Genomic DNA, 57,671 nt, shown 5'->3' on the forward strand with positions numbered 1-57,671 from the left:
GCGATGCGCCCGCTCGACGCGACCGGCCGCGGTCCGGCGGGTCCGCGCCAGCCCACCGTCGCGCCGGGGTCCGGGACCGTGCCCGCGCCCGGGCCACGCCGTCCGGTGCCCGTCCGTCCCTCGGCGCCCGGGTCGCCGGCGACGGTCGGGCAGGTCCCGCCGGCACCGGCAGGGTCGCGCGGCGTCGTCGTGCCGAGCGCGGCACCGTCGCGCTCCGTGGGCCTCCAGCCGGTCCTCGCCGGGGCGGGGGCGGGGCTCCTCGCCGTCGCGACGGTCGTCTTCGTCTTCTTCACCTTCGCCGACGACCTCGCCCTGCGCGCCCTCGTGACCGGGGTCGTCACGGTGCTCACGGTCGGGGCCGCGGTGCTCCTGCGGTCGCGCGGCCTGCGTTCGTCCGCCGAGGCGGTCGCGGCGCTCGCCGTCGTGCTCGCGATCGTGGACGTGGAGCTCGCGCTGAGCGCAGGGGGGCTCGACCCGGTCGGCACCACGGTGGCGCGCGCGTCGCTGCTCGCCGTGGTCGTCATGGGCCTCGGCGTGGTCGGGGACCGGGCGCGGGTCCGGGCCTGGGTGACGAGCGCCGTCGTGCTCGGGCCGCTCGTCCCGCTCCTCGCGGCGCCCGCGGCGGGGGCGCCCTGGGGCTGGGCGGTCGCCCTCCTCGCGACGGCGTGCCTCACGGCCCTCGCCGCGCCTGTGGCGGCGCGCTCCGGCGCGCGGGTCGGCAGCACCCTGCGGGGCGAGCAGGCGCTGCTCGGCGTCGTGCGCACGGTCGCGCTGCCCCTCGCCGTGGTCGTCGGGCTCACCGTCACCACCGCCCCCGGCCTGCCGACGGGCTCCGGGTCCGCGCTCGTCGCGCTCGGCGCGGCGCTCGCGGCCACGCTCCTGCGCGTCGCGACCCGGGAGCGGCGCTGGTACGCGATCGGCGGCGCGACGGCGGTCCTCGCGGGGGCGCTGCTCGGGACCGGGGGCGACGTCGCCTGGCTGGGCCTGGTCCCCGCGCTCGCCGCCGCCACGTGGCTCCTCGTCCTGGTGCTCACCTCGCCGCGCGTCGTGTCCGGGGTGCTCGGCTCCCCGGTCCCGGCCGTCGGGCGGTCGGACGCACTCCTCGGCGGCGCGCTCGTCGCCCTCGTCGGTGCCGGGCCCGCGCTGGCCGTCGCGGGGGTGCGCGCGGCCGAGGTCCTCGTGACCGGCACCGCCGGGACCGCCGCGACGCTCGACGACGCGCCGCTCGGCGTCGGCGTCCTGTCCGCCGGGCTGTGGGGCGAGGGCGTCCGCGGCGGCACCCCCGGCGCCGTGCTGCTCGACGGGACGATCGTCGGCCTGCTGTCCGCGCTGGTCGTCCTCCTCGTCGCCGCACGGCTCTCGCTGCGCACGCCGGTCCCCGTGCCCTTCCCGCCCCACGCCGGGGCGCGCCGGCTCGGCGCCGCGCCGGTCGTGCGGACCGGGCGCGCGCTCGGTCCGTGGGTGCTGCTCGTGCTCGTCGTCGCGCTCGTGCTGGACCCCCGGCTCGCGGGCGTCACCTCCCTCGCGCTGCTCGCGCTCCTCGCCGCGCTGCTCGTCGTCGCGACCGCCCGGCCCGTCGCGACCGGTGCTCCCGAGGGCGGCGCCGCGCCGGGCGCGCTCGTCCGGGCCGTCCGGCGCGGGCTCGGTCATGCCCTGCGCCCGGCCGTCCGGCGGCTCCCGGGCCCGCGCGCGGCGGTCCGGCGCGGCGTCGTCCCCGTCGGACGGGCCGAGGCGCGCGTCTGGTACGCGGCCGCCGTCGTCGGCACGATCGTCTCCGTGCTGCTCCTCGTGGCCGGGTCGTGGGTGACGCGCCCGACCGTGACGGCCGGCGCGGTGGTCGTCGGCGGGCTCCTGCTCGCGGCCAGGGCCGCCGCGCCGCGCGGTCTGCACGCCCCGCTCCTCGGCACCGCCTACGGCTACGCGCTGCTCGTGCTCGGCGTCACGCTCGCGTGGAGCGGCGCCGGGACGGTCGCGGTCCTGTGCGCGGTCTCCGGGGTCGCCTCGCTCGCCGCGCTCGCGGTGACGCTCGTCCCGCGCATCGACCGGGACTCGTGGTGGGCGGTGCTCGGCGTGACGGCGGTCCCGTTCGGGCTCGGCGTCCTCACCGTCGTCGACGAGCGCAGCTGGTGGTCCGTCGGGGCGTGCGTCGCGATGCTCGCGCTGGAGGTCGTGCTCGTCGGCTCGCGCCGTCCCGGGTCGGTCACCGCGCTGCGCGTGCTCGCCGCCGCCCTCGTCCTGCCGACGGCGGCCGTCGCCGTCGTGAGCGCGGGCGCCCTCGTCCTTCCGGGCAGCGGGTCGCCCGTCGTGCTGCCGGTCGTCGCGCTGCTCGTGGCGACGGCGCTCGCCGCGGCCCGCCCGGTCACGGCCCGGATCCACCTGGCCGCCGGGCGCGTCGCGGTCGAGGCGAGCGCCGCGCTCACCGGGGCGATCGCCGTCGGGCTCGCGTTCGGGCGCCCCGCCGCCGGGCCCACGGTCGCGGTCGCCGTCCTCCTCCTGCTCGCCGTGGGCGCGGGGCTCGCCGCGCGCGACCGGGACCGGCGCGCGGAGTGGTGGCTCGCCGCCGCCCTGGGGACCGCCGCGCTGTGGACGGCGCTCGCCGCCGCGGACGTCGGCCTCGTCGAGGCGTACACCGCGCCGCCCGCGCTCGCGGCCCTCGTCACGGGGGCGCTGCTCGCCCGCCGGTCGGGCCGCTGGTGGGAGCTCGCGAGCGCCGGCCTGGTGCTGCTCGTCGTGCCGTCCGTGCTCGCCCTGGGCGCGGCGCCCGGGGCCGGCGACGTCCGGGCGCCGCTCCTCGTCGCGACCGGGGCCGTGGCCGTCCTCGCAGCGGTCCTGCTGGGTCGCGGGGCCGGAGAGGGCGCGTGGCGCCGTGCCGCGGCCCTGCGGCTCGCGGGCGCCGGGGTGCTCGCCGCGGCCGGCGGGACCGTCGAGTCGCTCCACGTGGCGCACGCGTCGGGCGGGGGAGCCGTGTTCGTGCTCGGGTTCGTGTGGGCGCTCGCCGCGGGCGGGGTCGCGCTCGGGGCTGGGCGCGTCGGGGCGGGGGTGGCTCCGCGGGGCCGGGGCGCCGCCGTCGCGCGACGCTGGGCCGTGGCACCGGCCGCTGCCCTCGTCGTGGTCGGGACCGTCGCGAACGTCCGGCCGGTGTGGGGCGTCATCGCGACGGTGTGGCTCGTCGAGGTGACCCTGCTCGCGCTCCTCGTGGTCGGGGTGCGGCGCGCGGTCCGCGGCCGGCTCGACCTCCCGCCCGCGTGGTTCACGTGGTCGCTCGCGCTCGTCGCCGCGATCGGCGCCTGGTGGCCGCGCGAGCTGCGCGTCGAGGTCTTCTCGCTCCCGCTGGGCGCAGGCCTGCTCGTCGCGGGGTACCTCGCGCTCGCGGCCGGCACGACGGCGGTGCCTGGCACGGCGGGCGGCGACCCGGGTGCCGTGGCCGGTCCGGGCGGCCCGGGTGGCAGCCACGCCGCCCCGGCCCCGGTCGGAGCCCCGGTGCGCGCGACGCCGACGCTGGCCGGGTGGCCCGTCGGGTTCGTCGGGTCGTGGCGGACGCTCGCCCCGGGCCTCCTCGCGCTGCTCGGCCCGTCGGTCCTCGCGACGTACACCGACGCACGCACGTGGCGCGCGGTCCTGGTCATCGTGCTCGCGCTGGCCGCGGTGCTCGTCGGGACGCGCACGCACCTCGCGGCGCCGTTCCTGCTGGGCGTCGCGGTGCTCCCGGTCGAGATCCTCGTCGTGTTCGTGTCCCAGCTCGGCACGCGCATCTCCGCGGGCCCGTGGATGCTCACGCTCGCCGCGGCGGGCGGGCTGCTGCTCATCATCGCGACGTACTACGAGCGCCGGATCGCCGCGTACGACGGCGCCGCGGCCTACGTGCGCGACCTGCGCTGACACCGCCCACGCCCGGGATCCGCACGGCCTGGCTGTCGTCGGACCGACAGCGGGGCGACGGTCGCGCCCCGCGGCGAACCGCGTCGTCCCTCGACGCGGGACGCCGCGTCAGGCACTGCGACGCTGCTGCTCGATGAGCGGGCGCAGTCGGTAGGGGATGAGCTCGCCCATCGAGAGCGAGGTCTCCGTGCGCTCGACGCCGTCGATCGCGAGGATCGCGGCGTCGATGCGGAACAGGTGGTCGGTGTCGCGGCACGCGACGGTGACGCGCAGGTCGGCCGTCCCGCTGCGCCCGAACGCCTGGACGACCTCGGGGATGCGTGCCACGTCGTCGACGATCCGGGCGAGCTCCTTCTGGCGCACCTGGACCTCGACGAACGCCGTGAGCGGGTGCCCGAGCACGTGCGGGTCGATCCGCCGGTCGAGGTCGAGGAACGCACCCTCGGCCTCGAGCCGGGCGAGGCGCGCCGCCACGGTGTTGCGCGAGAGCCGGAGGCGGTCGGCGAGCGCGACGATCGTCGCCCGCGGGTCGTCGGCGAGGGCGAGCAGGAGGTCGAGGTCGACAGCGTCGGCGCTGTGCATGGTGCTCACCCTAACCGAGTGACGGCGGTCACACTGCACAGCGCGTCGGAGGTCGGTGGAGCCATGTGCGCGCCAGGGGTTACGTTCGCCCTACCTCGGTCCTCGACGGAGAGGACCGGCTCCCCGAGGTGAGGTGGCGACGATGCCCAGCGAACCTGCGGTGCGGACCGGACCGACGGCGGCGACCCCGCCCAAGGCGCAGAACGGTCACCGGGCGGCAACCCCGCGCGACGCACGAGCAGACCGGAAGAACGAGGCGCACGGCGTGCGCAAGGACGTGCGCGAGGACGGGCGTGCCGACGTGCGCGCGGACGTGCCGCGGCAGGACCCGGGGGACGGCGCGTCGGCGCCGACCCTGCGCGTGCTGACCGAGGACGGCACGCGCCTCCCGGAGCCCGAGCTGGACCGCTGGCTCGCGGACGTCGATCTCACGGCACCCGACGCCGCCGCGCGCGAGACCGCCCGGACGACGCTCCTGCGGCTCTTCGAGGACATGGTCGTGGCGCGGCGCATCGACGCCGAGGCGACCGCCCTCCAGCGGCAGGGCGAGCTCGCGCTGTGGCCCCCGCTGCTCGGCCAGGAGGCCGCCCAGGTCGGTTCGGCGCGCGCGCTGCGCGACGACGACTTCGTCTTCTCCTCCTACCGCGAGCACGCGGTCGCGCGCGTGCGCGGCGCCGGGCTCGTCGACCTCGTGCGCGTGTGGCGCGGCGTCGCGGTCTCCGGGTGGGACCCGTACGCGATCGGGATGGCGTCGCCGCAGGTCATCATCGGCGCCCAGGCGCTGCACGCGACCGGCTGGGCGATGGGCGTGCAGCTCGACGTCGACGCCGGCCGGGTCGACGCGTCCGCCGGGCTCCCCGTGGGGGTCGCGTACTTCGGCGACGGCGCGATGAGCCAGGGCGACGTCAACGAGGCGTTCGTGTTCGCGTCCACGTACCGCTCGCCGGTCGTCTTCTTCTGCCAGAACAACCAGTGGGCCATCTCCGAGCCGGTCGCGCTCCAGTCGCGCGTCCCGCTCGCCGAGCGCGCCCGCGGGTTCGGCATGCCGGGAGTGCGCGTGGACGGCAACGACGTGCTCGCCGTGCTCGCCGTGACGCGCGCGGCGCTCGACCGCGCACGGCACGACGGCGGCCCGACGCTGATCGAGGCCGTCACCTACCGCATGGGCCCGCACACCACGGCCGACGACCCCAAGCGCTACCGCGACGCGGCCGAGGTCGAGGAGTGGACCGGGCGCGACCCGCTCGCGCGCTTCGAGGCGTACCTGCGCTCCGCCGGCGTGCTCGACGACGCGGAGGCGGCGCGGGTGCGGGGCGTCGCCGACGCCGCGGCGGCCGAGCTGCGCGCCGGGTGCGTCGCGCTCGCCGACCCGCCGCCGCTGTCGCTCTTCGACCACGTCTACGCCGAGCCGCACCACGCGCTGGAGCGCGAGCGCGCGGAGTACGCGCACTACCTCGAGTCGTTCGGCGACGGCGAGGGCGGGGACGACGGCGCGGGCGGGCCGGGCGCCACGGGCGACCGGGCGGCGTCGGGCACCGGGACGACCGCGACGGGGGTGGCGCGATGAGCACCCTCACCGTGGCGAAGGCGCTCGGCGCAGGGCTGCGCCGCGCGATGTCCGACGACGACCGCGTGGTCGTCATGGGAGAGGACGTCGGCCGGCTCGGCGGCGTCTACCGCGTGACCGACGGGCTCCAGGCGGAGTTCGGGCCGCGGCGCGTGCTCGACACCCCGCTCGCGGAGTCCGGGATCATCGGGACGGCCGTCGGGCTCGCGTACCGCGGGTACCGGCCGGTGTGCGAGATCCAGTTCGACGGCTTCGTGTTCGTCGCGTTCGACCAGATCCTGTCCCAGCTCGCCAAGATGCACGCGCGCACCGGCGGGAAGGTGCGCCTGCCCATCACGATCCGCATCCCCGTCGGCGGCGGGATCGGCGCGGCCGAGCACCACTCGGAGTCGCCGGAGGCGCTGTTCGCGCACACGGCCGGGCTGCGCGTGGTGTCGGTCGCGAACCCCCAGGACGCGTACACCGTGCTCCGTCAGGCGGTCGCGTGCGACGACCCGGTGATCTTCTTCGAGCCCAAGCGCCGGTACCACCTCAAGGGCGAGGTCGACCTCGACCCGGTCGACCCGCTGCCCATGGACCGGGCGCGCGTGGTCCGGGAGGGGCACGACGTCACGCTCGTCACCTGGGGCGGGCTCGTCGGGACCGCGCTCGACGCCGCCGTCGCCGCGTCGGACGACGGCGTGTCCGTCGAGGTGATCGACCTGCGGTCGCTCTCGCCCATCGACCACGACACCGTCGCCGCGTCCGTCCGCAAGACCGGGCGCGTCGTCGTGACGCACGAGGCGCCGCGGCAGGCCGGGCTCGGGGCGGAGATCGCCGCGACCGTGACCGACCGCTGCTTCGAGTACCTCGAGGCCGCGCCCGTACGCGTCACGGGTCACGGCATGCCGTACCCGCCCGCCAAGCTCGAGGGCCACTACCTGCCGGACCTCGACCGCATCCTCGACGGCGTCGACCGCGTGCTGGGGCGGGTCGAGCCGTTCGTGCCACGCGCGGTGCCCGACGCCGGTGGGCTCGTGGGGGCCGCCGGCTCGGCCGGGCCGGTCCGCACCGCCGAGGCGGTGGCCCGATGATGACGATGCGCGAGTTCCGGCTCCCCGACCTCGGCGAGGGCCTCACCGAGTCCGACATCGTGAGCTGGCACGTCCACGCGGGCGACCACGTCGAGCTCAACCAGGTCATCGCCGAGGTCGAGACGGCCAAGGCCCTCGTCGACCTCCCGTCCCCGTACGCCGGCGTCATCGCGTCGCTGCACGCGGAGGAGGGCCAGACCGTCACGGTCGGCGACCCCTTGGTGACGTTCGAGATCGACGACGACACCCCCGCCCCCCAGGGCGCCGAACCCGGGGTCGCGGGGCACCCGAAGCCCACGGTCGCGTCGAACCCCGGGCTCGGCGACGAGCGGGTCCCCGGAGAGCCCGGTGTCGCGGACGAGCCCGAGCCGAACCTCGTCGGGTACGGTGCTCGGCCGGACCGCGTCGGTCGCCCGACGCGCCGGCCCCGCCGGTCCGCAGGCGGTGCCGAACCCGGGGTTTCGCGCCACGACGCGCCCGCAGTGGCCGCAAACCCCGGGTTCGGCAGCGAGCCGGTGACCAGGAACGCCGGGTTCGACGCCGCGACGTCGACCGGCGCTCGTGGTCGCACCGTCCGTGGCGAGCGGCCGCGGTCGACGCCGCCTGTGCGGGCGCTCGCGAAGAAGCTCGGCGTGCGCATCGACCGTGTGGAGGGTTCGGGCGCGGACGGTCTCATCACACGCGAGGACGTCCTCGCGGCGGTGAGCTGCCACCGCGACGTCGTGCGGCAGCCGCGCGACGTGCACGGCACGCTCGCCGCGACGGCCGCCACCCCGTCGTCTCCCGCCTCGGCGGGCGCCGGTCCCGACGCGCGGACGGGTCTCGAACCCGAGGTCGTGCCGGTGCGCGGGGTGCGCAAGCACACCGCCGCGGCGATGGTGTCGAGCGCGTTCACCGCGCCCCACGCGACGGTGTTCCTCACGGTCGACGTGACGCGCAGCGTCGAGCTCCTGGAGCGGCTGCGGACCCACCGCCTCGCGCGCGGAGCGCGGATCACCGTGCTGGCGCTCGCGGCCCGCGCGCTGTGCCTCGCGCTGCCGCGCCACCCTGCGCTCAACAGCGCGTGGCACGACCTCCCGGACGGCTCCGCGGAGATCGCGCGGCACCGGCGGGTGCACCTGGGCATCGCGGTCGCGACAGACCGGGGACTCGTCGTGCCGCACGTGCCCGACGCGCAGGACCTCGACCTGCCCGACCTCGCCGCCGCGCTCTCCGAGCTCACGGTCACGGCTCGCGACGGCCGGACGACGCCCGAGCGCCTCACCGGGGGGACGATCTCGATCACCAACGTCGGGGTGTTCGGCGTCGACGCGGGCACGCCGATCCTCGTGCCGGGCGAGGCGGCGATCCTCGGCCTGGGTGCGGTGCGGCGTCGGCCCTGGGAGCACGACGGCGAGGTCGCGCTGCGCGACGTCGTCACCCTGAGCCTGTCGTTCGACCATCGCGTGGTCGACGGCGAGCAGGGCGCGCGCTTCCTCGCCGACCTCGGCGCGCTGCTCGAGGACCCGGCGCTCGCGCTCCTCGCACCAACGTCCGGTCGAACCGGGGGTTTCGCGTCACCTGAACCTGGACGTGACGTGCAGACCCGGGTTCGGCAGGGAGGGGTGACCGGATGACGGTCCTGACGAGCGCCGTCCAGCCCGGGTCGGACGCGGCCCGGGCGAACGACGTCGCGCAGCGCGCGCTCGCCGACGAGCTGCGGGAGCGCACGGCGGACGTCGCGCGCGGTGGGCCGGCATCGGCGCGCGACCGGCACGTCGCGCGCGGCAAGCTGCTGCCGCGCGACCGCGTCGACCGTCTGCTCGACGAGGGCAGCCCGTTCCTGGAGATCGCGCCGCTCGCCGGGTACGGCGTGGACGACGGCGCGTGGCCGGCCGCGGGGGTCGTCGCCGGGATCGGGGTGGTGAGCGGGCGGCAGGTCATGGTCGTGTGCAACGACGCGACGGTGAAGGGCGGGACGTACCACCCGCTCACGGTGAAGAAGCACCTGCGGGCGCAGGAGATCGCGCTCGAGAACCGCCTGTCGTGCGTCTACCTCGTCGACTCGGGGGGTGCGTTCCTCCCCCGGCAGGCCGAGGTGTTCCCGGACCGCGACCACTTCGGCAGGATCTTCTACCACCAGGCGCGCCTCTCGGCGGCGGGGGTCCCGCAGATCTCCGCGGTCCTCGGGTCGTGCACGGCGGGCGGTGCGTACGTGCCCGCGATGAGCGACGAGACGGTCATCGTGCGCGGTCAGGGCACGATCTTCCTCGGCGGCCCCCCGCTCGTGAAGGCCGCGATCGGCGAGGTCGTCACGGCCGAGGAGCTCGGCGGTGGCGAGCTGCACGCGCGCCGCAGCGGCGTCGTCGACCACCTGGCCGACGACGACGAGGACGCGCTCGACACGGTGCGCCGCATCGTCGCGACGCTCCCGCCCGACCCCGCACCCGCGTGGGACGTCGCGGTGAGCCGGCCGCCCGCCGTCGGGCACGACGACGCCCGGGTGCCCGGGCAGGGAACGGCGAGCCGACCTGGCGAAGGTTTGTACAGTGCCGTCCCGACCGATGTACAAGCGCCGTACGACCCGCGCGAGATCATCGCGCGGCTGGTCGACGGGAGCCGGTTCGACGAGTTCAAGCGTGAGTACGGCGACACGCTCGTCACCGGGTTCGCACGCATCCACGGGCACCCGGTGGGCATCCTCGCGAACCAGGGCGTGCTGTTCGGGGCGTCGGCGCTCAAGGGGGCGCACTTCGTCGAGCTGTGCGACCAGCGGGGGATCCCCCTGCTGTTCCTGCAGAACATCTCCGGGTTCATGGTCGGCACCGACGCCGAGGCCGGTGGGATCGCGAAGGACGGCGCCAAGATGGTCACGGCCGTCGCGACGACGCGCGTCCCCAAGCTCACCGTGATCGTCGGCGGGTCGTTCGGGGCGGGGAACTACTCGATGTGCGGGCGTGCGTACTCGCCTCGATTCCTGTGGTCGTGGCCCGCGAGCCGCATCTCCGTCATGGGCGGCCCGCAGGCCGCGTCCGTCCTGTCCACCGTCAAGCGCGACCAGCTCGCCGCGCGCGGCGAGACGTGGGACCCCGACGAGGAGGCCGCGTTCTCTGCCGGCATCCGCGCCGACTACGACGCGCACGGCAGCCCCTACTACGCGACCGCGCGACTGTGGGACGACGGCGTGATCGACCCCGCCGACACGCGCCGCGTGCTCGGCCTCGCCCTCGGCGTGTGCGCGCGCACGCCCCTCGCCGAGACCTGGACCGGTGACCGGTTCGGCCTCTTCCGGATGTGAGCCGATGACCTCCCACAGCCCCCACGACGCGTCCGGCTTCCGCACGGTCCTCGTCGCCAACCGCGGCGAGATCGCGTGCCGCGTGATCGGCACGCTGCGCCGCCTCGGCGTGCGGTCCGTCGCCGTCTTCTCCGACGCCGACGCCGGTGCGCGCCACGTGCGCGAGGCGGACGTCGCGGTCCGGCTCGGGCCCGCGCCCGCCGCCCGGAGCTACCTGGACGTCGACGCCGTGGTCGCGGCGGCGGCCGCGACCGGCGCCGACGCCGTCCACCCCGGCTACGGCTTCCTCTCCGAGAACCCGGCGCTCGCCCGGGCGTGCGAGCGCGCCGGGATCGCGTTCGTCGGACCCGGCGTCGACGCGCTCGAGGCGATGGCCGACAAGCTCGCCGCGAAGAGCATCGTCGCCGGACGGGGGGTGCCGGTCGTGCCGGGGGCGGGCGAGCCCGGGATGTCCGACGCCGACCTGGTCGCCGCCGCGGGCGCGGTCGGGTTCCCGCTGCTCGTCAAGCCGTCCGCCGGGGGCGGGGGCAAGGGCATGGTCGTCGTGCGGGCGGCCGACGACCTGCCGGGTGCGCTCGCGTCCGCGCGCCGGGTCGCCGCGTCGTCGTTCGGCGACGACACGCTCCTGCTCGAACGGCTGGTCGAGGCGCCCCGCCACATCGAGGTGCAGGTGCTCGCCGACACGCACAGCACCGTGGTCCACCTCGGCGAGCGCGAGTGCTCGCTCCAGCGCCGCCACCAGAAGGTCGTGGAGGAGGCGCCGTCGCCGCTGCTCACCCCGGCACAGCGCGCCCGGATGGGCGAGGCCGCGTGCGAGGTCGCGCGGTCGGTCGGGTACGTCGGCGCCGGGACGGTCGAGTTCCTCGTCCCCGCCGGGAGCCCCGACGAGTTCTTCTTCATCGAGATGAACACCCGACTGCAGGTCGAGCACCCCGTCACCGAGATGGTCACGGGCCTCGACCTCGTCGAGCTCCAGCTCCGCGTCGCGTCCGGGGCACCGCTCGGGATCGCCCAGGACGACGTCGTGCTCCGCGGCCACGCCGTCGAGGCGCGCCTCTACGCCGAGTCGCCCGAGCGCGGGTTCCTCCCGGCCACCGGGCCGGTCCTGGTCTACGACGACGACGGCGTCCCCGCCGGGCCCGGTGCCTCGCCGCTGCGCCTCGACTCCGGGATCTCCGGCGGTGCCGTGGTGGGCGGACACTACGACCCGATGCTCGCCAAGGCCGTCGCGTGGGGAGCGACGCGCGAGGACGCCCTCGACCGGCTCGACGGGCTGCTCGCGCGCACGGTCGTGCTGGGGGTCGAGACGAACACGGCGTTCCTGCGGTCTCTGCTCGCGGACGGTGACGTGCGCGCGGGGCGGCTCGACACGGGGCTGATCGATCGGATCGTGTCGTCCGGCTCGGGGTCTTCGGCCGGGTCCGGCGAGGGGCCGGGGGGTGCGCGCGCCGTCTACCATCCGCGCCCTCGTTCCTCGGGCGCTCCCGCCAGACCCAGCCACGACGGCGCGCACACCCCCCGCCCCCTCACCTCGTCAGTCGGGTCGCCGTCCGAGCGGGACGACGCGCAGAGCTCCCGGCCCCTCACCTCGGTGGTCGGCCCGCCTTCCGGTCACGACGACGTGCGTGTCCGACCGCTCTCCTCGGAGGTCGGCTCGCCGGCCGACGGCGTCGCGTGGGTCGATCTCGTGGCCGCGGCGTTGTTCGTCGCGACCTCGGACGGTGCCGAACCTGGGGTTGTCGACGGGTTCGCGGCGGATTCGCGCGACGGCCCCGGGTTCGGCGGGGCGGGGGGAGCTGGTGACGACGATCCGTGGCGGGTGCGCGACGGGTGGCGGCTCAACGGTCCCGCTGCCGCGCGGCAGGTCTGGCTGGTCGACACCGTCGGGGACGCGCACGAGGTGCGGGTCTCCGGGGTGGCGCGCGACGCCGTCGTGCACCTCTCCGCACGGCACGACGACGGGTGGGAGTCCGCGGGTGCGCCCCCGCACCCGGTGCGGGCGTCGCTCGTGCGCGACCCCGCGGCCGACGGTGCGTGGTGGCTCACCGTGGACGGCGTCCGGGAGCGGGTGCGGCTCGCGCTCGACGCTCCGTCCGCTGCCGGCGAGCCTGCGACGGTGTGGCTGTGGCGCGACGGGCGGACTGTCGCCCTGAGCGCCCCGGACCGCGAGCAGCGCGCCACGCGGGCGCGGGACGAGCGCCGTCGGGCACGGGGGGACGCGCCCGGCGCGACGGACCCCGAGGTGCGCGCGGCCATGCCCGGCACGGTCGTGACGGCCGTCGCGGACGGCGAGACCGTCGCCGCGGGGGCCGTCCTCGTCACGGTCGAGGCCATGAAGATGGAGCACCCGCTGCTCGCCCCGCACGACGGCGTCGCGACGGTGCGCGTGCGACCCGGCGACCTCGTGCGCCGGGACCAGGTGGTCGCCGTCGTCCACCCCCACGACTCCGGCGCGGCACAACCCGCCGCCCCGGTCCCGCAACCCGACACCCAGGGAGCATCATGATCGAGGCCGACGTCCTGCTCGACGACGAGCAGCGGAAGCTCAGCCAGGTGGTGCGCGACTTCGCGGACAGCGTCGTCGCGCCCGCCGCCTACCGCTACGACACCGAGCGCCGCCTGCCGATGGAGATCATCGCGCAGATGGGGGAGCTGGGGCTGTTCGGCCTGCCGTTCCCGCGCGACGTCGGCGGGCAGGGCCAGGACTACGTGTCGCTGTGCCTCGCCGTGGAGGCGCTCGCGCGCGTCGACCAGTCCATCGCGGTGACGCTCGAGGCCGGGGTCGGGCTGGGGATCGTGCCGATCTACCGGCACGGGTCGCGCGAGCAGCAGGAACGCTGGCTGCCCGACCTCCTCGCCGGCAGGGCGCTCGCGGCGTTCGGGCTCACGGAGGCCGACGCCGGGTCCGACGCGGGCGGCACGCGCACGACCGCGCGGCTCGACGGCGCCGAGTGGGTGATCGACGGGTCCAAGCAGTTCATCACCAACTCGGGGACGCCCATCACGAGCCTCGTGACCATCACCGCCGTGACGGGCGAGACGGTCAGCCAGGACGGCGAGGTGCGCAAGGAGCTCTCGAGCATCGTCGTCCCGGCGGGGACGCCCGGGCTCGAGGTCGGGCCGTCGTACGACAAGGTCGGCTGGCACACCTCGGACACGCACCCCCTCACGCTCACCGACGTCAGGGTCCCGGAGGGCAACCTGCTCGGCGAGCGCGGCCGGGGGTACGCGAACTTCCTCCGCGCGCTCGACGAGGGGCGCATCGCGTTCGCCGCCCTGGCGACCGGCGCCGCGCAGGGCTGCCTCGAGGAGGCGCTGCGGTACGCGCGCGAGCGCGTCGTGTTCGGGCGGTCGATCGGGGAGAACCAGCACGTCGCGTTCACGCTCGCGCGCATGCAGGCGCGCGTCCACACCGCGCGGCTCGCGTGGCTCGACGCCGCGCACAAGCTCGTCGCGGGCAAGCCGTTCAAGGCGGAGGCGTCGGTCGCGAAGCTCGTCGGCGGCGAGGCCGCGATGGCGAACGCGCGCGACGCGTCGCAGATCTTCGGCGGCTACGGCTTCCTCAACGAGAACCCCGTCGCGCGGCACTACCGCGACGCGAAGGTGCTCGAGGTCGGCGAGGGCACCACCGAGGTGCAGCTGATGATCATCGCGAGGAGCCTGGGCCTGTAAGCCTGACGGCACCCGCGCCGAACACGACATGAAGGACGTCATCGGGCGCTTTCCGTCCTTCATGTCGTGCTCGACGGCGGGTGGGGTCGTGGTCGGTGGGCCGCCCGTACGGGGCGTTTCAGTGCTAGGGAGGAGCGACGATGCGCGAGGTGGTCCAGCGGGGCCTGTACTACGACGAGCTGGAGACGGGTGTGGTGTACCGGCACCGGCCCGGCCGCACGCTCACGGAGGCGGACGACGTCGTCTTCTCCACGCTCACGATGAACCACCAGGCGCTGCACCTCGACGCCGCGTGGGCCGCGACGCAGCCGTTCGGGCAGCGGCTCGTCAACTCGATGATGACGCTGTCCACGCTGGTGGGTCTGTCGGTCGGGCAGGTCACGCAGGGCACGATCGTCGCGAACCTCGGCTTCCGCGAGGTCGAGTTCCCGAAGCCGCTGTTCCACGGTGACACGCTCTACGCGGAGACGGAGGTCGTCGAGAAGCGGCTGTCCGCGTCGCGGCCGGGGCAGGGCGTCGTGACGCTCGAGCACCGCGGCCTCAACCAGGACGGCGTCCTCGTCGCGCGCGCCGTCCGCACCGCCCTGTTCTGGACGCGCACGGCCCACGAGGCCGCGTGCGCGGCGGTGCCCGACGGCGACGCGTCACCGCAGCCCGGGGTCGACCCCGGGGTTGTGGGTCGCCCCGCACCTGCCGAACCCGGGGTTGCCGGGCAGGCCGAGCCCGCCGTGCCCACCAAGCCCGGGTTCGGCGCCGGCGGGGAGCACGAGCCCGTCCTCGAGCGCGGCGACGAGGAGAGCGCGTGGTGAGCGACGTCGCCGGGTTCGGGATCGGGCCGGCGCTGCTGTTCTGCCCCGGCGACCGGCCGGACCGGTTCGCCAAGGCCGCCGACCGCGCCGACGCCGTGATCCTCGACCTCGAGGACGCGGTCGCCGCCGTCTCGAAGGACGCCGCCCGACGCGCCGTCGTCGAGGCGTCCGCGACGCTCGACCCGGCACGGACGGTCGTGCGGGTCAACGCCGTCGGGACGCCCGAGCACGCGCTCGACGTGGCGGCGCTCGCGGACACCCGCCTGCGGACGGTCATGGTCGCCAAGTCGGGCCCGGAGCTGCTCGGCTCGCTCGCGGCGCTCGCGGCGACCCTGCCGGGCGTGCGCGTCCTCGCGCTCTGCGAGACGGCGGCCGGCGTGCTCGCGGCGCCGGAGCTCGCCCGGCGGCCCGAGGTCGTCGCGCTGATGTGGGGCGCGGAGGACCTCGTCGCGTCGCTCGGCGGCACGTCGAGCCGGCGCCCGGACGGGTCGTACCGGGACGTCGCGCGCCACGCGCGGTCCGCGGTGCTGCTCGCCGCCGGGGCGGCGGGCAAGGCGGCGGTCGACGCGGTGCACGTGGACGTCGGCGACCTCGACGGGCTGCGGGCCGAGGCCGAGGACGCCGCGGCGTCGGGGTTCACCGCGACCGCGTGCATCCACCCGAGCCACGTGCCCGTGATCCGCGCCGCGTACGCGCCCACGCCGGAGCAGGTGACGGCGGCGCGGGCCCTGCTCGACGCGGCGGCCGCGAACCCCGGCGGACCGGATGCGGTCTTCACGCACGACGGGCAGATGGTCGACGGCCCCGTGCTGCGCCACGCGGAGGCGGTGCTGCGCCGGGCGGGCGCCTGACCGGCGATCCGATGGGGACCGGTCCCCATGCCCGGGCGGTGCGGTGCGTCGGGGGCGGCGCATACCCTCTCCCCGTGACCGACGCGAACGCCCAGGACCCGCAGCACCAGCACTGGACCGAGGGCTTCCCGCACCTCGCCGACCGGGCTGCGACCCTGCTCGGCGTCGACGTCGCGACGGTCGCGCGCCACAACAAGGTCGTCCCGGGCGGCTTCCACGTGTGGACCCCGGGCCGCGGCGGTGCGCAGGCGATCGTCGGGTTCGACGGGTCGGCCTACGTGCGCGAGTCGTGCTTCACGCAGGCCCAGCTGGTGGAGGCGTTCCACGCGGGTCACCGCAACGACGCGAACGCCGCGACCCTCCCGGTGAACCACGCCGCGTCGGCGGTGGCCTCGATGGTGGGGATCCTGCGCGGCGGGCAGGCGCAGCCCGCGACGCCCACCGGCCCGAGCGAGGCGGAGCTCGCCGAGCTCGTCGGAAGCGGCTTCGAGCAGACGACGCCGGACGAGATCGCGGAGCGGCTGCGCGCCCGCGGCAAGGGCGCGTTCGTCGTCGTGGGCGTCGACCGTGCGCACGGCCCGGGCCACTGGTACGTCGCCTCCTTCGACGGCGAGCACGTGCTCGCGCTCGACCCGATCGCCAACGGGCGCACCGCGTGGCCGCCGCCTGCCGCGGACGCGGTGCGCTGGTGGGCGGACGGCACGCCGACGACGGCGCCCGCGCGGGTCGTGCTCGACGCCCGGTCGGCCACGGGTCGCCGCGTGTGGACGGAGACGACGCCGTTGCTCGCCCCGACGGCGCAGTCGTTCCTCGACTGGGTCGCGACGCTCCCCGCGGAGAAGGTCGTCACGGGCTACCAGGTCTGGCACGGCTTCTGGTGGGTCGTGCTGGCGGAGTCGGGCGACGACCTGCGCGTGGCCGTCACGGACCTCACGAAGGACGGCATCTCGACCCTCACGTGGGACGTGGACCCGATGCTCGACACCTACCGGCAGCAGCGCGAGATGGTCGCGTTCTGCAAGGTAGGGGCGAAGAGCACGCGCTTCACGGAGACCGTGCTGGTCGACGCCGACGTGTACGACGCGCCGGAGACGTACGTCGAGCGGACCCGGCCGGCGGGCGACGGCGCGTCAGGGTGGGTCGTGACGTCGGTCGCGGCGCAGCCCCGCGGCGGGCTCCTCCCCGTGCCGGCGCACGAGCTGTACCGCCGGGCGCCCCACCTCGTGCGGTACCTCTCGCTCCCCGAGGGCTTCCGGGCGGTGTGGGCGAAGAACCGGACGAACCAGATCTGGAACCCGGACGGCGAGCTCGTCTGGGACGCCGACGCACGGGACGCGGCGACGACGGCCGCTGCGGCGCAGCAGGCGACGGCGACGGGCACCCCCGCTCCGGCGGCGGGCACGGGGACCGGCGACGCCCCGGCAGCCGACGCCCCGGCCGCCGCCTCCTCGGCGGGTGACGCGTCGGCGAACGCGACCGCGGAGGGGGCTCCGCCGTCGGGCACGACCCGCCCGCGAGGGAGCGTGGCGTACGAGGCCGCGCGCGACGCGCTCGACGACCGTGCCATGAGCCGCGAGCGGGTCCTGGCCGCCGCGCACGGGCTGCGCGACGCGTTCGTCCGCAACGAGCACGTGATCGGCCTGATGCCGGGCGACGCGGAGAAGGTGCTCGTCGACACGTACCGCCGGGCCGACGCGGGCGGGGCCGACGCGGTGTCGCGCGAGGCGGCGACGTCCTGGGTGCGCGAGGCGTACTTCCGCCGCCTGCCGCTCGCCGCGGAGGCCGCCGAGCGGGTCGACCGGCTCGCCGAGGACGACCCCGACGGTGGCGCGCACGTGCTGCGCGGGTGGATGCGCTACACCGGCTACGGGTTCGCCCAGGACGCCGTGGCGGCCGTCGCCGACCACGAGGAGGCGGCGCGGCGGGGGAACGCCGACGCGCTCTTCGAGCTGTCCGTCCTCACCGCGACCGGCCAGGGCACGCCGGTGGACGAGGCACGCTCGCGCGCTCTCCTCGAGCAGGCCGCCGACGCGGGCCACCCCCGCGCGCTCTACAACCTGGCGGCGGAGCACGCGACGGGCCGCGGGCGTCCGCGGGACGCTGCGCGGGCCCTGGAGCTCTACCTCGCGGCGGGGGACCAGGGCAACGGCCGTGCGGCGTTCACGGCCGGCGTCATGATGCTCACGGGGGACGGCTCGCTGCCCGACCCGGCCCGGGCCGGGCGCGCGTTCTCGCTCGCCGAGGACCTCGGTTTCGACGTGCGCGACGCCGCCGCCCAGTTCCCCCCGCGGCTCGCCGAGGAGGTCCTCGGGGCGCTCGAGGCGGGCTGACCGGACAAAAGACGCGTCCGGCCCGTTCCGCTTGCGGGCCCGGGCATCGTATGGTCACTCGCGTGAACGTCTACGTCGTCCTGTCCCGCAGCCGTACGGTCCTCTCCCGGACCATCGCGCTGGCGACCCGTGACGAGTTCACGCACTCCTCCTTGGCGCTCGACCCGGGGCTCGACCTCATGTTCAGCTTCGGGCGCCGCCGGGCCGGGAACCCGTTCGTCGGGTGCTTCCGGCGCGAGCGGTTCGACGACGGCCTGTACCGCGGCATGGACGTCGTGCCCGGGGTCGTGCTCGAGGTCCCCGTGACGCCCGAGCAGCACGAGGCGATCCGCGTGCGGGTCACCGAGTTCCTGCTGGACTCGCACGCGTTCTCCTACAACGTGCGCGGTCTCGTCGGTGCCCGCTTCGGCCGCGGCCACGAGGCCGAGGACCGGTTCTTCTGCTCCGAGTTCGTCTACCACGTGCTGCACGGTGCCGGGGTGTGCGACCTCGGCGTCGAGCGGTGGCAGGTGCGGCCGCAGACGCTGCTCGACCTCCCGGGCCGCGTCGTCTTCCGTGGCGACCTCAAGGACTACGTCGCGGCCCACGGGGCGCTCGCGACGCTGCCCTCTCTGACGTTCCACCACGCACGCGAGCGCGTGCTCGGCTGAGCACCGACGCCTCAGGGACGGTCAGCACCTGCCGCGAGGTGCGCGTTGACGCGCTCGAGGAGGTCGAAGAGCTGCGCGCGCTCGTCGGGGGACAGCGGCGCCATGACGCGTGCGTTGACCTCCGCGAGGATCGCGTCCAGCTCGCCGAGGCGGGCCTCGCCCGCGGGTGTGATCGAGACGACGTTGCGGCGCTTGTCCGCGGGGTCGGGTGAGCGGCGGACCCAGCCTCCGTCGGTGAGCGCGTTGAGCACCGCGACGAGGTCGCTGCGGTAGATGCGCGTGCGGTCCGACAGCGTCGACTGGCTCGCCGGCCCGAGCTCTGCGAGCGCGGCCAGCACCACGAAGTGGTCCTTGTGCGCGCCGACGGCTCCGAGGGCGTCGCCGGCGACCCGCCGGGTCTGGGTCGCGGTCATCCCGACGAGGCGCGATAACTGTCCCCGGAGCCGCTCCGGGGTCTCGTCGCCGCGGTCGAAGCGCAGGTCGTCATCGGTCTCCACGGTCCGATCCTACCCCTTGCATTAGTGCGACTAACGAACTACGTTCATGAGCGGAGCGAACGTTAGTCGCTCTCACGATATGGAGGAGGACTCATGACCTCGACCGAGACGCTCGTCCGCGAGCTCGCCGACCGCACGGAGCTCGCCGACCTCGTCGCCCGCCACAGCCTGTGGATCGACGAGGCGCGCTACGACGAGACGGACCAGCTCTTCACCGAGGACGTCACCGTGACGTCGTCGCGCGGGGAGGCGCACGGCGTCGCCGAGCTCGTCGCGCTCGTCCGTGCCGGGCACGACCGCTACGCGCGCACCCTGCACCACAAGGCGAACCTCGTCGTCGAGCTCGACGGCGACGCCGCGACCGTGCGGGCCCACGACCTGGCCGTCTTCGTCGTCGACGACGACACCGAGTCGATCGCCGCCGCGGTCCACCGCTACGGCGCGCGCCGCACCGACGACGGCTGGCGGTTCGACCGCCTCGAGATCACGCCCGTCGCGCTGACCGGCGCGCTCGAGCGCGCGCTGTAGACGGGGCGGCGGGGCCTGCGTCGCGAGCCGCGAGCCGCGGTTCGAGGAGATCGGCGGTCAGCCGACGCGCAGCGCCGCGACGATGTCCTCGACCCGCTGCTTCGCGTCCCCGAAGAGCATGCCCGTGTTCTCGCGGAAGAACAGCGGGTTCTGCACCCCGGCGTAGCCGGCCGCCATCGACCGCTTGAAGACCACGACCTGCCCGGCCTCCCACACGTGCAGCACGGGCATGCCCGCGATGGGGGAGCCAGGGTCGTCGAGCGCGGCCGGGTTGACGGTGTCGTTCGCGCCGATGACGAGCACGACGTCGGTCCGCGCCAGGTCGTCGTTGATCTCGTCCATCTCCAGCACGATGTCGTACGGGACGCGCGCCTCCGCGAGCAGGACGTTCATGTGCCCGGGCAGGCGCCCCGCGACCGGGTGCACCCCGAAGCGGACCTCGGCACCGCCGTCGCGCAGGAGCTCGACGAGCTCCGCGACGGGGTACTGCGCCTTGGCGACCGCCATGCCGTAGCCGGGCGTGATGACGACGCTCCGGGCGTCGCGCAGGAGGGCCGCGACCTCGTCCGCGCTCACCTCGCGGTGCTCGCCCTGCGGGCCCTCGCCGCCCCCTGCGGGCGCCGCGCCCTCCTCGGCGCCGAACCCGCCGAGGATGACGGACACGAACGACCGGTTCATGGCCCGGCACATGATGTAGCTGAGGATCGCACCGGAGGAGCCGACGAGCGCGCCGGTGACGATGAGCAGGTCGTTGCCGAGCATGAAGCCCGCCGCCGCGGCGGCCCAGCCGGAGTACGAGTTGAGCATCGACACGACGACGGGCATGTCGCCGCCGCCGATCGACGCGACGAGGTGCCAGCCCAGCGCGAGCGACACGACCGTGAGCAGGAGCAGCGGCCAGATCGACGGTGCGACGACGAACCACACCACGAGCCCGAGGCTCACGACCAGCGCCGCGAGGTTGAGCAGGTTGCGGCCGGGGAGCTGGAGCGGGGCCGAGCGCGTGCGCCCGGACAGCTTGAGGAACGCGACGACCGACCCCGTGAAGGTCACCGCGCCCACGAGCACGCCGAGGGAGACCTCGACGAGGTGCGCGACGTCGTCGGCCCCGGCGGCGTGGGCCGTGAGATACGAGTTGAAGCCCACGAGCACGGCCGCGGCCCCGACGAAGCTGTGCAGGATCGCGATGAGCTCCGGCATCTGCGTCATCTCGACGCGGCGCGCGCGCCACGTCCCGACCGCCGCACCCACGAGCAGCACGAGCGCGATGAGCAGCGCGGTGACGAGCACGGGCCGGGCGCTCGTGCCGAGCGCGAGGACGATCGTCGCGGCGAGCGCGAGGACCATGCCGACCATGCCCAGCAGGTTGCCGCGGCGCGCGGACTCCTGCTTCGACAGCCCCGCGAGACTGAGCACGAACAGCACGGCGGCGAGGACGTAGACCGCCTGGGCGACGGACGTCGCGGTCATCGGGCCACCCCCTGCGCGCGCGCCGGGGCGTCCTTGCGGAACATGCCGATCATGCGGTTGGCCACGAGGAACCCACCGAAGATGTTGATGCTCGCGACCGTCGCGGCGAGCAGCGCGAGCGTCGTGACCACCCAGTCGTCGGAGCCGATCTGGAGGAGCGCGCCGACGAGGATGATGCCCGAGATCGCGTTGGTCTGGGCCATGAGCGGCGTGTGCAGCGAGTGCGTGACGTTCGAGATCACGTAGTACCCGACGATCACCGCGAGCGTGAACACCGTGACGTGCCCGACGAGCGACGGCGGCGCGAACGACAGCGCGAGCGTCACGAGCACCGCGGCGAGCGCGGCGCCCACGGTCCGCCGACGACGGCGCAGGCTCGCAGCCGACGCCGCCTCCGCCGCGGCCCGCTCTCGTGCCGCGGCCTCCAGCGCGGGGTCGGGTGGTGGCGCGGTCGATCCAGGGGCCGGGGCCGCGCTCACCGCGACGGGCGGCGGGGGCCACAGCACCTCGCCCTCGCGCGCGACGGTCATGCCGCGCTGCACCGGGTCGTCGAGGTCGAGGGCGAGCGTGCCGTCCTTGCCGGGCGTGAGCAGCTCGAGCAGGTGCACGACGTTCGTCCCGAGGAGCTGCGACGTGTGCTGAGGCAGGCGTCCGGCGAGGTCGGTCCAGCCGACCACCACGACGCCGTTCTCCGTCACGACGCGCTCGCCCGGCACCGTGAGCGCGCAGTTCCCGCCGCCCGAGGCCGCGAGGTCCACGACGACGCTGCCCGGGTGCATCCCCGCCACGGCCTCGGCCGTGAGCGTCCTCGGTGCGCGGCCGCGCACGAGCGCCGTCGTGACGACGACGTCGGCCTCCGCGGCCTCCCGCGCGTACACGGCGAGGGCCGCGGCCTCCTGGTCGGGCGTGAGCGGCTTGGCGTAGCCGTCGGCGGACATGCCCTGCTGCGCGGCAGGCTCGCGCACGGCCGTGCCGCCCATGGACTCGATCTGCTCCGCCGCCTCGGCGCGCACGTCGAACGCGCGCACCTGCGCGCCGAGGCTCGCGGCGGCGCCGACCGCGGCGAGGCCCGCGACGCCGCCGCCGATGACGAAGACCTTCGCGGGCGGCGTCTTGCCGGCGGCGGTGACCTGCCCGGCGAACATGCCGCCGTACTCGGCCGCGGCCTCGACGACCGCGCGGTACCCCGCGACGTTCGACAGCGTGCTCAGCACGTCGAGGGCCTGCGCGCGCGAGATGCGGGGCACGGCGTCGAGCGCGAGCGCGGTCACGCCGTGCGCCGCGAGGCGCTGCACGAGGTCGGGGTCGTTCGCCGGGCCGAGCATCGCGACGAGCGTGGCGCCCGGGCGCAGGAGCGCGACCTGGGCGTCGGTGGGCGCGTTCACGGCCGTCACGACGTCCGCGCCCCACGCGCCCGCGGCGTCCACGACCACGGCGCCCGCCGCCTCGTACGCGGCGTCGGAGAACGTGGCCCCCGCGCCGGCGTCGTGCTCGACGACCACCTCGTACCCGAGCGCCCGCAGGCGCTCGACCGTGCGCGGGGTCGCGGCGACGAGCCGCTCCCCGTCCCTCACCTCGCGGGGGACACCGATCCTCACGTGCGGGCTCCTCACCTCGTCGAGCATCGTGGGCGCCCGCGCGGCCGGAGAGACGACGGCGGGTGCGCGGCGAGCCTACCGGGGGCCGCTCGCGTCGTCCCGGGTCCAACGTCCTCGGGCGGGCGAGCCTCGACCCGGTCGGCGCTCGCCGCGCCCGGCCAGAGCGGCGGGGAGTTCTCGCCGCCGCGCGCGGTGGCGCACGTCGACGCGACGAGGTACCACGTGGACGTCAAGGTCGCGGAGGACCCCAGGGCTGACGACGGCGGACCGCCGGGCGGCTACAGGTCGCCCTTCTTCTGCAGGTACCGCATCGCGACCCACCCGATGGGGATGCGCGCCCAGTACGTCGCGACGCGGAAGAGCAGCGTGGCGGACGTGGCGAGCGCGACCGGGACCCCGGCGGCCGTGAGGCCGGCGGTGAGCGCGAGCTCGATGGTGCCCAGGCCGCCCGGGGTCGGGACGGCGGCCCCGGCGGCGTTGCCCACCAGGTAGATCACCGCGACGTCGACCAGGTCGAGCTCCTGCCCGAACGCGGCGAGCGCCGCGTCGAACGCGAGCACGTAGCCGAGCGTCATGACGATGTTGCCGGCGAACCCGATAGCGAGGCGCCCGGGCTGGCCCAGCATCTCCGACAGGCGGGGCCACACCTGCTGGATGGTCGGCCGGATCTTGGCGAGCGCCCAGGTGCGCACGGCCGGGACGAGGAGCGTCGCGAGGACGGCCAGGGCGACACCGGCGATCGCCAGCAGGACCGTGGTCGAGGGGAGCTGGACGAGGCCGCCCTCCCCGGTGAAGATCGACAGGACCACGAGGATGAGGATCGTCACGACGAACTGCGACACCTGGACGAGCGCGACGGTCGCGACGGCCATGGGCGTCGAGATGCCGCGTCGTGTCAGGAGACGCAGGTTGAGCGCCGCCGGGCCGATGCCGGCGGGCGCGGCGAGCGCGACGTAGGAGCCGGCCGCCTGGGTCAGGTTCACGCGCCAGAACGGCAGCCGCTTCGGCGAGAACGCCGTGAGCGTGAGCGCGGCGCCGACCCACGTGAGAACGCCGAGGACGAACGACAGCACGGCCCACCACGGGTTCGCCTCGGTCACCGCCTCGGCGATCTGCTCGAAGTTGAACGAGGTGACGAGGGCCGTCACGGCGGCGATCACGAGCGCGATGGTGAGCACCGTCCGTGCGCCGAACCGCGTGATGCGCTGTGGCTCGATGTCCGCCTCGGGCAGCCGCTCCACCAGAGCAGCACGCAGCTCCTTGAGGAGCTCCTTGTTCTGCCGGATCTCCTCGCGCGTGCTCGGCGGCAGCGCGACCGACTGGAGCAGCGGTCCGATCGCGGCGATGTCGTCGTCGGGCAGGACGCTCGCGGCGGACTCGACGGCGCGGCTCGCCCCGACGCGCAGGGCGAGGAGCGCGACCATCTGGGCGAGGTCCATGCGCCGCGCGAGCTCGGACGACGCGATGTCGCCCTGCTCCCACCCGGTGAGCCAGACCTGTGGGGCGCCCGTCGCGGGCTCGCGCGAGACGAGCATGACGTCGGAGGTCAGCGCGCGGTGCGCGATGCCCGCCGCGTGCGCGAGCCGGAGCTGGCGCCACGCCTCGTTGAGCACCGAGCCGGTGAGGTCCTCCACGGGCAGGTCGCGCAGCGAGACGGCGCCGGTCGCGTGCTCCTGGACCAGGACCATGGAGTCGTCCGACTCGGCGACGCCGAGCAGCCGCGGGGTGCGGACGCCCGCCGCCCGCGCGGCGTAGGACAGGAGTGCCGCGCGCTCGGCCGCGGCGCGCAGCGAGATGGCCGCACGGCCCTCGCTGCCGCGCAGCCGCAGCGACCGCCAGAACCGGGCGAGGAAGCCGACGACCTGCCGGTCGCCGTCGAGCACGACGACGTCACGACGCACGTCGTCCTCCGCGAGCATCGCGTAGACGCGGTTGTCGCCGGCGCGCGTCAGCGCGATGGCGGCCGAGTCGGACGGCGCGTCCTGGGCCTCCGTCGCGCCGGCCTGCCCGTTCGCCCCGTGCGCTCCGCTCGACGGCCCGCCCTCGTCGGGGTGCGTGACCGACCCGAGGTGCTGGGCGGCGAGCGCGGCGTCCGCGGTGAGGACGGTCCCGGCGTCGTCGGCCGCGCCGGGCGCGCGCAGCACGCCGACGTGCACCTCGGCCGTGATGCGACCCTCGGCGTCGACCTCGGTGATGGGGTCGTCCGCCGCCTCGGCGAGCTCCTCGTCGTCGGTGACGTCGCGGACCCGCACGAGGGCGGTCGGGGAGAAGCCCGCGCGCCGGACCCCGGCCACCAGGTCGGGCCCGTACGCGCGCTCGCTGCGCACGCCCGAGACGTAGCGCACCGCGAGCCCGGCGATGCGGCCCAGCAGCAGCGTGATGATGATGCCCGGCAGCGAGACCTGGCCGGTGATGAGCACGACGCCGATCGCGACGAAGAGGAGGTTCCACGACCACTTGACGGTGCGCCGCCTGGTCCGTGTCCCCGCCGCCGTGAGCAGACCGCCGATCGCGGCGACGTAGAGATAGTCCGGGATGGTGAGCTGCCACGACCCGTCGACGAACGCGGAGAGCCCGCGGATCAGGTCGTCCGAGCCCCAGGTGCGCAGCGCGAGCACGACGAGGACGCCGAGGAGCAGGCCGAGCGCGGCGGCGACGATGGACTCGACGACCTGCCGCCCGAGGCGGCGGAGGCCGAGCTCGACCAGCACCGCGAGCGGGACGAAGAGCGTGATGAGCCCTTCGAGGACGGTCACCGGGAGGAAGAGGACCCGGGCGAGCACGTCGGAGAAGTTCTGCACGTCCTCCGCGACGCCCTCGGTCGTCCCGTGGGCGTACACCGACATGAGCATGACGACCGCGACGCCGACGGCGCAGAGCACGAGGTTGACGAGGTCGATGGGGTGCCGGACGCGCTGCTCCGCCGTGTCGACGACGCGGACCGTCCCCGCGTCGTCGTGACCGCGACGCCCGAGGAGAGCCTCGAGCGCGCCGGTCTGGGGCCGGGGGTCCGCCTGCTCGGGCCGGGCCAGAGAGCCGACCTCGACGACCGCGCCGACGTGGGGAGCGTCGCGCTCGGTCGGCTCGGGGGCGGGGGAGGCCATGCGAGCGAGTCTAGGTCGGGGGCCCTGAGCAGGCGCGGTATTTGGCCGATTCCTCCGGGTGATTCGCCCCGTTCGCCCGCATGCCGAGTGCCTCGTGACCCCCGCTCGACGGGCGGGTGTGAGCAAGGCCTCCCTAGCATGGGCAGAGCGACGGGACCCGGGAGGTCGGCATGGCACGTGGCACGACGACGGAGCGCGGCGCCGCGGACGGCCCCGCCAGTCCGGACGTCCCCGCGACGCCCGGCGCGAACGGCCAGGAGCGCAACCCGTTCCGCAAGGTGTGGTGGCTGCCCGTGGTGCGGGGGACCCTCCTCGTCGCCCTCGGTCTCCTCCTCATGATCGAGCCGCTGGAGGAGCTCGGGACGCTGCGGGTCGTGCTCGGCGCGTTCCTCGTGGCCGACGGCGTGCTGGTCGCCGTGCAGGGGTTCGTGCACCGCCGGCAGGTCGGGTCGGCGTGGTGGCTCGCCCAGGCGGGCGTGTACGTCGTGTTCGGCGTCGTCGTGGCGCTGTGGCCGGACCTCACCGCGACCGCGTTGTACTACGTGCTCGCGGTGTGGGTGCTCGTGCTCGGCATCACGACCATCGCCGGCGCGGCCGCGCTCGTCCGCAACCGCGACCTGGGATGGGCGTGGATGCTCGCCGTCGGGATCGTCTCGGTGCTGTTCGGGGTCCTGCTCGTCACGCGGCCGCTCGACTCCTTCGACGTGCTGCGGCTCGTCGCGGTGGTGTTCGCGCTCTACGCGTTCGTGACGGGTGCGATCCACGTCGTGTCGGGCTTCGCCGTCCGCGCGGTCGCGCGCGAGCTCGCGGACCTGCGGGCGCAGGCCGTCGCGGCGGGCGTCGTCGTGACGGGCGGGTCCGTGCTCGGCGCGCCCGCCGCCCACCCGGGCGTCGCACCGCCGTCGGCCGTCGGTGGTGCGTCTGCCGGTTCCCCGGCCGCGCCCGACCCTGCTGCACCCGAGGAGCCCGCGCCCGAACCGGCTGCGCCTGTCGAGCCTGCGCCCGACCCGGCCGCGCCTGTCGAGCCCGCGCCCGACCCCGCCTCGCTCGGTCCCTCCACGGACGCGCCGTCCGCAGGCGGCCCGGGAGCAGACGAGGTGGAGGGTCGCGGGCGTCTCTGACCCCTGCTTCGACGCCGCGCCGACCAGGCGGTCGGTGCACTGTCGGACGTGCCGTCCGCCAGGGCCGCTCGTCCCAAAAGGAGCGGACTCTACACCTGCGGCGCAGGCGCCGTGAGTGTGTCTCACGTCACGATCGTTGCCCGGGGCTCAGGGTTACGACCGGGTAACAACGCTGGCGTTCTGTCCGGGTTTCTGCCGATCCTGACACCTGCGTGACACGGCACTGTGCTAGAAATCACGGCACTCCGCCGACAGGTCGGGGTCCTGGTGCGTGCAAGGTCGCGCCACCGGTGTCTCGCACCCCGAGAAACCCGAGAAAGAGGTAGACACATGACAGCGGTGTCCAAGAAGCGGCTCCTCGCCGCGGCCGCCGGCATCACGGCGGTGACGCTGACCCTGACCGCGTGCGGCGGGGGCTCGAACGACGCCGAGGGCGACGGCGACGGCGGCGGTTCCTCGAGCGGTTCGCTCGTCATCGGCACCACCGACAAGGTCACGGTGCTCGACCCCGCCGGCTCGTACGACAACGGCTCGTTCGCCGTGATGAACCAGGTCTTCCCGTTCCTCCTGAACACCCCGTACGGCAGCCCCGACGTCGAGCCCGACATCGCGGAGTCGGCCGAGTTCACCTCGCCGACCGAGTACACCGTCAAGCTCAAGCCGGGCCTCAAGTGGGCCAACGGCAACGACCTCACGTCGTCCGACGTGAAGTTCACGTTCGACCGCCAGGTCGCGATCAACGACGAGAACGGCCCGGCGTCGCTGCTCTACAACCTCGACAGCGTCGAGACTCCGGACGACACGACCGTCGTGTTCCACCTCAAGAGCGAGAACGACCAGCTCTTCCCGCAGATCCTGTCGAGCCCGGCCGGCCCGATCGTCGACGAGGACGTCTTCGCGGCCGACGCGCTCACCTCGGACCAGGACATCGTCGACGGCAACGCGTTCGCGGGCCAGTACACGATCACGGGCTACAAGTTCAACGAGCTCGTCTCCTACGAGGCGTACGACGGCTACCAGGGTCTGCTCGGCCCGGCGAAGACCGACAAGGTCGCGGTGAAGTACTTCGCCGAGGCGTCGAACATGAAGCTCGAGATCCAGCAGGGCAAGATCGACGTCGCGTGGCGCAGCCTGTCCGCGACGGACATCGAGGACCTGCGCGGGAACGACGACGTCAAGGTCGTGGACGGGCCCGGCGGCGAGATCCGCTACATCACGTTCAACTTCGACACCCAGCCGTTCGGTGCCAAGACGCCGGAGGCCGACCCGGCGAAGGCGCTCGCCGTGCGCCAGGCCGCGGCGTCGCTCATCGACCGCGACGAGCTCTCGGACCAGGTCTACAAGGGCACCTACACCCCGCTGTACTCCTACGTCCCCGCGGGCCTGACCGGCGCGGTCGAGCCGCTCAAGGAGATGTACGGCGACGGCGCGGGCAAGCCCGACGCCGCGAAGGCGGAGCAGCTCCTCGCCGACGCGGGCGTCGAGACGCCCGTGACGCTCAACCTGCAGTACTCGAACGACCACTACGGTCCGTCGTCGGCCGACGAGTACGCGCTCATCAAGGACCAGCTCGAGAAGGACGGCCTGTTCACGGTCAACCTGCAGACCACCGAGTGGGTCACCTACGCCAAGGAGCGCACGTCCGACGTCTACCCGGCGTACCAGCTCGGCTGGTTCCCGGACTACTCCGACGCGGACAACTACCTCACGCCGTTCTTCCTCACGGAGAACTTCCTGGTGAACCACTACGCCAACCAGGAGGTCAACGACCTCATCCTCCAGCAGGCGGCGACGCCTGACGCGGACGAGCGCACCGCGCTCATCGAGGAGATCCAGAACAAGGTGGCGGCGGACCTGTCGACCCTCCCGTACCTCCAGGGTGCGCAGGTCGCGGTCGTCGGGACGGACGTGGAGGGGGCCGAGGACACGCTCGACCCGTCCTTCAAGTTCCGCTACGCGGCGCTGTCCAAGGGCTGACCCCGCTCGCCCGGCCCTCCTCGCGCGACCCGCGGGGAGGGCCGGGCACCGCTCGTCCGGGACGGCGACCACGCCGAGGCCCCGGGCACCTGAGGAAGAGACGACATGACGACCACCACCACCGACGCCGCGGTCGGCGAGGACGCCGCCGGCGGCCCCGGCCGCGAGGGGCCGACGCGCACGCCGCGCACGACCCGCGGCCGCGGCGGCGGGCTCGGGAGCTACATCCTGGTCCGCGCGCTGCTCATCATCCCGACGGTCTTCATCCTCGTGACCACGGTCTTCGTGGTCATGCGGTCCACGGGCGACCCGATCACCGCCGCGCTCGGCGGCCGGCTCACGCCGGACCAGCTCGCCGAGCGCATCCACGAGGCCGGGTACGACCGCCCGGTGGTCGTGCAGTACCTCGAGTACCTCGGCGGCATCGTGCGCGGCGACTTCGGGACGACGATCAGCGACAACCGCCCCGTCACCGAGGTGCTCGTGACGTACGGCACCGCGACGCTCGAGCTCGCGGTCTACGCGCTGCTCGTCGCGTTCGTCGTCGGGATCCCGCTGGGCATGCTCGCGGGCTACCTGCGCGACCGCGTGCCCGACGCGATGCTGCGCGTCTCCGCGATCCTCGCCTACGCGACCCCCGTCTTCTTCGCCGGCCTCATGCTCAAGCTCGTCTTCTCGGTGTGGCTCGGCTGGCTGCCCGTGTCCGGTCGCGCGTCCACCGACGCGGAGATCGAGCTGCAGTTCCTCGACGACCCGACCGGCTTCTACCTGATCGACGCGATCCGGACGGGCGACCCCGCGATCGTCGGCGACGTCCTCCAGCACGCCGTCCTGCCGGCGCTCGCGCTCGGGCTGCTCACGGCGGGCGTGTTCCTGCGGCTCGTGCGCACCAACGTGATCGGGACGCTGTCCACCGACTACGTCGTCGCGGCGCGGTCGCGCGGCGTCCGTGAGTCCCGGCTCGTGCGGGCCCACGCGTGGCGCCCCGCGCTCATCCCCATCATCACCGTCATCGGGCTGCAGGTCGCGATGCTCCTCGCGGGCGCCGTGCTCACCGAGACGACGTTCGAGTGGAAGGGGCTCGGCTTCCAGCTCGCCGAGTACCTCCAGGCGCGCGACTTCGTCGCCGTGCAGGGGATCGTCGTGCTCATGGCCGTGATCGTCGCGGTCACGAACTTCCTCGTCGACATCATCGCGGCGCTCATCGACCCGAGGGTGAGGTACTGACATGGTCGCGGAGACCGTCGTCCCGGCCGGTCCCGGCACCGGGAGCCCCCTCCCCGCCGTCGTCCCCGAGCGCGGCCGCGTCGCGTGGTGGAAGCGGCTGCCCGTCGTGCACCAGCTCCGGCAGAGCGTGGGGCTGCAGCGCGGCATGCTCGTCGCGGGCCTCGTCATCTCGGGACTCTTCCTGCTCACCGCGGCGCTCGCGCCCGTGCTCGCCCCCTACGGCTACAGCCAGCTCCGCACCGCGGACGGCCCGTTCGGCGCGCAGCAGCCGCCGTCGGCCGAGCACCTGCTCGGCACGACCGTCGGAGGCTACGACGTCCTGTCGCGCGTCATCTGGGGGGCGCAGACGGCGCTCCTCGTCATCGTCGTGGCGATCCTCGCGTCGATCGTCGTCGGGGTCCTGCTCGGGCTCGTGTCCGGGTACTTCGGCGGCTGGGCCGACCGCCTGCTCGTCGTGGTCTGCGACGCGATCTACGCGTTCCCGTCCCTGCTCCTCGCGATCCTCATGGCGATCGTCATCTCGGGCGGCCAGTCGAGCATGTGGGGCGGCATCCTCGCCGCGGCGCTGTCCATCACCGTGGTGTTCGTGCCGCAGTACTTCCGCGTCACGCGTGCGGAGGTCGTGAGGATCAAGGGCGAGGCGTTCGTCGACTCGGCGCGCGTGCTCGGCACGCCGCACCGGCGGATCATGTTCCGCCACGTCCTGCGGAACTCGACCCGCACGCTCCCGCTCATCGTCACGCTCAACGCGTCCGAGGCGATCCTCACGCTCGCCGGGCTCGGGTTCCTCGGGTTCGGCATCGAGCCGACGGCGGCCGCCGAGTGGGGCTACGACCTCAACAAGGCCGTCTCGGACGTGACGAGCGGCATCTGGTGGACCGCGCTCTTCCCGGGTCTGGCGATCGTGCTCGTGGTGCTCGGCATCACGCTCGTGGGCGAGAGCCTCAACGACCTCGCCGACCCGCGGCTGCGCTCGCGCCGCGCGACCGCCGAGGTGTCGGGGGACGTCGCGGAGACGTCGGTCGTGCCGGGCGGCACGCTCACCGCCGGCCCCGGCGGCCTCGACGCGATCGAGGGCGCGGGCTCGCGCTCCGACGAGCTCGCCGCCACCCCCGGCCGGCGCGACCCCGACGCCGTCGGGCTCGGCGGGCGGCTCGGCGACGTGCCGGACGACGACGGCCCCGCGACAGGCCCAGCGACGGGCCCGGCGGACGCACCCCACGACGAGACGGAGGACCGGCGATGAGCGCCGTGACCCAGACGACCCGCCGCCCCGGCGGCGGCGCCGCGCGCCCCGTCGTGACGATCCGCGACCTCGCGGTGTCGTTCGCGACCGACGCCGGGGCCGTGCGCGCCGTCGACGGCGTCGACCTGGAGGTCGCGCCCGGAGAGGTGCTCGCCGTCGTCGGCGAGTCCGGGTCCGGCAAGACGGTGACCGCGAAGACGATCCTCGGCCTGCTGCCGTCGACCGCGACGGCGCGCGGCGCCGTCGTGCTGACGAACAAGGCCGGGACGGCCGACCACGACGTCGTCACGCTGGGCGGGGAGCGGCTGCGCCAGGTCCGCGGGACCGACGTCGCGATGGTCTTCCAGGAGCCGTCCGCCGCGCTCAACCCGGTGTACACGGTGGGCTGGCAGATCGCCGAGGGCATCCGCGCGCACACGAAGGTGTCGCGCCGCGAGGCGCGCCGGCGCGCGGTCGACGTGCTGCGGCGCGTCGGCATCCCCGACCCGGAGACGCGCGTCGACCACTACCCGCACCAGTTCTCCGGCGGGCAGAAGCAGCGCGTCGTCATCGCCATGGCCCTCGTGCTCGACCCGGGGCTCATCGTCGCCGACGAGCCCACGACCGCGCTCGACGTCACCGTCCAGGCCGAGATCCTCGACCTCCTGCGCCGGTGCCGCGACGAGTTCGGCACCGCGATCGTGCTCATCACGCACAACATGGGCGTCGTCGCGGACCTCGCCGACCGCGTCGCGGTCATGTACCAGGGGAAGGTCGTCGAGCAGGCGCCCGCTCGCGAGCTGTTCGCGGCGCCCCGGGCGGAGTACACGAAGGCGCTGCTCGACTCCGTGCCGCGCGTCGGCGAGGGGACCGCGCGGGCCGAGGCCCGCGCGTCGGCCCGCGACGCCGGCTGGGCGGACGCGGAGCCCGTGGTGGCCGCGCGGGGGCTGACCGTCACCTACCCGGGCCGCCTGCGCCGCCCCGGCTTCACCGCGGTCGACGACGTGTCGCTCACCATCCGGCCGGGCGAGGTGCTCGGCCTCGTGGGCGAGTCCGGCTCCGGCAAGACGACGTTCGCGCGTGCCGTCGCCGGCCTCACCCGGGTGACGGACGGGTCGCTGCGCGTGCTCGGCGTCGAGATGAACGGCGTCAAGGAGCGCGAGCTGCGTCCCGTGCGGCCGCGCATCGGGTTCGTGTTCCAGGACCCGGCGACGAGCTTCAACCCGCTCCTCACGATCGCGGACTGCGTGGCGGAGCCGCTCGTCGTGCACGGGCGCGCGGAGTCGCCCCAGGCGGCGCGCGGGCGGGTCGACGAGCTCCTGGAGGCGGTGCAGCTCCCGCGGTCGTACGGCGACCGGTTCCCGCACGAGCTCTCCGGCGGGCAGCGCCAGCGCGCGTCGCTCGCCCGGGCGCTCGCGCTCGACCCGGAGCTGCTCGTGGCCGACGAGCCGACGTCGGCCCTCGACGTCTCCGTGCAGGCGCGCGTGCTCGAGCTGTTCGCCGAGCTCCAGCGCGAGCTGGGCTTCGCGAGCCTGTTCGTGTCGCACGACCTCGCCGTCGTGGACCTGCTGTCCGACCGCATCGCGGTGCTCTACCGCGGCCGGCTGGTCGAGGAGGGCACGGGCGCCGAGGTGCTGGGCAACCCGCGCGAGGAGTACACCCAGCGGCTCCTCGCGTCGCTGCCCGTCCCCGACCCTGTGCTCCAGGCCGAGCGGCGCGAACGGCTCCGGGCCCTGCGCGGTGCCTGACACCGACCGTCGGGAGAACCGAGGCCCGTGAAGGAGGACCCTGGTAGGTCGGACAGGGTTCTCCCTCGGCCTGTCAGGGGCCTCCCTCGGCGGGCGTCAGGCGAGGCCGAGGGACTGCTTCCACTCCAGGGGGAGGAGCGCGTACCCGACGAACGCGACGACGTCGAGCAGGGTGTGCGCGATGACGAGCGGCATGACGCGGTGCCGTCCCCAGCGGGACGTGTAGAACCACGAGAAGACGACGCCCATGACGACGTTCCCCACGAACGGGCCGAACCCCTGGTACAGGTGGTACGACCCGCGCAGCAGCGAGCTCCACACGACGAACTTCACGCGGCCCCAGCCGAGGTCGCGCGTGCGCTCGAACAGGTAGCCGACCGCGATGACCTCCTCGAGCAGCCCGTTCTGGAGGGCGGCGAGGATCAGCACGGGCACGGTCCACCACGCGGCGTTGAGCGCCGACGCCTGCACCTCGACCGTGATGCCGAGGAGGCGGCCGAGCGCGTAGAAGCCGAGCCCGGGGATGCCGATCGCGGCGGCGAGCGCGAACCCCCACCCGACGTCCTTGAGCGGTCGTGAGCCGTCGAGCCCGATCGCCCGGACGGCGGAGCGCCCGCGCGCGCTGAGCAGGTACAGCGCGAGCGCGACCGGCAGCACCGCGAAGAAGATGCCGACGAGCTGGTAGGTCAGGTCGAGGTACGGGCGCGCGGACTGGCTCACGTTGAGGCTCGCCGACTGGTCGCGCAACGGGGTCCCGGCGGTGAGGCGCGCGACGATGTTGATGATCGCGTAGACCGCCGACTTGCCGAGGCTCAGCCCGAGGACGATCCAGATCTCCGCGCCGATGCGGCGCCGCGTCGCGCGGTCCGGGCGCGCGGGAGCGGCGGCGTCGGCCACCGGCGGGGCCGCCGTCGGGCCGGGCACGGGCAGCGGCTCGGGTGCGGTCGCGGGGGTGGACGCGGTCAGGTCGGGCACCGTCCGGTTATAGCACCGGTCGCGGGGAGCCGCCTCGACGTCACCTGGACGCCCGCTGTCCGCCGAGCACGACCTGGCGAGCGGTCCAACACGACGTGAAGGTCGCTTTCCGGCCCTTGACGTCCTTCATGTCGTGTTCGGCGAGAGGGCGGGGCGGATCAGGAGCCGCGCGGGCGGCCCGGGCCGCGGGGCGGGCGGACGTCGCGAGGGAGGCGGCCGGCGTCGTCGAGCGCGCGGCGCAGCAGCATCTCGATCTGCGCGTTGACGCTGCGCAGGTCGTCCCCTGCCCAGCGGGCGAGCGCGTCGTGGACGGCGGGGTCGAGGCGCAGCAGCACCGACTTGCGCTGCGGTCGGCGCGCCCCGCCCGTCGGCACGCCGGGGCCCGACGACGGCTGCTCACCGTCGCCGGGCGCGTCCGTCCTGCGGGAGGTCACTGGTAGAGCGACCCCGTGTTGACGACGGGCGTCACGCGGCTGTCGCCGCACAGCACGACGAGCAGGTTGGAGACCATGGTCGCGCGGCGCTCGTCGTCGAGCGTGACGATGTCCTCGGCCTCGAGGCGCGAGAGCGCGTCCTCGACCATGGACACCGCGCCCTCGACGATGCGCGACCGGGCGGCGATGATCGCCCCGGCCTGCTGGCGCTGGAGCATCGCCTGGGCGATCTCGGGGGCGTAGGCGAGGTTGGAGATGCGGGCCTCGATGACCTCGACGCCCGCCACGACGACGCGAGCCGCGACCTCGGTGGCGATCTCCGCCGACACGACCTCGGTGGCGCCGCGCAGCGACTGCTCGCCGGCCTCGGCGTCGTCGTAGGGGTGCGACATCGCGACGTGGCGCAGCGCCGACTCCGCCTGGACGCGGACGAAGTCGGTGTAGTCCTCGACGGCGAAGCTCGCCTTCGCGGTGTCCGCGACCTGCCAGACGACGATCGCGGCGATGTTGATCGGGTTGCCGTCGGCGTCGTTGACCTTGAGCTCGCTCGTCTCGAAGTTCCGCACGCGGACCGAGACGCGCTTGCGCGTCGAGAACGGCACCGTCGCGACGAGCCCGGTGCGCCGGATGGTCCCGAGGTACCGGCCGAAGAGCTGGACGACGAGCGTCTGGCCGGGGTTGATGACCTTGACCATCGTGAGCAGGAAGAGGCCGAGCAGGATCGCGACCACGCCGAGCACGGCACCGACCGGGGTGGCGGTCGCGAACAGCGGGATCGACCCGCCCAGGAGCACGAGGACGAGGAGGATCACCAGGCCGCCCCCTCCCGCGCCGAGCGACCACGCGGGCTGCTCGGTGACGTCGACGCGCGTGCCGTCGTGGCCGACCGGGCGGCCGGTCGGCTCGCCGCCGACGGACTCCTGCGGGGGTGCTGCGCTCTCGGTCACGGGGCCCGTCCTCTCCTGCGGCTGATGGCCGCACTGATGTATAGCAAAGTGATATCACATTAGCGAGAGCCGAGGAAACCCGGGGCCGCGGGTGGTTGCGCGCCACGCGGATGGCGTGACATCCTACAAACAGGTTTGCAGCACAAAGTAGTTTCTCGATCAACGGAGCTGATCATGACGACCGACGACGGCGACGTCGACCGCGCCGCGACCGACGAGCCGGGAGAGCGCGAGCTCGACGTCGCCGAGACGCTCCGCGTGATCCGCGAGCAGCAGGACCACGCGCGCGACGCGACCGAGCCCGACACGCGGCTGCTGTGCCTCGCGTGGGGGGTCGCGTGGCTCGTCGGGTACCTGTGCCTGTGGGTGAGCGCCGTGCGCGTCGCCGACGGTGCCGACGTCGTGCGGCTCCGGTCGGGGGCCGGTCAGGTGGTCGGCGCCCAGCCGGAGCCGTGGGCCTTCTGGGTCTTCTTCAGCCTCATCGCGGCCGCGACCGTCTTCACGATCGTCCACAGCGTGACGCGCACCGCCGGGACCCGCGGCGTCAGCGCCCGGACCGGGGCGATGTACGGATGGTCGTGGATGCTCGGCTTCGTCTGCTACGGGTTCGTGCTCGGCGGGCTCGCCCGCGCGGGCGCGTCCACGGAGGTCATGGCGCTCGCGAGCAACGCGTTCGCCTGCATCGTCGTCGGTCTCCTGTACCTCGGCGGCGCCGTCGCGTTCGACTCCCGCGGGCTGTTCGTCCTCGGGGTGTGGATCCTCGTCACCGCGGCCGCGGCGACCTTCGCGGGGCTCCCGTTCACGTACCTGGTCATGGCGCTCGCGGGGGGCGGCGGGTTCCTCGTGATGGCCGGGGTCGAGCACGTCCTGCGCGTGCGACGACGGCGTCCCGGGCCCGGCCCGGCGCTCGCCGGGGGGAGGGGGTCGGTCGATGCCTGAGACGGAGCTCGACCCCGTCATCCACGCGCCGGCGCGCCTGCGCGTCGTCGCGACGCTCGCGGCCCTCGCGAGCGGGGACGAGCTGTCCTTCCCCAAGCTCCAGAAGCTGCTGGGGATGACGGCGGGGAACCTCTCCACCCACCTGCGCAAGCTCGAGGACGCGGGCTACGTCCGCGTCACCAAGACGCACGAGGGCCGCACACCCGCGACCTACCTCGCCCTCACGACCCGCGGCCGCGTGGCCTTCGAGGACTACACCGCCGCACTGAACACCCTCCTGAGAGGAGCTGGAGCATGAGCGCCCAGCGCACGAGCCCCACCCGGGCCGCCCGGCCCGGCCCCGCGCCGTCGGCGACCGACCCCGCCCGACCGGTCGTCGCCGTCGACCACGTGACGCGCCGCTTCGGCACGGTCGTCGCGCTCGACGACGTGTCCCTGACCGTGGGGGCGGGCGAGCTCGTCGGTCTGCTGGGCCCCAACGGCGCCGGGAAGTCGACCCTGCTCTCCCTGATCAGCGGTCAGCGCAAGCCCGACGCCGGCACGGTCCGCCTGCTCGGCGGCGACCCGCGCGACGCGCGCAGCCGAGCCGGGCTCGGCCTCACGCCCCAGGAGACGGGCCTGCCCGCGACGCTCAAGGTGCGCGAGGTCGTCGACTTCGTCGCCGGTCACTACCCGGACCCGGTCCCGACGTCGGCGCTGCTGGACCAGTTCGGCCTCACCGAGCTCGCGGGCCGCCAGACGGGCGCGATGTCCGGCGGCCAGAAGCGCCGCCTCGCCGTGGCGCTGTCCCTCGTGGGTCGGCCCCGCGTCGTCCTGCTCGACGAGCCGACGACCGGGCTCGACGTGAGCGCCCGCCAGGCGCTGTGGGACGCGATCCGCGCCTACCACGCCGACGGCGGCACGGTCCTCCTGACGAGCCACTACCTCGAGGAGGTGCAGGCGCTCGCGCAGCGCGTCGTCGTCATCGACCAGGGCGTGGTCAAGGCCGACGACTCGCTCGACGCGATCCTGCGGCGCGTGTCGCTGCGGCGCGTCGTCGTCGGGTCGGCCGCCGACCTGCGCGACCGCCCCGGCGTCGTGCGGGCCGACCGCCTCGGCGACGGCCGCCAGGAGCTCTACACGCCCGACGCCGACGCGCTCGTGCGCGAGCTCGTCACCTCGGGCGTCGACTTCCACGACCTCGAGATCCGGGGCGCGAGCCTCGAGGAGGCGTTCGAGCAGATGGTCGCGCGCGACGCGACCCCGACGACGGAGGCACGGTCACGATGACCACCACGACCACCACCCCGCGGACGGCGGCGCTGCCCGGGCCGCTGCGTCTCACGTGGCTGCACCTCAAGTACCAGTTCCTCGAGACGGTGCGCGTGCCCGTCGCCGTGCTGGGCAACCTGCTGTTCCCCGCGCTCGCGATGTTCTTCTTCGTCGTGCCGCAGAAGGCCGTGGCGCAGGACCCGGTCGCGGCGACCACGGCCGTCGCGTCGCTCGGCCTGTTCGCGATCTGCTCGGCGAGCCTGTTCACGTACGGGCTCGGCGTCGCGGAGGACCGGCAGCTCCCGTTCGACCCGTTCGTCCGCTCGCTGCCCGCGGGCCCGGCTCCGCGCATGGCCGCGCGCGTGCTCAACGGCGGGATCTTCTCGCTGTTCGGGCTCGTGCCGCTCATCCTCATCGGCTGGCTGTTCACCGACGCGAGCGTCACGTGGGGCCAGCTCCTCGCGGGCGTCGGGACGGTGCTGCTCGTGTCCGTGCCGTTCGTGCTGCTCGGCATGGCGATCGGCTACTCGCTGTCCGCGAAGGCGGCGCTGCCGGTGGTGCAGGTGATCCTCTTCCCGCTCGCGTTCGCCGGCGGCCTGTTCCTCCCGCCGTTCCTCTTCCCCCCGTGGCTGGACGCGATCTCGATGGCCACGCCGACGCGCGCGGGCCGTGACCTGCTCGTCCAGGCCCTCACGGGCGAGCCGGCCTACGGGGGCGCATGGTTCGTCCTCCTGGGCTGGACGGTCGTCTTCGCCGCCCTGGCGGTCGGCGCCTACCGCCGCGACGAGGGCCGCCGCTTCCGCTGAGCCTGCCGGCGCCGAACACGACATGAGGGTCGTCATCCCCGGGATAACGACCCTCATGTCGTGTTCGGCGGCGCGTGGTGGGTTCAGGTGGCGCGGCGTAGGCGTAGCGAGTTACCGACGACGAGCACCGAGCTCGCGGCCATCGCCGCCCCGGCGATCATCGGGTTGAGCAGGCCCGCGGCCGCGAGCGGGATCGCCGCGACGTTGTACGCGAACGCCCAGAACAGGTTCTGCTGGATGATCCGCAGCGTCCGGCGCGAGAGCCGGATCGCCGTCGCGGCGCTGCGCAGGTCGCCGCGCACGAGCGTCAGGTCGCTCGCCTCGATCGCGACGTCCGTCCCCGTGCCCATCGCGAGCCCGAGGTCCGCCGTCGCCAGCGCGGCCGCGTCGTTCACGCCGTCCCCGACCATCGCGACGGCGCGCCCCTCGCGCTGGAGCCGCGCGACGACGTCGACCTTCTGGTCGGGGAGCACGCGCGCGACGACGTCCGACTCCGCGATCCCGACGGCGCGCGCCGCCTCGCGGGCCGCCCCCTCGCCGTCGCCCGTGAGCAGGTAGGGCCGCAGGCCGAGGCCCTTCAGCTCGGCGACGGCCTCGGCCGACGTCGGCTTCACGGGGTCGCGCAGCACGAGCACCGCGCGCGCCCTGCCGTCCCACGCGACGACGACGGCGCTCGCCCCCGTCGCCTCGGCGGCGGCGAACGCGTCGTCGAGCACGGGGTCGCTCCCGACGCCCTCGCGCGCGAGCCACGACGCCTGCCCGACGAGCACGCGCCGCGCGGTGAGCCCCCCGCCCTCGCCGAGCGAGAGGCCGGAGTGCGCGGTGCGGACGACGGCCTCGACCCCGCCGCCCGGGGCGCTGCGGAAGTCGAACGCCTGGAGCGAGCCGATCACGACGCCGTCGGCCCCCACGCGCGCGCCCCCGCCGGTGGACGCCGGGACTGTGGACACGGCGCGCGAGGCGGCCGCGATCGCCCGGGCGATCGGGTGCTCGCTCAGCGCCTCGACCGCTCCCGCGTGGCGCAGGGCGTCACGCGCGTCGCCGACCTCCCGGGGCGACCCGTCCGCACCTCGCGCCGGAGCGTCGCTCCCCGACAGGACGTCGAGCGGGATGCTGCCCGACGCCGTCACGACCGCCTCGAGCGCCATCGCGCCCTGGGTGACGGTCCCCGTCTTGTCGAGCACGACGGTGTCCACGCGCCGTGTCGACTCGAGGATCTCCGGACCCTTGATGAGCACGCCGAGCTGTGCGCCGCGGCCGGTGCCGACGAGCAGGGCCGTCGGCGTCGCCAGACCCAGGGCGCACGGGCACGCGATGATGAGCACCGCGACGGCGGCCGTGAACGCGAGCTGCGTGCCCGCCCCGGCGAGCAGCCAGCCCACCAGCGTCGCGACCGCGAGCACCACCACGACCGGGACGAACACGGCCGAGATCCGGTCCGCGAGCCGCTGCACCGGGGCCTTGCCCGTCTGCGCCTGCGTGACGAGCCGTCCGATCTGCGCGAGCGTCGTCTCCTCGCCCACCCGCGTCGCGCGGACCAGCAGCGCGCCCGCCGCGTTGACCGTCGCGCCCGTCACGTCGTCGCCCGGGCCGACGTCCACCGGCACCGGTTCGCCCGTGAGCAGCGACGTGTCGACCGCGCTCGAACCCTCCAGCACCACGCCGTCCGTCGCGACCTTCTCGCCCGGCCGCACGACGAACACGTCGCCCACCGCGAGGTCCGCGACCGGGACGCGCTCGGTCACCCGCGCGCCGTCGGGGCCCGTGCGGGGCGAGCCGTCCGGCCCGAGCGCGACCCGCTCCGCGTCCTTCGCGCCCAGCTCGAGCAGCGACCGCAGCGCGTCGCCCGCGCGCCGCTTCGACCGGTGCTCCGCGTACCGGCCGGCGAGCAGGAACGTCGTGACGACGGCCGCGACCTCGAAGTACAGCTCCGGCGGGCCCATCACGTCGCGGGACGGGATCAGCGTCGGCTGCATCCGCATCCCGAGCTCACCCGCGCCGCCGAGCAGCAGCGCCCACAGCGACCACAGCGTCGCCGCGACCACGCCGAGCGAGACCAGCGTGTCCATCGTCGACGCCCCGTGCCGCGCCGCGCGGAGCGCCGCCGTGTGGAACGGCCACGCGCCCCACGTGACGACCGGCAGCGCGAGCGCCGCGACGACCCATTGCCACCCCGTGAACTGGAGCGCGGGGATCATCGAGACCGCGACCACCGGGACGGTCAGCACCGCCGCGACGCGCAGGCGCTGCAGCAGCATGGCGCCCCGGTCGGGTCCGGCGGCGGTCTCGCCCCCGCCCGTGGCCTGCGGGGTCGACGGCTGCTCGGTCATTTCTGCGACCGTCTCGCCTCGGTCGGCCGAGGCAGAACCCTGGTCCGCCGAGGGAGAACCGTGGTCGGTCGGGGCCTGGGTGGCGCGGCGGGTCGTGACGCGGGCGGTGTAGCCGGCCTTCTCGACCGCGGCGACGAGGTCGGCGTCGGTGACGTCGGCCGCGAGGACGACGTGCGCGTTCTCGAGCGGGAGGTTGACCGTGGCGGTGACGCCCTCGACGCGGTTCAGCCGCTTCTCGACGCGCGCGACGCAGGACGCGCACGTCATGCCCTCGATCGCGAGGTCGACCTCGGCGAACGGTCGGCCGTCGACGTCGCCCGGCGCGGTGGCGGTCGTCGGGGTGGGCGTGGGCTGGGCGGTCATGCGGGTGACTCCTCGACGGGTGCTCGGGTGGAGGTCACGACGGCGGTCCGGGGTGGCGGACGTCGCGGCGTGCGCGCCCGTGGTGGGGACGGGCGGCGCGGGCCCGCGTCGCGGTGGCGACTGTCGGCCCGTGGGGTGCGGCCCGACGGCGGAGGCGGCCCCGCGCGGGCGAGGCGCCTCCGGCGTCGGGCCGGGGGTGGGGCCGGTCAGGCGCGCGGCGGGACCTGGAGGTCGTAGGTCTTCGTGGCCGGGGCGGCGTCGTCGCCCGTGGACGCGCTCGGCGCGGTGCCGCAGCCGCACGCGCACGAGTGCGCCTCCTGCTTCTCGGCGGCCTGCTCGGCGTACTGGGCGGCCAGCGCGTCCTCCTGGACCTCGAACGAGGCGACCTCGTACCCGGCCTCGTCCACGGCCTCGCGCAGCGCGGCCTCGTCGAGCGGGTCGTCGGAGAAGACCGTGACCTCGGACGCGCCGCCGACGCGCAGCTCGACGCTCACGTTCTCGACTCCGGCGACGGCCTCGAGGTCCTTGGTGACGTGCGCGACGCAGTTGCCGCAGGTCATGCCGGTGACGCCCAGGGTGGTGACGGTGCTCATGGTGCTCCTCGGTGGTGGGGTGGGTCAGCTGCGGACGAGGCGGGCGATGGCGTCGGCGGCCTCCTTGACCTTGGCCGCGCCCTCCTGCTCGGACTGGCGGGCCGCGTCGACGACGCAGTGGCCGAGGTGGTCCTCGACGAGGCCGATGCTCACGGCCTGGAGCGCCTTCGTGACGGCGGAGACCTGCGTGAGGATGTCGATGCAGTAGACGTCCTCGTCGATCATGCGGGCGATGCCGCGCACCTGGCCCTCGATGCGGCGCATGCGCTTGAGGTACGCCTCCTTGTCGGACGCGTAGCCGTGCGGACCGGTGTGCGCCGCGTGCTCGTGCTCGACGGCGGGGGCCTCGGTGGTGTCGGTCATGCTCTCCTCCTCGTCCAGGCGCGGTGCCGCGACCGTGGGTCGATCGTCGCCTCATACCCCACCAGGGTAACCGATGGATACCCCCCGAGGGTACGGCGCTCGTCGTCGCGCGACGACGGCGGTCGTGACACCTGTCATGGCCGCACGGTGACGGGTCCACCACCCGCGGTGAGCGGGCGCACTGTCGACGACCCCGCACCGCCGGGAGGCTGGAGGCACCCACTACGAGAGGCGCACCATGACCGACATCGTCACCGGGCTCCAGGAGCTCACCCAGGGCCTTCCGCCCCTGCTGCGCTGGGTCGGAGTCCTCCTCGCGGGCGCGATCCCGTACGTCGAGGCCGAGGGAGCGGCGGTCCTGGGGGTCGTCGCCGGGGTGAACCCCGTCGTCGCGATCCTCGCCGCCGTCGTCGGCAACGCGATCGCCCTGGCGGTCGTCGTCTGGCTCATCGGGGCCGCGCGCTCGGGCGTCACGCGCGGGCGCACCGCGGAGACGTCGCCCAAGCGGCAGCGGATGCGCCAGGTCTTCGACCGCTACGGCGTGCCGGGCGTGAGCCTCCTGGGACCCCTGCTCCTGCCGAGCCACGTCACCGCAGCAGCGATGGTCGGGTTCGGCGCACCGCGCGCCCGCGTCTTCGCGTGGGGGGTCGCCGCGGTGACGGCCTGGGCCGTCGTGCTCGGCGTCGTCGTGCACCTCGGCGTGAGCGCGGCGGTCGCCTGACGGGCTGCGCGGCGCCGCCGACGGCGGCCCGCGGCCCGCTCGGAGCAGCCCGGTCACGGTGCTGTCACGGCCCCATCACGATTCGGAACTCGGCGCGCGAGGCCGCTGAGGCGCCCCTAGCCTCCCAAGCATGGGCAGGGGAACCGGGGCAGGACGGGCGGTCCGCGCGACGGTCGTCGCGCTCGCGCTGGCGGGCGGGACGGTGGTCGCGGCACCGCCCGCCGTCGCGTGCGCGTGCGGCGGGCTCGTCGACGGGCCCGCGTACGACACGTCGGTCTCGCAGGAGACGGCCGTGCTCCAGTGGGACGGCACGACCGAGAAGATGCTGCTGGAGCTCGACGCGCTGTCGAACGCGCCGGAGGTCGGGCTGCTGCTGCCGACCCCCGCGCCGGCCGAGGTCGCGCTCGCCGACCCGCAGGTCTTCCGCGAGCTCGACGACCTCACGCGGCCCCGCGCCGTCGTCGCCGACCACCGGTGGTGGCCCGAGCTGGGGTTCGGCGCCGCGGGCGCCGACGGGGCGGGCGCCGGGGGCGTCGCGGTGCTCGACGAGGTCCGGCTCGGTCCGCTCGACGTCACGACGCTCGCGGCGACGGACCCGGGCGAGCTCGGGGCGTGGCTCACGGAGCGGGGGTTCCAGCTCCCCGAGTCGATCCAGACCGCGCTCGCGCCGTACGTGAGCGAGGGCTGGTCGTTCGTCGCCGCCCGGCTCGCGCCGGAGGAGGCGGCCGCGTTCGACGGGACGCTCCAGCCCCTGCGCGTCACGTTCGCGAGCGGCTCGCTCGTCTACCCCATGCGCATGTCCGCCGTCGCCGACGACACCCAGAGCACGCGCACGTACGTGCTGGCCGACCACCGGGTCGACCGCACGGACGCGACCGCCGCGGCGCAGGAGCCCACGGTGCGGTTCGCGGGGCGCGTCGACCCGGCGTCGGTGAGCTCGGACGAGCTCGCCGCGCTCCTCGCCGACGGCAGCTTCGTCACGTCGCACGAGCAGGTCTTCACCGAGCCGGGGACGGAGATCGTCTCCGACTTCGTCTTCGAGCAGGCCGCGGCCGACGTCGCGTACGCGCCGACCTTCGCGGTCGTGGCCGACAAGCGGATCGGCCCGTTCTTCGCCGGTCCCGTCCTCGCGTTCACGGCGGTGCTGGGCCTGGCCGCCCTCGTGGTCTGGTCGGGCCGACGGCGGCGCGCACCCGCGCCGGCCCTCGCGCCACGGCCCGCGCGGGCGTGAGCGTCCGGCACGAGCGGGCGAATCGCGCGCTTCGCCGCGACACGCGGGATTCCTGGGTGTTCCATGGAGGCGAAGCGGGAGGCGACACAGGCCCCAGGCCGCCGGTGAGCCGGCCCGTCACCTAGCACGGGGAGTGACCATGACGACGCAGGACCCGATCCTCACCGCCTTCTCCAGCACCGCGAAGCAGGTCTGGTACTGGCCAGTGCTCCGCGGGGTGCTCGCCATCCTCTTCGGCATCGTCGCGCTCGCGTGGCCGGACAAGACCGCGGCCGTGATCATCTGGGTGATCGGCATCTTCGCGGTCGTCGACGGCATCGTCGAGATCATCGAGGGCATCCGGCGCCGCGGCACGGGCAGCGGCACCGCGTTCCTCGTGACCATGGGCGTCCTCAGCCTCGCCGTCGGCATCGTCCTGCTCGTGTGGCCGGGCAAGACCGCGATCGTCCTCACGTGGATCGTCGGGTTCTGGGCCGTCGTCTACGGGCTGTTCCAGACCGTCGCGAGCCTCGACCTGCGCAAGGTCCCCGGCAGCGGATGGGGCTGGGGCGTCTTCGCCGGCCTCCTGGGCCTCGTCTTCGGTCTGCTCGTGCTGTTCAACGTCAACGCCGGCCTGGTGTCGATCGTCTGGATCCTCGCGATCTTCGCGATCCTCTGGGGCGTCATGCTCATCGCGTTCGGCGTCCAGATCCGCTCGCTCGGCAGGCAGGCGGGCAAGGCCGCGACCTACTGACGCGCGGCCCCCCGCCGGGGGCCGGGGCGCCCGAGCACGCGATCTCGCGCTGTCGAACACGACGTCGGTGTCGTTGTCCGCGGGATAACGACACCGACGTCGTGTTCGACACCGTCCGGGGGGCGGGGACGGGGGGCGGGGGGGCAGGGGCCGGGTCGGGCCGGGTTCCGGTCAGGCCGGGGTGGCCTCCGCGGCGGCGCGGGCGGCCGCGGGGAAGGCGTCGAGGATGCGGCCGACCGCGGCGTCGTCGTGGGCCGCGGAGACGAACCACGCCTCGAACACCGACGGCGGCAGGCTCACGCCCGCGTCGAGCATCGCGTGGAAGAACGCCCGGTACCGGAACGTCTCCTGCGCCTGGGCCTGCGCGTAGTCCCGCACCCCGGCGCTCGCGGCGAGGTCGCCGAAGAACACGGAGAAGAGCGATCCCGCCCGCTGCACGCGGTGCGGCACACCCGCCGTGTCGAGCGCCGAGCCCACCGCGGACGACAGCACGCCCGCGACCTCGTCCACGCGCGCGTACACGGCGTCGTCGGCGAGGCGCAGCGTCGCGAGACCGGCCGCGACGGCGACCGGGTTCCCCGACAACGTCCCCGCCTGGTAGACGGGCCCGAGCGGCGCGAGCTGGTCCATGACGGTCGCCGGACCGCCGACCGCCGCGACGGGCATCCCGCCGCCCACGACCTTGCCGAACGTGAACAGGTCGGGCGTGTAGCCGTCCGAGCCCTGACCGCGCAGGACGGCGTTCTCGAGCCCCCACCACCCGCTCGGGCCGACGCGGAAGCCCGTCAGCACCTCGTCGAGGACCAGCAGCGCGCCGTGCGCCGCCGTGATGCGGCGCAGGCCCTCGTTGAAGCCCTCCGCCGGCGGGACGACGCCCATGTTGGCCGGCGACGCCTCCGTGATGACGGCCGCGATCTCGGAGCCACGCTCCGCGAACGCCGCCTCGACCGCCGCGAGGTCGTTGTACGGGAGGACGAGCGTCTCGGCCGCCGTCGCCTCGGTGACCCCGGCCGAGCCGGGCAGGGCGAGCGTCGCGACGCCGGAGCCCGCCTCCGCGAGCAGAGCGTCGACGTGCCCGTGGTAGCAGCCCGCGAACTTCACGACGACGTCGCGCCCGGTCACGCCGCGCGCGAGGCGGATCGCGGTCATCGTGGCTTCCGTGCCCGTGGACACGAGGCGCACGCGCTCCGCGGCGGGGACCCGACGGCGGATCTCCTCCGCGAGCTCGACCTCGCCGAGCGTCGGCGCGCCGAACGACAGCCCCCGTGCCGCGGCCTCCTGGACCGCCCGCACGACGTCCGGGTGCGCGTGACCGAGCAGCGCCGGGCCCCACGAGCACACGAGGTCCACGTACTCGCGCCCCGCGACGTCGGTCACGTACGGGCCCCGGGCGGAGGCCAGGAACCGCGGGTCGCCGCCGACGGAGCCGTAGGCGCGGACCGGCGAGCTCACGCCGCCCGGCAGCACGCCCTGCGCGCGCACGAACGCGGCGTGGTTGTCCGTCCCGCCCGCGCCCGGCGCGCCGAACAGCGCCGCGTTCTCCGCCTGCACGGCCTCCGCCGTCCCGAAGCCTCCGGTGTCCGTCATGCCCGCGTCCTTCCGTCGTTCTCGTCCAGCCAGCCCGCGAGCTCCGTCGCCCAGTACGTGAGGATCACGTCCGCGCCGGCCCGCTTGATGCCCAGCACCGACTCCGTGATCGCGCCCCGCCGGTCGATCCAGCCGTTGGCGGCGGCCGCCTCGATCATCGCGTACTCGCCCGACACCTGGTACGCCGCGACCGGCACCGGGGACATCTCCGCGACGGCGGCGAGCACGTCCAGGTACGACCCGGCGGGCTTCACCATGATCATGTCCGCGCCCTCGGCGAGGTCGAGGTCCGCCTCGCGCAGGCCCTCGCGGGCGTTGCCCGCGTCCATCTGGTACGTGCGGCGGTCACCCTGGAGGGCCGAGTCCACGGCCTCGCGGAACGGCCCGTAGAACGCGCTCGCGTACTTCGCGGAGTACGCGAGGATGCCGACGTCGTCGAACCCGGCGGCGTCCAGCGCCTCGCGGATCACCGCGACCTGGCCGTCCATCATCCCGGACGGCGCGACGACGTCGACGCCCGCGCGCGCCTGCGCGACGGCCATCGAGGCGTAGCGGGCGAGCGTCGCGTCGTTGTCGACGACGACACTCCCGTCGTGACCCTCGGCCAGCACGCCGCAGTGCCCGTGGTCGGTGAACTCGTCGAGGCACGTGTCCGCCATGACGACCGGCCCGCCGCCCGCGTGCTCGCGCGCCGCCTCGACCGCGACCCGGATGCCGCGCTGCAGGATCCCGTCCTCGGCGTCCGCCTGCGTGCCGGTCGCGTCGCGCTCGGCGGGGATGCCGAAGAGCATGACGCCGCCGACCCCGGCGCGCGCGGCGTCGCGCACGGCGTCCGCGAGCGTCGCCTCGGTGTGCTGCACGACGCCCGGCATCGAGGAGATCGGGCGCGGCGCGTCCAGGCCCTCCTTGACGAACAGCGGCAGCACCAGGTCCGACGCGTGCACGCGCGTCTCGGTGACGAGCCGCCGCACGCGCGGGCTCGTGCGCAGGCGGCGCGGCCGGTGGTGCCCGACGGGGAGCTGGTGGGTCACGAGGGGTCTCCTTCGGGGGTCGGGTCGGCAGGGGTCGTGCCCGCGGCCGGGGGAGCGGCTGGGCCGTCGGGCGGGGTGGCCGTGCGGGCGGCGGAGGCGGCGCTGGTGGCGGTGGTGCGGCTGGCGGCGAGCGCGTCGGTGAGCGCGGCGGCCAGGGCGGCGTCGGTCGGGCGGTCCGCGACCGCCTCGAGCCGCAGCCCGACGTCGCGCGCCGCCCGGGCGGTCGGGTCGCCGATCGCGACGCCCACGACGTCGTCGCGCGGCCCGAGCTGGCGCGCGATCTCGCGCGCGACGCTCCCCGAGGTGAGCACGACGGCGTCCACCGCGCCCGCGCGCCACGCCGCGACGACGTCCGGCGCGAGCGCGTGCGTGACGGTGCGGTACACGGTGACGACGTGCGGGACGTACCCGAGGTCGTGCAGGCCGTCGTGCATCGTCGGCGCCGCGAGGTCCCCCTGCGGGAGCAGAACCAGGCCTCTACCTCGCGAGGTAGAGCCCTGGTTCGGCGAGGTAGAGGTGTGGTCGGTCGAGTCGAGGGCCGCGAAGGCGGCGACGAGGCCACGGGCGGAGTTCTCGTCGGGTTCGAGCTCGACGGCGATGCCCACGGCTTCGAGGGCGCGGCGGGTCGCGGGCCCGACGGCGGCCCAGCGGGCGTGGCGGGCGGCGTCCCCCAGGTCGACGCCCTGGCGGGCGGCGCTCGCGACGAGCTCGTCGATCGCGTTGACGCTCGTCACGACGACCCAGGCGAAGTCGCCGTGCGCGAGGCGGGCGACGGCGCCGTCCACCGGGGCGGTGTCCTCCACCCGGGCGCGCTCGATCGCGGGGCTGACGAGGACGCGCGCCCCGGCGTCGCGGAGCGTCGCCGCGAGCCCGGCGGCGCGCTCGGGCGCGCGCGGGACGAGGACCGTGCGGCCCGCGAGCGGCGCGCTCGCGCCGTGCCGGTTCGACGCCGGTCCGGCGGCCTCGGCGTCGCCGCGCGGCGTCGGCCGCTCCGGCGGGGGCGGCACGACGGGCGCGGGGCCGCGCGACGGGTCGCGCAGGGGGCCCGGGCTCATTCCGCCTCGCCGCGGTAGCCGCCGTCGCGGAGCTGCTCGCGCGCGGTCTCGACGGCGTGGTCCGGCGACGGGGCGGCGTCGGTGGCCGGGGCGGTTCCCGTCGCCGACCCGGCCGACCCGGCCCCGGTCTCGCGGAGCGGGGCGAGGCGCGCGGCGCCGTCGGCGAGGAGCGCGTCGGCGACGCGCACGCCGAGGGCGCGGGCGGCGTCGTCGCGCACGTCCTGCGACGACGCGCCGACAGGGACCGTCGTGCGACCGGAGTGCGTGAGCTGCTCGACGCCGTCGACCCGGGCGACGACGGCCGTCAGCGCGACCTCGCCGTCCTCGACCAGGGCGTGCGCGCCGACCGGCGCGGCGCAGCCGGCCTCGAGGCGGGCGAGGAGCGACCGCTCGGCGAGCACGGCGAGGCGCGTCGGCTCGTGGTCGAGGTCGTGCAGGGCACGCGCGAGCACGGGGTCGTCGAGCGACGACGTGCGCACCTCCACCGCGAGCGCGCCCTGCCCGGCGGCGGGCGCCATGATCGCGGTGTCGATCACCTCGGACACCGCGTCGAGCCGACCGAGGCGTGCGAGCCCTGCGTAGGCGAGCACGACGGCGTCGAGGTCGGCGTCCGGGCCGAGCGCGCGGGCGAGGCGCGTGTCGACGTTGCCGCGGATGTCCACGACGTCGAGGTCGGGCCGCACGGAGCGGAGCTGCGCGGCCCGGCGCGGCGACCCGGTGCCGACGCGGGCCCCGCGCGGGAGCGTCGCGACGGTGAGGCCGCCGCGCGCGCACAGGACGTCGCGCGGGTTCTCGCGCTCCGGCGTCACGGCCGTCAGACCGGGGGCGTGCTGGGTCGGGAGGTCCTTGAGCGAGTGGACCGCGACGTCGCAGCGGTCGTCGAGCAGCGCCTCGCGCAGCGCGGTGACGAACACGCCGGTGCCGCCCATCTGGGCGAGCGACCCGGTGAGGACGTCGCCGTCGGTGCGGATGCGCACGATCTCGACGTCCCGGCCGGTCAGCTCCTCGAGGCGTCGAGCCACGTGGCCGGTCTGGGTGGTCGCGAGGGCGCTGCCGCGCGTGCCCACGCGGAGGGGAGGGGTACCTGCAGGGCTCACGGTCCCAGTCTCTCCCCACTTCGGCGGTGCACGGAAATGCGCACGTCACGGCGGGGGAAATGCGCGCGGGAGTGACGTGGTCCTGACGCTCGGTCAGGAACGTGCGGACAATGTGTCAGGACAATTCCCGGATCATTGACGGACCCATTTCTCGGGATTCCGGTAAGGATTGCCTCACTCCACCACGGCGAGCTCGCGCGCGCATTCCTGGGCGTGCCCGACGATCGCCGCGAGCCCCGTGCCCGCGATCCAGCCCCCGGTCACGGCGAGCCCGGGCACGGCGTCGACGCGCTCGACGAACGCCGCGACCTCGCGCCGGTACGCGGGGGTCGGCGGGGGCAGCGCGCCGTTCCAGCGCGTCACGACGCGCCCGAGCACGCGCCCGTGCAGGTCCACGCCGAACAGGCGGGACGCGTCGGCGACGACGCGGTCGAGGTCGGGCTCCGTCGTCGCGCCGATGCGCCCGTAGCTGAGCCGCACCACGTGGTGGCCCGGGCCGACGGCGCCGCGCACGCGGTCGCGCAGCCACGGCCACTTGGCGGTCGAGTGGGTCAGCGCCTTGGCCTCGACGTCCGACGGTGGCGCGGCGCGGCCCGCGTCCCGGTGCGGCGGGGCGACGAGCAGACCGGTCCCGCGGGGTGCGTCGTCGAGCTCGGGCGCACGGAGCAGGAGGGTGACGAGCCGGACGTCCGCGCCGGGCTCCGGGTCGGGCAGCAGGTCCGCCGCGGTGCCGACGAGGGGACCGAGCGCGTCCACGAGCGCCGGCGTCGTGACGACCAGCCGCGGCGCGGCGAGCGCGACGGGCCCGTCGGGCGTCTGCGCACGGACCACCCAGCCGCCGAGAAGCGGGTATCCGCCCCCGTCGGCGTCGGATCCGGGGCGGACATCCGCTTCTCGGCGGGGCACGTCGCGGCGCGCGATCTCCGTGACCTCGTGGCGCAGCCGCACGTCGGTGCCCGCGGCGAGCTCCTCGACGAGCCGGTGCATGCCGCCGTCGATCCCGCGGACCGCCGAGCCCGCGGGGGCGAGCGCGCGCAGCGACGCCACCGCCCGCGCGAGCGAACCCTCGCGCTCGAACGCCTCGCGCAGGCCCGGTGCGACCGCGGCGACGTCGAGCCGGTCGAGCGGGGCGGAGTGCACGCCGGCCGCCACGGGGGCGACGAGTCGCTCCGTGACGCGTGCTCCCATGCGCGAGCGCGCGAACGTCTCGAGCGTGCGCAGGTCCGTGAAGCGGCGGGGCAGGACGCGGTCGAGGCTCGCGCGCAGGGCCCCACCGACGCCGACCGCACGGCGCACGTCGGCCGACCACGGGTGGGCCGGGATGCCGAGCACGCCCGCGCGCGGCAAGGGGTAGGCGTGGCCGGCGGCGTAGCCCCAGGCGCCCGCGCCCGACGGCTCGACGACGTCGAGGCCGAGTGCGGCGACCAGGTCGCCGACGGCCGTGCCGCGGGCCGCGAAGGACTCCGCCCCCAGGTCGACGCGCACGCCGTCGAGCCCCGGCAGGTCACCGCCGCGGACAGGCCCGCCGGGGACGTCCGCGACCTCGAGCACGGCGACGCGCAGCCCCCGCTCGCGCAGGGTCCGGGCCGCGGCGAGCCCCGCGACCCCCGCGCCGACGACGACCGCGTCCACCTCCTCGGGGACGGTCCCGGGGGAGGTGCGGGACGTCGTCGGCTCGCTGCTCACCGTCGGGTCGCCTCCTCGTGCGCGTCGTCCTGTCCGGTCCAGTCTGCGCCGAGCGCGTGGACCAGGCCGACGACACGCGTGAGGACGTCCGGGTCGGTGTCCGGCGGGACGCCGTGGCCGAGGTTCACCACGTGCCCGGGCGCGGTGCGCCCGCGCCGCACGACGTCGCGCACGTGCGCCTCGAGCACGTCCCACGGCGCGGCGAGCAGCGCGGGGTCGATGTTGCCCTGCACCGGAACGGGTGCGTGGCCCTCGGCGAGGAGCCGGGCGGCGTCGTCGAGCGGCGTGCGGTAGTCGACGCCCACGGCCACGTCCTGCACCCCGGCCGCGGTGACGGCGTCGCGCATCGCGGGCAGGAGGTGGCCCGTGCCGGTGCCGAAGTGGACGACCGGCACGCCGAGGTCGGCGACGTGGGTCAGCGCGCGCGTGCTCGCCGGGGCGGCGCCCACCGCGTAGTCCGCGAGCGAGAGCGAGCCCGCCCAGGAGTCGAAGAGCTGGGCGGCGCTCGCGCCCGCCTGGACCTGCGTCCGCAGGAACGTGCCGGTGAGGTCGGCGGCCCAGTCGACGAGGCGCTGCCACGTCTCCGGGTCGCCGCGCAGCAGCGCGCGGGCCGCGAGGTGGTCGCGCGAGGGGCGTCCCTCGACGAGGTAGGCCGCGAGCGTGAACGGCGCGCCCGCGAACCCGATGAGCGGGGTCGTGCCGAGCGCGTCGACGGTCAGCGCGACGGCCTCCCGGATCGGGGCGAGCGACTCCTCGGTGAGCTCGGTCTCCACCAGGCGAGCGACGTCGTCGGGCGTCCGGTACGCCTGGCCCATGACCGGGCCGACGCCCGGCGCGATGTCGACCTCGACGCCCGCGAGCCGCAGCGGCACGACGATGTCGGAGAAGAAGATGCCCGCGTCCACGCCGTGGCGGCGCACCGGCTGGAGCGTGATCTCCGACGCGAGGTCCGGGCGCAGGCACGAGTCGAGCATGCTCACGCCCTCGCGGGCGGCGCGGTACTCGGGCAACGAACGGCCCGCCTGGCGCATGAACCACACCGGTGTGATTTCCGGGCGATTCCCGGTCGTGCCCGCGCGCAGTGCCTGCACGAGCGGTGAACGGTCCGTGCGGCCGTCGGTCAGGGGATGGCCCGGGGAAAGGGCGACAGGAATCACAGCTACCGATTCTGCCTCCCTCCCGGTGGAATGATTAAATCGGAGGCACTGTGGCTCTTCTCTCCCTCACGGCCAGCCACCACGAGCTCGACCTCGACGCCCTGGAGCGACTCTCCACCGGGGCCCACTCGATCGGCGGCTCCGCGGTCGCGGCGTGCGACGTGATCACCGGTGCCGTCGTCCTCGCGACGTGCAACCGGTTCGAGCTGTACCTCGACGTGGACGCGCCCCTCGACGGGACGGGCGTGCAGCACGCGACCGAGCACGTCGCGCGGATGGTCGCCGACGCGTCGGGCGTCGCCCCGGCCGAGGCGCTCGCCTCGTTCCGCGCGCGCGCCGGGACCGAGGTCGCCGAGCACCTGTTCGCCGTCGCGTCGGGCCTGGACTCCATGGTCGTGGGCGAGCGCGAGATCGCCGGCCAGGTGAAGCGCGCGCTCGAGACCGCGCACGCCGACGGCGTGACCTCCTCGACGCTCGAGCTCCTGTTCCAGACGGCGTCGCGCACGTCCAAGAGGGTCAGCACGCAGACGACGCTCGGCGGCGCCGGCCGCTCCGTCGTCGCGCTGGGCCTCGACCTCGCCGCAGCCGAGCTGCCGCCGTGGCACCAGGTGCGGGCCGTCCTCATCGGGACGGGGTCGTACGCGGGCGCGAGCCTCGCGGCGCTGCGCGCGCTCGGGTGCGACGACGTGCGCGTCTACTCGCAGTCCGGCCGCGCCGAGGAGTTCGCCGCCGCGCGCGGGGTCGAGGCCGTGACCGACCTCGTCGCGGCGCTCGAGGACGCGGACCTCGTGGTGTCGTGCTCGGGCGCGCGCGGGCGGGCGCTCGCGGCGGACGCCGCGCGTCCGGGAGAGGGCGCCGACCGCCGTGAGCAGGCCATCGAGCACGTGCTCGACGCCGCCGCCGTGGTCCGGGCGCGCGAGCGCGCCGCGGTCCGCGCCGGGGACGAGCCTGCGGCCCGCCCCACCGTCGTGCTCGACCTCGCGCTGCACCGCGACGTCGACCCGCGCGTCGCGGACGTCGAGGGCGTGCTGCTCTACGACCTCGCGACGCTCGCCGCGCACTCGCCGTCGATCGCGTCGGAGCTCGTCGTGCAGGCCCGCGCGATCGTGGACGACGCGACGCGCGCGTTCGAGGAGACGCGGCTCGGCCGCGCCGCGGACACCGCGGTCGTCGCGCTGCTCGCCGACGCGGAGCGCCGCATCGCGCTCGAGGTGGCCGACGTCGTCGCGCTGCGCGAGGCGGACGGCGACCCGGTCGAGCCGGACGAGGCCGACGAGATCGCGCGCGACGTGCGACGTCGCGTCCACGCGGACCTGCACCGCGCGATCGTCGAGGCCCGCGCCGAGGCCGTCGCGGCCGCGCAGGCGGAGGAGCGCGCCGTCGTCGCAGACGCCCAGGCGCTCGCCGACGAGGCGGTGCGCACGCGCCGCTAGGCTCGCCGCGTGAGCACCACCACGCGACTGGGCGTCCTCGACATCGGCTCGAACACCGTGCACCTCGCCGTCGTGGACGCCGCGTACGCGGCGCGCCCCGTGCAGGCGGCGGGGGCGCGCACGGTCGTGCGCATCATGCGCTACCTCCGGCCGGACGGGTCGCTGTCGCCCGAGGGCGTCGCGGCGATGCTCACCGCGGTCGACGACGCGATGGCGCTCGCGCGCGAGTCCGCGGTCGACGAGATGCTGCCCATGGCGACGTCGGCGCTGCGCGACGCGACCAACGGCCCCGAGGTGCTCGCCGCGATCGGCGAGCGCGTGGGACAGCCGGTCCGCGTGCTGTCCGGCGAGGACGAGTCGCGCCTGACGTTCCTCGCCGCACGGCGGTGGCACGGCTGGGCCGCAGGGCGTCTCCTCGTCCTCGACATCGGCGGCGGCTCGCTCGAGATCGCGTCGGGCGTCGACGAGGAGCCCGACCTCGCCGCGTCCCTCCCGCTCGGTGCCGGGCGCATGACCATGGCGTTCCTGCCCGACGACCCGCCCGCGCCCGAGCAGGTCGAGGCGCTGCGCGAGCACGTGCGCGCCTCGCTCGCGCCCACCGTCGAGGCCTTCCGGGCGCTCCCCGCGCCCGATCACGTCGTCGCGACGTCCAAGACCTTCCGCTCGCTCGCGCGCCTCGCGGGCATGCAGACCGAGGCCGTGGGCCCCGACGACCGGTGGCGCATGCGGCGCTCGCAGCTCGCCGACTGGGTGCCGCGGCTCGCGCGCATCACGGCCGACGGTCGCACGGCCCTGCCCGGCATCACGCCCGAGCGCACGTTCCAGATCGTGGCGGGCGGCGTCGTCGCGGTCGAGACGATGCGCGCGCTCGGCGTCGACGAGGTCGAGATCTGCCCGTGGGCCCTGCGCGAGGGCGCGATCCTGCGCCGCCTCGACCACAGCTGACGTCGGCGCGGCACGCACGGCTCAGAACGCCGCGGTGACCTTCGGCTCGGTGAGGCTGGACCGGCAGGTGGACCGCGACCCCGGGCTCGACGCTCACGCCGTCCACCGCGGCTCGTCGGCGCCCCACGGCCGGGCAGGCGTGGGGTAGTCGTCGACCCGGGCGCCGCCGAGGCGGTCGAGCGCGGGGCGGGTCGTCGTCGCCACGACCTCGCGGCCGTCCAGGAGCGCCGGGTGCTCGACGACGCAGCGCGGGCCCGGCGTGCGCGGTGCGTCGTGCGCGGGGTCGCGGCCGGGAGCCGCGAGCAGTGCGTGCCCGGTCCGGGCGAGCGCGCCGTCGATCTCGCGGCCCCGGCCGTCGGCCGCGCGGTCGGCGAGGGCGTCCACGACGGCGGCCGCGAGCAGGTAGCCCGTCGCGTGGTCGAGCACCTGGGCGGGCAGAGCTCCTGGGATCGCGTCCTCGGGGGAGGCCCCGTCCCGCGCCCCTTCCACGAGGGCGATCCCGCTCACCGCCTGGACGATCGAGTCGAAGCCGCGTCGGCCGGCCCACGGGCCGCCGTCGCCCCATGCCGTGACGCGGGCGTGCACCGCGCCCCGTGGGAGCCGCAGCCCGAACGCCTCGACCGCCCCCGGGCGGTAGCCGGTCACCAGCACGTCGGCGCGGTCGAGCAGCTCCTGGGCGCGGGCGAGGCCGTCGTGCGTCGCGAGGTCGAGCAGCGTCGACCGCTTGCCCTGCCCGGTGTCGAGGTGCTGGACCTCGATCTCCGGGAGCCTGGGAGGGTCGACCCGCAGGACGTCCGCGCCGAGCAGGGCGAGCGTGCGCGTCGCGACGGGGCCCGCGATGACGCGCGTCAGGTCGAGCACCCGGAGCCCGGCGAGCGGGCGTGGCCCGCGCGCGAGCGGGCGTGGGGGAGCGGCGTCGTCGCGCTCCGAGCGCCGCACGGGAGGGTCCGACGCCGTGGCGCGGCCGGGCGCGGACGCGCGCCACACGTCCTCCGGACGGACGCGGACGGCGATCGCCCCGACGTCGGCCGCGCGGTCCTCGACGTCCTGGGCCGAGCGCACGGCGAGGGCGGCGGCGACGTCGTCGCGGGTCGGGGTGCTCGCGGCGTCCGTCAGGTCGAGGAGCGCGAGCAGCCGCGCGCGGTGGTGCGGGTAGTTCGCGTGCGTGCGGACCCAGCCGTCCGCGGTCCGGAAGAAGCCCGAGAGCGGGGCGAAGCCGTCCACCGGGGCGCCGTCGACGCGGAGCAGCCGGTCGCTCGCGAAGGCCGCGGCGACCCGCTCGGGGTCGGGGGGCGCGCCGGCGTCGAACCCGCCCGCGCGGGCCGCGGCGTCGCGCACGGCGACGACCGAGGCGACCGCGAGGTCCAGGACGGGCAGGGTGGCGGCGAGCAAGCCACCCCCGGTAGGTGCCGACGTGCTTCCCACGGCACGACGCTACGCCGCTCGGACCGGTGCGTGCGGGGTCGAGCGCCCACGTGGCGCACCGTCAGGTCCCGACGTACCGTGCTAGAGGCCTGTCAACCCGACACGCCGGGCATGTCACGAACTTTTGCAGGGGGAACACATGATGCGGTATCCGCGAATCCGGTCGGGAGCGGTGGGCGTGGTGATGGCGACGGCGCTCGCGACCGGTCTCGGTGCGGTGCTCGTCGCGCCCGGCGCGAGCGCGGCGGCGAGCACCGTCGTCACGCCGCTGGGCGCTCGCACCTACGCGGTGTCCTCCTACTACGGCCCGCGCTGCATGCCGATCGCCAACGCCTCGACCTGGCACCTCGGCCAGGACCTCAGCGCCGCCTCCGGAACGCGCATCAATGCCATCGCCGACGGCGTCGTGCTCCGGGCGGGCAGCGTCAGCGGGTTCGGGCAGTGGGTCGTGCTGCGCCACGCCGTCGGCGGCAAGACGGTCTCGAGCGTGTACGGGCACGTCATCGACGGCGACAAGTACGTCAAGGTCGGGCAGAAGGTCAAGGCGGGGCAGCGCATCGCGGACGTGGGGTCGACGGGGACGTCGACCGCCCCGCACCTGCACCTCGAGGTCTGGAACGGCACCTACGGGTCCGGTGCGTCGCACACCGACCCGCTCGCCTACCTGAAGGGCAAGGGCGTCGACCTCGGTCGCAGCGCGACCCGCGTCGCGGCCCGGCCGTCCGCGACGTCGTGCACGTACTACGCGAACACGGCCGTCAACCTCCGCAAGGGCGCAGGGACGAACACCGCCGTGCTGGCGCTCGTACCGCGCGGCGCCGCCGTGGTCGGCAAGCCTGGCGACGGCAGCGGGACGTGGCGCAAGGTCACGTACGGCCGCCACACCGGGTGGGTCTCGGCAGCGTACGTCGGCCCGACCAAGCCCCCGCCCGTCAGCACGGCTCCCGTCTCCCGGCCCGTCGCGACGCGCTACGTCACGGCCACCTCGCTCAACCTCCGGGCGTCGGCGTCGACCTCGTCGTCGGTGCTCGCCCGGCTCCCGAAGGGGACGAAGCTCTCCGTCACGTCCACCTCGGGCGTCTGGCTCAAGGTCACCGCGAACGGTCGGGCGGGGTGGGTCTCCGCCCAGTACACGTCGACGCGCGCGCCGTCCGCCCCGGCCAAGCCAGCTCCGGCCCCCGCGCCCGCGAAGGCCAAGACGTCGTACGTCACGGCGTCGGTGCTCAACCTCCGGGCGACGCCGTCGACGTCGGCCAAGGTGGTCACCAAGCTGCCCCGCGGCACGGCGGTCAAGCACGCGGGCACCGCGTCCAAGGGCTGGCTCAAGGTGACCGTGGGCAGCCGCACGGGCTACGTCTCCACGACCTACCTCTCGGCCACGAAG

At 75.3% G+C, this 57,671-nt stretch carries 44 protein-coding genes and 1 pseudogene (1 of these 45 running past the window's edge); 27 read left to right on the forward strand and 18 right to left on the reverse strand.

Features of this window, described 5'->3' with window-relative positions:
* Positions 1 to 3,879, forward strand: a 3,879-nt coding sequence (locus tag CCE02nite_RS12155; RefSeq protein WP_218027102.1) for an SCO7613 C-terminal domain-containing membrane protein, incomplete at its 5' end; no start/stop codon positions are given.
* Between the two features lie 108 nt (positions 3,880 to 3,987).
* Here CCE02nite_RS12155 and CCE02nite_RS12160 read toward each other — a convergent pair.
* On the reverse strand, positions 3,988 to 4,461 hold the full coding sequence (locus tag CCE02nite_RS12160) for an Lrp/AsnC family transcriptional regulator (RefSeq protein ID WP_141389901.1): 474 nt from the start codon (positions 4,459 to 4,461) through the stop codon (positions 3,988 to 3,990).
* A 142-nt stretch (positions 4,462 to 4,603) separates the two neighbouring features.
* Between CCE02nite_RS12160 and pdhA the strand changes: the two genes are divergently transcribed.
* From pdhA to CCE02nite_RS12210, 10 genes and pseudogenes are all read left to right on the forward strand, one after another.
* The gene (gene pdhA / locus CCE02nite_RS12165; protein WP_141389902.1) at positions 4,604 to 6,028 is read left to right on the forward strand and encodes a pyruvate dehydrogenase (acetyl-transferring) E1 component subunit alpha; all 1,425 of its coding nucleotides are present in this window, start codon (positions 4,604 to 4,606) and stop codon (positions 6,026 to 6,028) included.
* On the forward strand, positions 6,025 to 7,101 hold the full coding sequence (locus tag CCE02nite_RS12170; RefSeq protein ID WP_141389903.1) for an alpha-ketoacid dehydrogenase subunit beta: 1,077 nt from the start codon (positions 6,025 to 6,027) through the stop codon (positions 7,099 to 7,101). The genes pdhA and CCE02nite_RS12170 overlap by 4 nt, the downstream gene beginning before the upstream one ends.
* Positions 7,098 to 8,717, forward strand: a complete 1,620-nt coding sequence (locus CCE02nite_RS12175) for a dihydrolipoamide acetyltransferase family protein (RefSeq protein ID WP_255318833.1) — start codon at positions 7,098 to 7,100, stop codon at positions 8,715 to 8,717. Before CCE02nite_RS12170 ends, CCE02nite_RS12175 begins: the two co-directional genes overlap by 4 nt.
* Positions 8,714 to 10,378 carry a carboxyl transferase domain-containing protein gene (locus CCE02nite_RS12180; protein WP_141389904.1) on the forward strand — a complete coding sequence of 555 codons (1,665 nt, stop codon included), beginning with the start codon at positions 8,714 to 8,716 and terminating at the stop codon, positions 10,376 to 10,378. Before CCE02nite_RS12175 ends, CCE02nite_RS12180 begins: the two co-directional genes overlap by 4 nt.
* Positions 10,379 to 10,382: 4 nt before the next feature.
* The gene (locus tag CCE02nite_RS12185; protein WP_141389905.1) at positions 10,383 to 12,884 is read left to right on the forward strand and encodes an ATP-binding protein; all 2,502 of its coding nucleotides are present in this window, start codon (positions 10,383 to 10,385) and stop codon (positions 12,882 to 12,884) included.
* Positions 12,881 to 14,050, forward strand: a complete 1,170-nt coding sequence (locus CCE02nite_RS12190; RefSeq protein ID WP_141389906.1) for an acyl-CoA dehydrogenase family protein — start codon at positions 12,881 to 12,883, stop codon at positions 14,048 to 14,050. Before CCE02nite_RS12185 ends, CCE02nite_RS12190 begins: the two co-directional genes overlap by 4 nt.
* Positions 14,051 to 14,190: 140 nt before the next feature.
* Positions 14,191 to 14,661: pseudogene (locus CCE02nite_RS12195) on the forward strand (MaoC family dehydratase); the annotation flags it as partial.
* A gap of 194 nt (positions 14,662 to 14,855) precedes the next feature.
* A complete protein-coding gene (locus CCE02nite_RS12200) occupies positions 14,856 to 15,710 on the forward strand; it encodes an HpcH/HpaI aldolase/citrate lyase family protein (protein ID WP_141389907.1) in 855 nt (284 codons plus the stop codon).
* A gap of 74 nt (positions 15,711 to 15,784) precedes the next feature.
* Complete coding sequence (locus CCE02nite_RS12205; protein ID WP_170227302.1) at positions 15,785 to 18,040, forward strand: tetratricopeptide repeat protein; 2,256 nt, start codon at positions 15,785 to 15,787, stop codon at positions 18,038 to 18,040.
* Positions 18,041 to 18,102: 62 nt separating this feature from the next.
* Positions 18,103 to 18,690 (forward strand): hypothetical protein, encoded by a 588-nt coding sequence (locus CCE02nite_RS12210; RefSeq protein ID WP_141389909.1) that lies wholly within the window; start codon positions 18,103 to 18,105, stop codon positions 18,688 to 18,690.
* Positions 18,691 to 18,701: 11 nt separating this feature from the next.
* Here the strand turns inward: CCE02nite_RS12210 and CCE02nite_RS12215 are convergent, their stop codons facing one another.
* Entirely contained in the window at positions 18,702 to 19,187 is a 486-nt protein-coding gene (locus CCE02nite_RS12215) for a MarR family winged helix-turn-helix transcriptional regulator (protein WP_141389910.1), read from the reverse strand.
* A 93-nt stretch (positions 19,188 to 19,280) separates the two neighbouring features.
* On the opposite strand from CCE02nite_RS12215, the gene CCE02nite_RS12220 reads away from it, so the two are divergent.
* Positions 19,281 to 19,715 (forward strand): nuclear transport factor 2 family protein, encoded by a 435-nt coding sequence (locus CCE02nite_RS12220; RefSeq protein WP_141389911.1) that lies wholly within the window; start codon positions 19,281 to 19,283, stop codon positions 19,713 to 19,715.
* 57 nt (positions 19,716 to 19,772) lie between these two features.
* Here CCE02nite_RS12220 and pntB read toward each other — a convergent pair whose 3' ends face one another.
* The 3 genes from pntB to CCE02nite_RS12235 all read right to left on the reverse strand — a co-directional run bounded on the left by pntB (position 19,773) and on the right by CCE02nite_RS12235 (position 25,887).
* Positions 19,773 to 21,185, reverse strand: a complete 1,413-nt coding sequence (gene pntB, locus CCE02nite_RS12225; protein ID WP_141389912.1) for a Re/Si-specific NAD(P)(+) transhydrogenase subunit beta — start codon at positions 21,183 to 21,185, stop codon at positions 19,773 to 19,775.
* Positions 21,182 to 22,783 carry a Re/Si-specific NAD(P)(+) transhydrogenase subunit alpha gene (locus CCE02nite_RS12230; RefSeq protein WP_141389913.1) on the reverse strand — a complete coding sequence of 534 codons (1,602 nt, stop codon included), beginning with the start codon at positions 22,781 to 22,783 and terminating at the stop codon, positions 21,182 to 21,184. The genes pntB and CCE02nite_RS12230 overlap by 4 nt, the downstream gene beginning before the upstream one ends.
* A 278-nt stretch (positions 22,784 to 23,061) precedes the next feature.
* Positions 23,062 to 25,887: a flippase-like domain-containing protein gene (locus CCE02nite_RS12235; protein WP_255318834.1), complete on the reverse strand. Its 2,826-nt coding sequence runs from the start codon at positions 25,885 to 25,887 to the stop codon at positions 23,062 to 23,064.
* Between the two features lie 170 nt (positions 25,888 to 26,057).
* On the opposite strand from CCE02nite_RS12235, the gene CCE02nite_RS12240 reads away from it, so the two are divergent.
* From CCE02nite_RS12240 to CCE02nite_RS12260, 5 genes are all read left to right on the forward strand, one after another.
* Positions 26,058 to 27,008, forward strand: coding sequence for an HdeD family acid-resistance protein (locus tag CCE02nite_RS12240; protein WP_141389914.1), 951 nt, complete (start codon positions 26,058 to 26,060; stop codon positions 27,006 to 27,008).
* 330 nt (positions 27,009 to 27,338) lie between these two features.
* Positions 27,339 to 28,985: an ABC transporter substrate-binding protein gene (locus CCE02nite_RS12245; protein WP_141389915.1), complete on the forward strand. Its 1,647-nt coding sequence runs from the start codon at positions 27,339 to 27,341 to the stop codon at positions 28,983 to 28,985.
* A 105-nt stretch (positions 28,986 to 29,090) separates the two neighbouring features.
* The gene (locus CCE02nite_RS12250; RefSeq protein WP_141389916.1) at positions 29,091 to 30,212 is read left to right on the forward strand and encodes an ABC transporter permease; all 1,122 of its coding nucleotides are present in this window, start codon (positions 29,091 to 29,093) and stop codon (positions 30,210 to 30,212) included.
* 145 nt (positions 30,213 to 30,357) lie between these two features.
* Positions 30,358 to 31,458 carry an ABC transporter permease gene (locus CCE02nite_RS12255; protein ID WP_255318840.1) on the forward strand — a complete coding sequence of 367 codons (1,101 nt, stop codon included), beginning with the start codon at positions 30,358 to 30,360 and terminating at the stop codon, positions 31,456 to 31,458.
* Complete coding sequence (locus tag CCE02nite_RS12260) at positions 31,455 to 33,185, forward strand: dipeptide ABC transporter ATP-binding protein (protein ID WP_141389918.1); 1,731 nt, start codon at positions 31,455 to 31,457, stop codon at positions 33,183 to 33,185. The genes CCE02nite_RS12255 and CCE02nite_RS12260 overlap by 4 nt, the downstream gene beginning before the upstream one ends.
* A gap of 96 nt (positions 33,186 to 33,281) precedes the next feature.
* Here CCE02nite_RS12260 and CCE02nite_RS12265 read toward each other — a convergent pair whose 3' ends face one another.
* The 3 genes from CCE02nite_RS12265 to CCE02nite_RS12275 form a co-directional block, all read right to left on the reverse strand.
* Positions 33,282 to 34,082: a CPBP family intramembrane glutamic endopeptidase gene (locus CCE02nite_RS12265; RefSeq protein WP_141389973.1), complete on the reverse strand. Its 801-nt coding sequence runs from the start codon at positions 34,080 to 34,082 to the stop codon at positions 33,282 to 33,284.
* Positions 34,083 to 34,318: 236 nt separating this feature from the next.
* Complete coding sequence (locus CCE02nite_RS12270) at positions 34,319 to 34,594, reverse strand: type II toxin-antitoxin system antitoxin (RefSeq protein ID WP_141389919.1); 276 nt, start codon at positions 34,592 to 34,594, stop codon at positions 34,319 to 34,321.
* Entirely contained in the window at positions 34,591 to 35,541 is a 951-nt protein-coding gene (locus tag CCE02nite_RS12275; protein ID WP_141389920.1) for an SPFH domain-containing protein, read from the reverse strand. The genes CCE02nite_RS12270 and CCE02nite_RS12275 overlap by 4 nt, the downstream gene beginning before the upstream one ends.
* 174 nt (positions 35,542 to 35,715) lie before the next feature.
* On the opposite strand from CCE02nite_RS12275, the gene CCE02nite_RS12280 reads away from it, so the two are divergent.
* The 4 genes from CCE02nite_RS12280 to CCE02nite_RS12295 are packed head-to-tail and all read left to right on the forward strand — an operon-like array spanning position 35,716 to position 38,537.
* Positions 35,716 to 36,480: a hypothetical protein gene (locus CCE02nite_RS12280; protein WP_141389921.1), complete on the forward strand. Its 765-nt coding sequence runs from the start codon at positions 35,716 to 35,718 to the stop codon at positions 36,478 to 36,480.
* On the forward strand, positions 36,473 to 36,778 hold the full coding sequence (locus CCE02nite_RS12285; RefSeq protein WP_047231817.1) for a transcriptional regulator: 306 nt from the start codon (positions 36,473 to 36,475) through the stop codon (positions 36,776 to 36,778). Before CCE02nite_RS12280 ends, CCE02nite_RS12285 begins: the two co-directional genes overlap by 8 nt.
* Positions 36,775 to 37,749 (forward strand): ABC transporter ATP-binding protein, encoded by a 975-nt coding sequence (locus CCE02nite_RS12290; protein ID WP_141389922.1) that lies wholly within the window; start codon positions 36,775 to 36,777, stop codon positions 37,747 to 37,749. Before CCE02nite_RS12285 ends, CCE02nite_RS12290 begins: the two co-directional genes overlap by 4 nt.
* The gene (locus CCE02nite_RS12295; protein WP_141389923.1) at positions 37,746 to 38,537 is read left to right on the forward strand and encodes an ABC transporter permease; all 792 of its coding nucleotides are present in this window, start codon (positions 37,746 to 37,748) and stop codon (positions 38,535 to 38,537) included. Before CCE02nite_RS12290 ends, CCE02nite_RS12295 begins: the two co-directional genes overlap by 4 nt.
* 83 nt (positions 38,538 to 38,620) lie before the next feature.
* Here the strand turns inward: CCE02nite_RS12295 and CCE02nite_RS12300 are convergent, their stop codons facing one another.
* The 3 genes from CCE02nite_RS12300 to CCE02nite_RS12310 form a co-directional block, all read right to left on the reverse strand.
* The gene (locus tag CCE02nite_RS12300) at positions 38,621 to 41,230 is read right to left on the reverse strand and encodes a heavy metal translocating P-type ATPase (protein ID WP_141389924.1); all 2,610 of its coding nucleotides are present in this window, start codon (positions 41,228 to 41,230) and stop codon (positions 38,621 to 38,623) included.
* A gap of 206 nt (positions 41,231 to 41,436) precedes the next feature.
* On the reverse strand, positions 41,437 to 41,823 hold the full coding sequence (locus CCE02nite_RS12305) for a heavy-metal-associated domain-containing protein (protein WP_141389925.1): 387 nt from the start codon (positions 41,821 to 41,823) through the stop codon (positions 41,437 to 41,439).
* A 24-nt stretch (positions 41,824 to 41,847) separates the two neighbouring features.
* Complete coding sequence (locus CCE02nite_RS12310; protein ID WP_141389926.1) at positions 41,848 to 42,186, reverse strand: metal-sensitive transcriptional regulator; 339 nt, start codon at positions 42,184 to 42,186, stop codon at positions 41,848 to 41,850.
* 238 nt (positions 42,187 to 42,424) lie between these two features.
* Here CCE02nite_RS12310 and CCE02nite_RS12315 point away from each other — a divergent pair, with 238 nt between their 5' ends.
* From CCE02nite_RS12315 to CCE02nite_RS12325, 3 genes are all read left to right on the forward strand, one after another.
* A complete protein-coding gene (locus CCE02nite_RS12315; protein ID WP_141389927.1) occupies positions 42,425 to 42,907 on the forward strand; it encodes a hypothetical protein in 483 nt (160 codons plus the stop codon).
* 130 nt (positions 42,908 to 43,037) lie between these two features.
* Positions 43,038 to 44,138: a DUF2330 domain-containing protein gene (locus CCE02nite_RS12320; RefSeq protein ID WP_141389928.1), complete on the forward strand. Its 1,101-nt coding sequence runs from the start codon at positions 43,038 to 43,040 to the stop codon at positions 44,136 to 44,138.
* Between the two features lie 139 nt (positions 44,139 to 44,277).
* A complete protein-coding gene (locus CCE02nite_RS12325) occupies positions 44,278 to 44,871 on the forward strand; it encodes an HdeD family acid-resistance protein (protein ID WP_141389929.1) in 594 nt (197 codons plus the stop codon).
* A gap of 171 nt (positions 44,872 to 45,042) precedes the next feature.
* On the opposite strand, the gene hemL is transcribed toward CCE02nite_RS12325, so the two are convergent.
* The 6 genes from hemL to hemE all read right to left on the reverse strand — a co-directional run bounded on the left by hemL (position 45,043) and on the right by hemE (position 52,358).
* Positions 45,043 to 46,458, reverse strand: a complete 1,416-nt coding sequence (gene hemL / locus CCE02nite_RS12330; RefSeq protein WP_141389930.1) for a glutamate-1-semialdehyde 2,1-aminomutase — start codon at positions 46,456 to 46,458, stop codon at positions 45,043 to 45,045.
* Positions 46,455 to 47,489, reverse strand: coding sequence for a porphobilinogen synthase (gene hemB / locus CCE02nite_RS12335; protein WP_141389931.1), 1,035 nt, complete (start codon positions 47,487 to 47,489; stop codon positions 46,455 to 46,457). The genes hemL and hemB overlap by 4 nt, the downstream gene beginning before the upstream one ends.
* A complete protein-coding gene (locus CCE02nite_RS12340) occupies positions 47,486 to 48,544 on the reverse strand; it encodes a uroporphyrinogen-III synthase (protein WP_141389932.1) in 1,059 nt (352 codons plus the stop codon). The genes hemB and CCE02nite_RS12340 overlap by 4 nt, the downstream gene beginning before the upstream one ends.
* Positions 48,541 to 49,641: a hydroxymethylbilane synthase gene (gene hemC / locus CCE02nite_RS12345; RefSeq protein WP_141389933.1), complete on the reverse strand. Its 1,101-nt coding sequence runs from the start codon at positions 49,639 to 49,641 to the stop codon at positions 48,541 to 48,543. The genes CCE02nite_RS12340 and hemC overlap by 4 nt, the downstream gene beginning before the upstream one ends.
* 174 nt (positions 49,642 to 49,815) lie before the next feature.
* Entirely contained in the window at positions 49,816 to 51,327 is a 1,512-nt protein-coding gene (locus CCE02nite_RS12350; RefSeq protein ID WP_141389934.1) for a protoporphyrinogen/coproporphyrinogen oxidase, read from the reverse strand.
* The gene (gene hemE, locus CCE02nite_RS12355) at positions 51,324 to 52,358 is read right to left on the reverse strand and encodes a uroporphyrinogen decarboxylase (RefSeq protein WP_371861924.1); all 1,035 of its coding nucleotides are present in this window, start codon (positions 52,356 to 52,358) and stop codon (positions 51,324 to 51,326) included. Before hemE ends, CCE02nite_RS12350 begins: the two co-directional genes overlap by 4 nt.
* 176 nt (positions 52,359 to 52,534) lie before the next feature.
* Between hemE and CCE02nite_RS12360 the strand changes: the two genes are divergently transcribed.
* A complete protein-coding gene (locus CCE02nite_RS12360; protein ID WP_141389936.1) occupies positions 52,535 to 53,917 on the forward strand; it encodes a glutamyl-tRNA reductase in 1,383 nt (460 codons plus the stop codon).
* Between the two features lie 9 nt (positions 53,918 to 53,926).
* Positions 53,927 to 54,862, forward strand: coding sequence for a Ppx/GppA phosphatase family protein (locus CCE02nite_RS12365; protein ID WP_255318835.1), 936 nt, complete (start codon positions 53,927 to 53,929; stop codon positions 54,860 to 54,862).
* Positions 54,863 to 54,955: 93 nt separating this feature from the next.
* Here CCE02nite_RS12365 and CCE02nite_RS12370 read toward each other — a convergent pair whose 3' ends face one another.
* A complete protein-coding gene (locus CCE02nite_RS12370; protein WP_141389937.1) occupies positions 54,956 to 56,287 on the reverse strand; it encodes a CoA transferase in 1,332 nt (443 codons plus the stop codon).
* Between the two features lie 142 nt (positions 56,288 to 56,429).
* On the opposite strand from CCE02nite_RS12370, the gene CCE02nite_RS12375 reads away from it, so the two are divergent.
* Positions 56,430 to 57,671 carry the 5' portion of an SH3 domain-containing protein gene (locus CCE02nite_RS12375; protein ID WP_218027103.1) on the forward strand. 9 nt of this gene lie beyond the right edge of the window, so only the first 1,242 of its 1,251 coding nucleotides appear in the window; its start codon is at positions 56,430 to 56,432; its stop codon lies off the right edge, out of view.

Origin of the sequence: Cellulosimicrobium cellulans, assembly GCF_006539945.1 — a bacterium.
GTDB classification, from domain to species: Bacteria; Actinomycetota; Actinomycetes; order Actinomycetales; family Cellulomonadaceae; genus Cellulosimicrobium; species Cellulosimicrobium cellulans.

Coding starts and splice junctions, on each gene's coding strand:
- CCE02nite_RS12185 (WP_141389905.1), top strand. CDS start 10,383: ATGACCTCCCACAGCCCCCACGACGCGTCCGGCTTCCGCACGGTCCTC.
- hemL (WP_141389930.1), bottom strand. CDS start 46,458: ATGACGGACACCGGAGGCTTCGGGACGGCGGAGGCCGTGCAGGCGGAG.
- CCE02nite_RS12245 (WP_141389915.1), top strand. CDS start 27,339: ATGACAGCGGTGTCCAAGAAGCGGCTCCTCGCCGCGGCCGCCGGCATC.
- CCE02nite_RS12175 (WP_255318833.1), top strand. CDS start 7,098: ATGATGACGATGCGCGAGTTCCGGCTCCCCGACCTCGGCGAGGGCCTC.
- CCE02nite_RS12280 (WP_141389921.1), top strand. CDS start 35,716: ATGACGACCGACGACGGCGACGTCGACCGCGCCGCGACCGACGAGCCG.
- CCE02nite_RS12190 (WP_141389906.1), top strand. CDS start 12,881: ATGATCGAGGCCGACGTCCTGCTCGACGACGAGCAGCGGAAGCTCAGC.
- CCE02nite_RS12300 (WP_141389924.1), bottom strand. CDS start 41,230: ATGACCGCCCAGCCCACGCCCACCCCGACGACCGCCACCGCGCCGGGC.
- hemE (WP_371861924.1), bottom strand. CDS start 52,358: ATGCGCCAGGCGGGCCGTTCGTTGCCCGAGTACCGCGCCGCCCGCGAG.
- CCE02nite_RS12255 (WP_255318840.1), top strand. CDS start 30,358: ATGCTCGTCGCGGGCCTCGTCATCTCGGGACTCTTCCTGCTCACCGCG.
- CCE02nite_RS12260 (WP_141389918.1), top strand. CDS start 31,455: ATGAGCGCCGTGACCCAGACGACCCGCCGCCCCGGCGGCGGCGCCGCG.
- CCE02nite_RS12310 (WP_141389926.1), bottom strand. CDS start 42,186: ATGACCGACACCACCGAGGCCCCCGCCGTCGAGCACGAGCACGCGGCG.
- CCE02nite_RS12285 (WP_047231817.1), top strand. CDS start 36,473: ATGCCTGAGACGGAGCTCGACCCCGTCATCCACGCGCCGGCGCGCCTG.
- pntB (WP_141389912.1), bottom strand. CDS start 21,185: ATGACCGCGACGTCCGTCGCCCAGGCGGTCTACGTCCTCGCCGCCGTG.
- CCE02nite_RS12325 (WP_141389929.1), top strand. CDS start 44,278: ATGACGACGCAGGACCCGATCCTCACCGCCTTCTCCAGCACCGCGAAG.
- CCE02nite_RS12180 (WP_141389904.1), top strand. CDS start 8,714: ATGACGGTCCTGACGAGCGCCGTCCAGCCCGGGTCGGACGCGGCCCGG.
- CCE02nite_RS12290 (WP_141389922.1), top strand. CDS start 36,775: ATGAGCGCCCAGCGCACGAGCCCCACCCGGGCCGCCCGGCCCGGCCCC.
- CCE02nite_RS12160 (WP_141389901.1), bottom strand. CDS start 4,461: ATGCACAGCGCCGACGCTGTCGACCTCGACCTCCTGCTCGCCCTCGCC.
- CCE02nite_RS12240 (WP_141389914.1), top strand. CDS start 26,058: ATGGCACGTGGCACGACGACGGAGCGCGGCGCCGCGGACGGCCCCGCC.
- CCE02nite_RS12340 (WP_141389932.1), bottom strand. CDS start 48,544: ATGAGCCCGGGCCCCCTGCGCGACCCGTCGCGCGGCCCCGCGCCCGTC.
- CCE02nite_RS12220 (WP_141389911.1), top strand. CDS start 19,281: ATGACCTCGACCGAGACGCTCGTCCGCGAGCTCGCCGACCGCACGGAG.
- CCE02nite_RS12295 (WP_141389923.1), top strand. CDS start 37,746: ATGACCACCACGACCACCACCCCGCGGACGGCGGCGCTGCCCGGGCCG.
- CCE02nite_RS12235 (WP_255318834.1), bottom strand. CDS start 25,887: ATGGCCTCCCCCGCCCCCGAGCCGACCGAGCGCGACGCTCCCCACGTC.
- CCE02nite_RS12250 (WP_141389916.1), top strand. CDS start 29,091: ATGACGACCACCACCACCGACGCCGCGGTCGGCGAGGACGCCGCCGGC.
- CCE02nite_RS12305 (WP_141389925.1), bottom strand. CDS start 41,823: ATGAGCACCGTCACCACCCTGGGCGTCACCGGCATGACCTGCGGCAAC.
- CCE02nite_RS12315 (WP_141389927.1), top strand. CDS start 42,425: ATGACCGACATCGTCACCGGGCTCCAGGAGCTCACCCAGGGCCTTCCG.
- CCE02nite_RS12170 (WP_141389903.1), top strand. CDS start 6,025: ATGAGCACCCTCACCGTGGCGAAGGCGCTCGGCGCAGGGCTGCGCCGC.
- CCE02nite_RS12320 (WP_141389928.1), top strand. CDS start 43,038: ATGGGCAGGGGAACCGGGGCAGGACGGGCGGTCCGCGCGACGGTCGTC.
- pdhA (WP_141389902.1), top strand. CDS start 4,604: ATGCCCAGCGAACCTGCGGTGCGGACCGGACCGACGGCGGCGACCCCG.